The sequence below is a fragment of the Dactylosporangium sp. McL0621 genome (genome assembly GCF_049995355.1).
In the GTDB taxonomy this organism is placed as follows: Bacteria; Actinomycetota; Actinomycetes; order Mycobacteriales; family Micromonosporaceae; genus Dactylosporangium.
In genome coordinates this window covers 2,291,017-2,346,672 of the sequence record NZ_CP188259.1, presented here as the reverse complement: position 1 = coordinate 2,346,672, position 55,656 = coordinate 2,291,017, and the positions used below count along the sequence as shown (strand labels likewise).

54 protein-coding genes and 2 pseudogenes (2 of these 56 cut by a window edge) are annotated in these 55,656 nt (G+C 72.7%); 22 read left to right on the top strand and 34 right to left on the bottom strand.

From position 1 onward, the window contains the following. Window positions 1-177, top strand: partial view of a hypothetical protein gene (locus ACPPVO_RS10835; protein WP_426511076.1) — the end only. 426 nt of this gene lie to the left of the window's left edge; the window shows 177 of its 603 coding nt (coding positions 427-603); its start codon lies beyond the left edge, outside the window; its stop codon occupies window positions 175-177. Between the two features lie 4 nt (window positions 178-181). Here ACPPVO_RS10835 and ACPPVO_RS10830 read toward each other — a convergent pair whose 3' ends face one another. Together ACPPVO_RS10830 and ACPPVO_RS10825 are read right to left on the bottom strand one after the other, a co-directional pair. Continuing rightward, window positions 182-280 (bottom strand): MFS transporter small subunit, encoded by a 99-nt coding sequence (locus tag ACPPVO_RS10830; protein ID WP_426511074.1) that lies wholly within the window; start codon window positions 278-280, stop codon window positions 182-184. Further along, on the bottom strand, window positions 277-1,665 hold the full coding sequence (locus ACPPVO_RS10825) for an OFA family MFS transporter (protein ID WP_426514600.1): 1,389 nt from the start codon (window positions 1,663-1,665) through the stop codon (window positions 277-279). The genes ACPPVO_RS10830 and ACPPVO_RS10825 overlap by 4 nt, the downstream gene beginning before the upstream one ends. A gap of 127 nt (window positions 1,666-1,792) precedes the next feature. Between ACPPVO_RS10825 and ACPPVO_RS10820 the strand changes: the two genes are divergently transcribed. Further along, entirely contained in the window at window positions 1,793-3,031 is a 1,239-nt protein-coding gene (locus ACPPVO_RS10820; protein ID WP_426511073.1) for an NAD(P)/FAD-dependent oxidoreductase, read from the top strand. A 3-nt stretch (window positions 3,032-3,034) separates the two neighbouring features. Here the strand turns inward: ACPPVO_RS10820 and ACPPVO_RS10815 are convergent, their stop codons facing one another. Continuing rightward, window positions 3,035-3,610 (bottom strand): hypothetical protein, encoded by a 576-nt coding sequence (locus ACPPVO_RS10815; protein ID WP_426511072.1) that lies wholly within the window; start codon window positions 3,608-3,610, stop codon window positions 3,035-3,037. Between the two features lie 242 nt (window positions 3,611-3,852). On the opposite strand from ACPPVO_RS10815, the gene ACPPVO_RS10810 reads away from it, so the two are divergent. Both ACPPVO_RS10810 and ACPPVO_RS10805 read left to right on the top strand, forming a co-directional pair. Further along, window positions 3,853-4,236 carry a hypothetical protein gene (locus ACPPVO_RS10810; RefSeq protein WP_426511071.1) on the top strand — a complete coding sequence of 128 codons (384 nt, stop codon included), beginning with the start codon at window positions 3,853-3,855 and terminating at the stop codon, window positions 4,234-4,236. Window positions 4,237-4,313: 77 nt separating this feature from the next. Further along, window positions 4,314-4,799 carry a hypothetical protein gene (locus tag ACPPVO_RS10805; protein ID WP_426511070.1) on the top strand — a complete coding sequence of 162 codons (486 nt, stop codon included), beginning with the start codon at window positions 4,314-4,316 and terminating at the stop codon, window positions 4,797-4,799. A gap of 172 nt (window positions 4,800-4,971) precedes the next feature. Here ACPPVO_RS10805 and ACPPVO_RS10800 read toward each other — a convergent pair whose 3' ends face one another. Beyond that, window positions 4,972-5,610, bottom strand: coding sequence for a class I SAM-dependent DNA methyltransferase (locus ACPPVO_RS10800; RefSeq protein ID WP_426511069.1), 639 nt, complete (start codon window positions 5,608-5,610; stop codon window positions 4,972-4,974). 362 nt (window positions 5,611-5,972) lie between these two features. On the opposite strand from ACPPVO_RS10800, the gene ACPPVO_RS10795 reads away from it, so the two are divergent. Next, complete coding sequence (locus ACPPVO_RS10795; protein ID WP_426511068.1) at window positions 5,973-6,980, top strand: RNA polymerase subunit sigma-70; 1,008 nt, start codon at window positions 5,973-5,975, stop codon at window positions 6,978-6,980. 107 nt (window positions 6,981-7,087) lie between these two features. On the opposite strand, the gene ACPPVO_RS10790 is transcribed toward ACPPVO_RS10795, so the two are convergent. Further along, window positions 7,088-7,651 (bottom strand): dihydrofolate reductase family protein, encoded by a 564-nt coding sequence (locus ACPPVO_RS10790; protein WP_426511067.1) that lies wholly within the window; start codon window positions 7,649-7,651, stop codon window positions 7,088-7,090. Window positions 7,652-7,888: 237 nt separating this feature from the next. On the opposite strand from ACPPVO_RS10790, the pseudogene ACPPVO_RS10785 reads away from it, so the two are divergent. The 5 genes and pseudogenes from ACPPVO_RS10785 to ACPPVO_RS10765 all read left to right on the top strand — a co-directional run. Next, a pseudogene (locus ACPPVO_RS10785) lies at window positions 7,889-8,032 on the top strand (hypothetical protein); the annotation flags it as partial. A 45-nt stretch (window positions 8,033-8,077) separates the two neighbouring features. Next, window positions 8,078-8,434 (top strand): (2Fe-2S)-binding protein, encoded by a 357-nt coding sequence (locus ACPPVO_RS10780; RefSeq protein ID WP_426514599.1) that lies wholly within the window; start codon window positions 8,078-8,080, stop codon window positions 8,432-8,434. After that, the gene (locus ACPPVO_RS10775; protein ID WP_426511066.1) at window positions 8,431-10,794 is read left to right on the top strand and encodes a xanthine dehydrogenase family protein molybdopterin-binding subunit; all 2,364 of its coding nucleotides are present in this window, start codon (window positions 8,431-8,433) and stop codon (window positions 10,792-10,794) included. The genes ACPPVO_RS10780 and ACPPVO_RS10775 overlap by 4 nt, the downstream gene beginning before the upstream one ends. Beyond that, window positions 10,791-11,642 carry an FAD binding domain-containing protein gene (locus ACPPVO_RS10770; RefSeq protein WP_426511065.1) on the top strand — a complete coding sequence of 284 codons (852 nt, stop codon included), beginning with the start codon at window positions 10,791-10,793 and terminating at the stop codon, window positions 11,640-11,642. Before ACPPVO_RS10775 ends, ACPPVO_RS10770 begins: the two co-directional genes overlap by 4 nt. 65 nt (window positions 11,643-11,707) lie before the next feature. After that, a complete protein-coding gene (locus tag ACPPVO_RS10765) occupies window positions 11,708-12,412 on the top strand; it encodes an SRPBCC family protein (RefSeq protein WP_426511064.1) in 705 nt (234 codons plus the stop codon). Window positions 12,413-12,442: 30 nt separating this feature from the next. Here ACPPVO_RS10765 and ACPPVO_RS10760 read toward each other — a convergent pair whose 3' ends face one another. Further along, entirely contained in the window at window positions 12,443-13,231 is a 789-nt protein-coding gene (locus ACPPVO_RS10760) for a hypothetical protein (protein WP_426511063.1), read from the bottom strand. A 78-nt stretch (window positions 13,232-13,309) separates the two neighbouring features. Here ACPPVO_RS10760 and ACPPVO_RS10755 point away from each other — a divergent pair, with 78 nt between their 5' ends. Beyond that, window positions 13,310-13,444: a hypothetical protein gene (locus tag ACPPVO_RS10755; protein ID WP_426514962.1), complete on the top strand. Its 135-nt coding sequence runs from the start codon at window positions 13,310-13,312 to the stop codon at window positions 13,442-13,444. Window positions 13,445-13,466: 22 nt separating this feature from the next. On the opposite strand, the gene ACPPVO_RS10750 is transcribed toward ACPPVO_RS10755, so the two are convergent. The 3 genes from ACPPVO_RS10750 to ACPPVO_RS10740 form a co-directional block, all read right to left on the bottom strand. Further along, window positions 13,467-14,366 carry an LPXTG cell wall anchor domain-containing protein gene (locus ACPPVO_RS10750; protein WP_426511062.1) on the bottom strand — a complete coding sequence of 300 codons (900 nt, stop codon included), beginning with the start codon at window positions 14,364-14,366 and terminating at the stop codon, window positions 13,467-13,469. 99 nt (window positions 14,367-14,465) lie between these two features. After that, entirely contained in the window at window positions 14,466-15,134 is a 669-nt protein-coding gene (locus tag ACPPVO_RS10745; protein ID WP_360383623.1) for a response regulator transcription factor, read from the bottom strand. Further along, window positions 15,104-16,315, bottom strand: coding sequence for a sensor histidine kinase (locus tag ACPPVO_RS10740; RefSeq protein WP_426511061.1), 1,212 nt, complete (start codon window positions 16,313-16,315; stop codon window positions 15,104-15,106). The genes ACPPVO_RS10745 and ACPPVO_RS10740 overlap by 31 nt, the downstream gene beginning before the upstream one ends. A 78-nt stretch (window positions 16,316-16,393) precedes the next feature. Between ACPPVO_RS10740 and ACPPVO_RS10735 the strand changes: the two are divergent. Further along, window positions 16,394-16,777: pseudogene (locus ACPPVO_RS10735) on the top strand (class I SAM-dependent methyltransferase); the annotation flags it as partial. Window positions 16,778-16,984: 207 nt separating this feature from the next. Here the strand turns inward: ACPPVO_RS10735 and ACPPVO_RS10730 are convergent. The 5 genes from ACPPVO_RS10730 to ACPPVO_RS10710 form a co-directional block, all read right to left on the bottom strand. After that, window positions 16,985-17,653, bottom strand: a complete 669-nt coding sequence (locus ACPPVO_RS10730) for a class I SAM-dependent methyltransferase (protein WP_426511060.1) — start codon at window positions 17,651-17,653, stop codon at window positions 16,985-16,987. Between the two features lie 73 nt (window positions 17,654-17,726). Then, window positions 17,727-18,077, bottom strand: coding sequence for a hypothetical protein (locus ACPPVO_RS10725; protein ID WP_426511059.1), 351 nt, complete (start codon window positions 18,075-18,077; stop codon window positions 17,727-17,729). Between the two features lie 8 nt (window positions 18,078-18,085). Next, on the bottom strand, window positions 18,086-19,360 hold the full coding sequence (locus ACPPVO_RS10720) for an alpha/beta hydrolase family protein (protein WP_426511058.1): 1,275 nt from the start codon (window positions 19,358-19,360) through the stop codon (window positions 18,086-18,088). Further along, entirely contained in the window at window positions 19,357-20,082 is a 726-nt protein-coding gene (locus ACPPVO_RS10715; protein WP_426511057.1) for a helix-turn-helix domain-containing protein, read from the bottom strand. The genes ACPPVO_RS10720 and ACPPVO_RS10715 overlap by 4 nt, the downstream gene beginning before the upstream one ends. 67 nt (window positions 20,083-20,149) lie before the next feature. Then, window positions 20,150-20,395 carry a hypothetical protein gene (locus ACPPVO_RS10710; RefSeq protein WP_426511056.1) on the bottom strand — a complete coding sequence of 82 codons (246 nt, stop codon included), beginning with the start codon at window positions 20,393-20,395 and terminating at the stop codon, window positions 20,150-20,152. Between the two features lie 140 nt (window positions 20,396-20,535). Here ACPPVO_RS10710 and ACPPVO_RS10705 point away from each other — a divergent pair, with 140 nt between their 5' ends. Further along, window positions 20,536-21,129, top strand: a complete 594-nt coding sequence (locus ACPPVO_RS10705; protein WP_426511055.1) for a hypothetical protein — start codon at window positions 20,536-20,538, stop codon at window positions 21,127-21,129. 33 nt (window positions 21,130-21,162) lie between these two features. Continuing rightward, complete coding sequence (locus tag ACPPVO_RS10700) at window positions 21,163-21,993, top strand: alpha/beta fold hydrolase (RefSeq protein ID WP_426511054.1); 831 nt, start codon at window positions 21,163-21,165, stop codon at window positions 21,991-21,993. Window positions 21,994-22,231: 238 nt separating this feature from the next. On the opposite strand, the gene ACPPVO_RS10695 is transcribed toward ACPPVO_RS10700, so the two are convergent. From ACPPVO_RS10695 to ACPPVO_RS10685, 3 genes are all read right to left on the bottom strand, one after another. Then, window positions 22,232-23,344, bottom strand: a complete 1,113-nt coding sequence (locus ACPPVO_RS10695) for an XdhC family protein (RefSeq protein ID WP_426511053.1) — start codon at window positions 23,342-23,344, stop codon at window positions 22,232-22,234. A gap of 242 nt (window positions 23,345-23,586) precedes the next feature. Continuing rightward, window positions 23,587-24,630, bottom strand: coding sequence for a vWA domain-containing protein (locus ACPPVO_RS10690; protein ID WP_426511052.1), 1,044 nt, complete (start codon window positions 24,628-24,630; stop codon window positions 23,587-23,589). Next, window positions 24,617-25,474, bottom strand: coding sequence for an AAA family ATPase (locus ACPPVO_RS10685; RefSeq protein ID WP_426511051.1), 858 nt, complete (start codon window positions 25,472-25,474; stop codon window positions 24,617-24,619). The genes ACPPVO_RS10690 and ACPPVO_RS10685 overlap by 14 nt, the downstream gene beginning before the upstream one ends. Before the next feature lie 622 nt (window positions 25,475-26,096). On the opposite strand from ACPPVO_RS10685, the gene ACPPVO_RS10680 reads away from it, so the two are divergent. After that, window positions 26,097-29,432 carry a hypothetical protein gene (locus ACPPVO_RS10680; RefSeq protein WP_426511050.1) on the top strand — a complete coding sequence of 1,112 codons (3,336 nt, stop codon included), beginning with the start codon at window positions 26,097-26,099 and terminating at the stop codon, window positions 29,430-29,432. A gap of 634 nt (window positions 29,433-30,066) precedes the next feature. Here the strand turns inward: ACPPVO_RS10680 and ACPPVO_RS10675 are convergent. After that, window positions 30,067-30,633, bottom strand: a complete 567-nt coding sequence (locus ACPPVO_RS10675; RefSeq protein ID WP_426514598.1) for a nucleotidyltransferase family protein — start codon at window positions 30,631-30,633, stop codon at window positions 30,067-30,069. A gap of 84 nt (window positions 30,634-30,717) precedes the next feature. Here ACPPVO_RS10675 and ACPPVO_RS10670 point away from each other — a divergent pair, with 84 nt between their 5' ends. Then, a complete protein-coding gene (locus ACPPVO_RS10670) occupies window positions 30,718-31,215 on the top strand; it encodes an NUDIX domain-containing protein (protein ID WP_426511049.1) in 498 nt (165 codons plus the stop codon). 25 nt (window positions 31,216-31,240) lie between these two features. Here the strand turns inward: ACPPVO_RS10670 and ACPPVO_RS10665 are convergent, their stop codons facing one another. From ACPPVO_RS10665 to ACPPVO_RS10635, 7 genes are all read right to left on the bottom strand, one after another. Then, window positions 31,241-32,932, bottom strand: a complete 1,692-nt coding sequence (locus ACPPVO_RS10665; RefSeq protein WP_426511048.1) for a bifunctional 3'-5' exonuclease/DNA polymerase — start codon at window positions 32,930-32,932, stop codon at window positions 31,241-31,243. A gap of 63 nt (window positions 32,933-32,995) precedes the next feature. Beyond that, window positions 32,996-33,802, bottom strand: coding sequence for a carbohydrate ABC transporter permease (locus ACPPVO_RS10660; protein WP_426514597.1), 807 nt, complete (start codon window positions 33,800-33,802; stop codon window positions 32,996-32,998). Window positions 33,803-33,959: 157 nt separating this feature from the next. Then, the gene (locus ACPPVO_RS10655) at window positions 33,960-34,901 is read right to left on the bottom strand and encodes a carbohydrate ABC transporter permease (protein WP_426511046.1); all 942 of its coding nucleotides are present in this window, start codon (window positions 34,899-34,901) and stop codon (window positions 33,960-33,962) included. Window positions 34,902-34,931: 30 nt separating this feature from the next. Then, window positions 34,932-36,338 carry an N-acetylglucosamine/diacetylchitobiose ABC transporter substrate-binding protein gene (ngcE, locus tag ACPPVO_RS10650; protein ID WP_426511045.1) on the bottom strand — a complete coding sequence of 469 codons (1,407 nt, stop codon included), beginning with the start codon at window positions 36,336-36,338 and terminating at the stop codon, window positions 34,932-34,934. 22 nt (window positions 36,339-36,360) lie between these two features. Beyond that, window positions 36,361-37,113: a sugar isomerase domain-containing protein gene (locus ACPPVO_RS10645; protein WP_426514596.1), complete on the bottom strand. Its 753-nt coding sequence runs from the start codon at window positions 37,111-37,113 to the stop codon at window positions 36,361-36,363. A 38-nt stretch (window positions 37,114-37,151) separates the two neighbouring features. Then, window positions 37,152-38,090 carry a MurR/RpiR family transcriptional regulator gene (locus ACPPVO_RS10640; protein ID WP_360383742.1) on the bottom strand — a complete coding sequence of 313 codons (939 nt, stop codon included), beginning with the start codon at window positions 38,088-38,090 and terminating at the stop codon, window positions 37,152-37,154. A 409-nt stretch (window positions 38,091-38,499) separates the two neighbouring features. Next, window positions 38,500-39,777, bottom strand: coding sequence for an aspartate aminotransferase family protein (locus tag ACPPVO_RS10635; RefSeq protein WP_426511044.1), 1,278 nt, complete (start codon window positions 39,775-39,777; stop codon window positions 38,500-38,502). Between ACPPVO_RS10635 and ACPPVO_RS10630 the strand changes: the two genes are divergently transcribed. Both ACPPVO_RS10630 and ACPPVO_RS10625 read left to right on the top strand, forming a co-directional pair. Beyond that, a complete protein-coding gene (locus ACPPVO_RS10630) occupies window positions 39,767-39,892 on the top strand; it encodes a hypothetical protein (protein ID WP_426511043.1) in 126 nt (41 codons plus the stop codon). The genes ACPPVO_RS10635 and ACPPVO_RS10630 overlap by 11 nt on opposite strands. Next, the gene (locus tag ACPPVO_RS10625) at window positions 39,876-40,844 is read left to right on the top strand and encodes a coiled-coil domain-containing protein (RefSeq protein ID WP_360383658.1); all 969 of its coding nucleotides are present in this window, start codon (window positions 39,876-39,878) and stop codon (window positions 40,842-40,844) included. Before ACPPVO_RS10630 ends, ACPPVO_RS10625 begins: the two co-directional genes overlap by 17 nt. A 16-nt stretch (window positions 40,845-40,860) precedes the next feature. On the opposite strand, the gene ACPPVO_RS10620 is transcribed toward ACPPVO_RS10625, so the two are convergent. From ACPPVO_RS10620 to ACPPVO_RS10605, 4 genes are all read right to left on the bottom strand, one after another. After that, window positions 40,861-42,381, bottom strand: a complete 1,521-nt coding sequence (locus ACPPVO_RS10620; protein WP_426511042.1) for a PucR family transcriptional regulator — start codon at window positions 42,379-42,381, stop codon at window positions 40,861-40,863. 11 nt (window positions 42,382-42,392) lie between these two features. Beyond that, window positions 42,393-42,863, bottom strand: a complete 471-nt coding sequence (locus tag ACPPVO_RS10615; RefSeq protein ID WP_426511041.1) for a (2Fe-2S)-binding protein — start codon at window positions 42,861-42,863, stop codon at window positions 42,393-42,395. Between the two features lie 12 nt (window positions 42,864-42,875). Next, entirely contained in the window at window positions 42,876-44,369 is a 1,494-nt protein-coding gene (locus ACPPVO_RS10610) for a molybdopterin cofactor-binding domain-containing protein (protein ID WP_426511040.1), read from the bottom strand. A 166-nt stretch (window positions 44,370-44,535) separates the two neighbouring features. Beyond that, the gene (locus ACPPVO_RS10605) at window positions 44,536-45,759 is read right to left on the bottom strand and encodes an oxygenase MpaB family protein (protein WP_426511039.1); all 1,224 of its coding nucleotides are present in this window, start codon (window positions 45,757-45,759) and stop codon (window positions 44,536-44,538) included. Between the two features lie 234 nt (window positions 45,760-45,993). On the opposite strand from ACPPVO_RS10605, the gene ACPPVO_RS10600 reads away from it, so the two are divergent. Both ACPPVO_RS10600 and ACPPVO_RS10595 read left to right on the top strand, forming a co-directional pair. After that, on the top strand, window positions 45,994-47,847 hold the full coding sequence (locus ACPPVO_RS10600) for an AMP-dependent synthetase/ligase (RefSeq protein WP_426511038.1): 1,854 nt from the start codon (window positions 45,994-45,996) through the stop codon (window positions 47,845-47,847). A 37-nt stretch (window positions 47,848-47,884) separates the two neighbouring features. Beyond that, window positions 47,885-48,529, top strand: a complete 645-nt coding sequence (locus tag ACPPVO_RS10595; protein WP_426511037.1) for a TetR/AcrR family transcriptional regulator — start codon at window positions 47,885-47,887, stop codon at window positions 48,527-48,529. On the opposite strand, the gene ACPPVO_RS10590 is transcribed toward ACPPVO_RS10595, so the two are convergent. The 4 genes from ACPPVO_RS10590 to ACPPVO_RS10575 form a co-directional block, all read right to left on the bottom strand. Continuing rightward, window positions 48,515-49,648, bottom strand: coding sequence for an acyl-CoA dehydrogenase family protein (locus ACPPVO_RS10590; RefSeq protein ID WP_426511036.1), 1,134 nt, complete (start codon window positions 49,646-49,648; stop codon window positions 48,515-48,517). The genes ACPPVO_RS10595 and ACPPVO_RS10590 overlap by 15 nt on opposite strands. A gap of 13 nt (window positions 49,649-49,661) precedes the next feature. After that, a complete protein-coding gene (locus ACPPVO_RS10585) occupies window positions 49,662-50,672 on the bottom strand; it encodes an LLM class F420-dependent oxidoreductase (RefSeq protein WP_426511035.1) in 1,011 nt (336 codons plus the stop codon). Then, window positions 50,672-51,823, bottom strand: coding sequence for a CaiB/BaiF CoA transferase family protein (locus tag ACPPVO_RS10580; protein ID WP_426511034.1), 1,152 nt, complete (start codon window positions 51,821-51,823; stop codon window positions 50,672-50,674). Before ACPPVO_RS10580 ends, ACPPVO_RS10585 begins: the two co-directional genes overlap by 1 nt. Before the next feature lie 85 nt (window positions 51,824-51,908). Then, window positions 51,909-52,697, bottom strand: coding sequence for an enoyl-CoA hydratase-related protein (locus ACPPVO_RS10575; RefSeq protein WP_426511033.1), 789 nt, complete (start codon window positions 52,695-52,697; stop codon window positions 51,909-51,911). Window positions 52,698-52,713: 16 nt separating this feature from the next. Between ACPPVO_RS10575 and ACPPVO_RS10570 the strand changes: the two genes are divergently transcribed. Then, window positions 52,714-53,376, top strand: coding sequence for a GntR family transcriptional regulator (locus tag ACPPVO_RS10570; RefSeq protein WP_426511032.1), 663 nt, complete (start codon window positions 52,714-52,716; stop codon window positions 53,374-53,376). A gap of 1 nt (window position 53,377) precedes the next feature. Here ACPPVO_RS10570 and ACPPVO_RS10565 read toward each other — a convergent pair whose 3' ends face one another. Next, a complete protein-coding gene (locus ACPPVO_RS10565) occupies window positions 53,378-54,799 on the bottom strand; it encodes an aldehyde dehydrogenase family protein (RefSeq protein ID WP_426511031.1) in 1,422 nt (473 codons plus the stop codon). A 75-nt stretch (window positions 54,800-54,874) separates the two neighbouring features. Here ACPPVO_RS10565 and ACPPVO_RS10560 point away from each other — a divergent pair, with 75 nt between their 5' ends. Beyond that, window positions 54,875-55,656, top strand: partial view of an acyl-CoA dehydrogenase family protein gene (locus ACPPVO_RS10560; protein WP_426511030.1) — the 5' portion only. Its footprint extends 370 nt past the window's final position; 782 of the gene's 1,152 nt are visible here — the first part of the coding sequence; its start codon is at window positions 54,875-54,877; its stop codon lies off the right edge, out of view.

Genomic DNA, 55,656 nt, shown 5'->3' with positions numbered 1-55,656 from the left:
GTGAACTACGGGGTGTCGGCCGGGGACGCGACGATCGACGAGCCGTACGCGTACGTCGGACCCTGGAAGCCGCGGACCGGGGACTTCTGGAACGTGTCGTTCGGGGCGGCGCACCCGCTGCGGGAGCTGCCCGACCTGCCGGCGTTCTTCGCGGAGGGGCGCCGGCAGGCCGGATGAGAGGCTACTGGAACAGCTTGGCGGCGGTGATGGCGGTTTCGATCACGCCGTAGCCCAGGAGGACGGCCACCAGGGCCCAGCTGACGATCAAGCGGACGCTCATGACGCCACCTTCTCCGGTTCGGCGGTCACGGGTTCGTGGAAGCGCTGCGGCACCGGGCGGATCAGCAGGTTGGCGACGAAGCCCACGGCCAGGATGCCCACCATGGTGAACAGGGCCGGCTGGTACGCCGATGCCGTCAGCGTGCCCGGCTTGCCCTGCGCGTCCAGGAAGCCGTTCACGATGAGCGGGCCCGCGACCCCGGCCGCGGACCAGGCCGTCAGCAGGCGGCCGTGGATCGCGCCGACCTGGTAGGTGCCGAACAGGTCGCGCAGGTAGGCCGGCACGGTGGCGAAGCCGCCGCCGTAGAAGGACAGGATGAAGCCGGCCAGCAGGACGAACAGGGCCGTGGCGGTGTGGCCCACCGAGGCCAGCAGGGCGTAGAGGACCATGCCGACGCCGAGGTAGCCCATGTAGATCGGCTTGCGGCCGATCAGGTCCGACGTGGCCGACCAGGCGAACCGGCCCGCCATGTTGAACAGCGACAAAACCCCGACGAAGCCCGCGGCGGCCGCGACGCTGACGCTGGAGACGCCGGCGTCGCGGAAGAAGTCCTGGATCATCGGGCTGGCCTGCTCCAGGATGCCGATGCCGGCGGTGACGTTGCAGAACAGCACCACCCACAGCAGCCAGAACGAGCGGGTCCGCAGGGCGTTGGCGGCGCTCACGTTCGCCGTCGTGACCAGCGGCTTCTCGCGGATCGAGGCGGGGTCGAAGCCCGCCGGCCGCCAGCCCTCGCGGGGCACGCGGACGTTGAAGACGCCGAACATCATGATCAGGAAGTAGCCGATGCCCAGCGTGACGAAGAGCAGGACGAGAGCGGAGCCGCCGGCGACGGACTTCGCGTTGTTCGGGTCGTAGCCGGCGTCGTAGAGCGACAGCAGCTGCCGCGACAGCGGGCTGGCGATCAGCGCGCCGCCGCCGAAGCCCATGATCGCCAGGCCGGTGGCCAGGCCGGGCCGGTCCGGGAACCACTTGATGAGCGTCGAGACCGGCGAGATGTACCCGATCCCGAGCCCGATCCCGCCCAGGACGCCGTACCCGAGGTACACCAGCCACAGCTGTTTCGTGCTGATCCCGAGCGCGGCGACGAGGAAGCCCGCGCCCCAGCAGCAGGCCGAGACGAACATGGCCTTCCGCGGCCCGTTGCGCTCGACCCAGGTGCCGCCGACCGCGGCCGACAGCCCGAGCATGACGATGGCGATGCTGAAGATGATGCCGATCGCGGTCTGGCTGGCGCCGAAGTGCGCGATGAGCGAGTTCTTGTACACGCTCGTGGCGTACGCCTGACCGATGCACAGGTGCACGGAGAGCGCCGCCGGCGGGATGAGCCAGCGGCTGTACCCCTCCGGGGCGACCGTGTGCCTGGAGTCCAGAGCCGATAGCAGTGACATCGGACACCTCCTAAGGCCGAGCCACAGTCTAGATCGCAGTACGTCTATCTCGCAGCGCAACTTTCCGCTGATCAGAAAGGTCGTGATCCAAATGACGCCATAGTTGAGCAACAATTGCCCGGTGGATCGTGTGACTGTCTGGGACGACCGGCGCGGCCCCGACGATCGAGCCCGGCTCGCCCCCGGCCGCCCCCCGGACCTGGACCGCAGCCCCGACGTCCTCGTGGTCGGCGGCGGCGCGATCGGGCTGGCCGCGGCCGTGTTCGCCCGCCGGGCCGGCCTCGGGCGGGTGACGCTCATCGAGCGCGCCCCGCGGCTGGTCCCGGGCGCCTCCTCCGGCAACGGCGGCGCGATCGCCCCCGACCTGCACGAGGAGAGCGACGGGCCGCGGTTCGTGGCCTTCGGGCGCAAGAGCCGGCAGCTGTACCGTGACCTCGACGCCGAATGGCAGGGCGCGATCGGCGCCTGGCCCACCCGCTGGCTGGACATCCGCCCGGTGGAGGCGTTCCCCCTGCTCGACGGCGCCGCCGGCGTGCCGGCGATCCCCGGCCGCGGCGATCCGCTCGACGGCGCCGCCGGCGTGCCGGCCTTCCCCGGCCGCCGCGGCCTGCTCGACGCCGCCGGCGTGCGCGCGCTGGAGCCCGATGTGCGGCTGCCCGACGGCGCCGCCGCGCGGCTCTTCGAGGGCCAGCTCGCCGTCGACCCGCTGCGGCTGGCGGCCGCGCTCGCCGCCCGGGCCGGGCAGGTGGTCACCGGCGTCGGGCTGCTCGGCGTCTCGGTGCGCGGCGACCGGGTCTCGACCGTGCACACCACGGCCGGCGATCTCACCCCGGGCGCGCTGGTGGTGGCCACCGGGCTCGTGCCGCCGCCGTGGCATCAGGGGGTACCGCAGCGCTGGGTCAAGGGCCACATGCTCGCGCTCGCCCCCGGGCCCTGGCGGCTCGGCAGCGTCCTGGCCGGGCCCTACGGCGGCGGCACGCCGCTGCCGGGCGGCGGGGTCGTCTGCGGCGGCACCTTCGACGAGGGCGACCGCTCGCCGGAGGTGCGGCCCGAGGTGAGCGACCCGATGGCGAAGGACCTCGCGACGCTGGTGCCGGCGGCCGCCGAGGCGCGCATCAGCCACCGCTGGTGCTGCTTCCGGCCGCACATCGAGCACCGCCAGCCGGTGGTGGACCGCCTGCCCGGGGTGACGAACGCCTGGTTCGCGGGCGGCCACTTCACCACCGGGATCATGATGGCCCCGGCGACCGGCGCGGCGCTGGCCGACTGGATCGGCTCGGGCCGCACGCCCGAGGACGTGCGGACCTTCACCCTGCCGCGGACGCCGTCACCGTGGCCGACCCTCGGCCCCACCCACTGAGCGTCAGGCGGTCAGGTCGACGTAGGTCGACCAGCCCCCGGCGTAGTACTTGTAGTACGCGTGCCCGTCCTGCGCGAGGGTGTACGCCTCGGTGGTGCCGAACCGCGGGTTGTACAGCACCGACGGGGCTCCCGTGTTGGCGCCGCCGAGGCTGTTCCAGCCCGACCAGCCGCCCAGGTAGTAGACGTACTTGAGCTCGGCGCCGGCGGTGTGCACGTAGACCTCGGTGGTGCCCGACGAGCGGTTGTAGACGACGCCGGGGTCCTGGTCGACGCTGCCCCCGAGGCCGGTCCAGCCGGACCAGCCGCCCAGGTAGTAGACGTACGCCAGCTGGTTGCCGGAGGTACGCAGGTACACCTCGGTGGTGCCGTACTTCGGGTTGTAGAGCACCGCGGGCGTGCCCTGCACCGAGCCGCCGAGGTTGGTCCAGGACGACCAGCCGCCCAGGTAGTACACATAGGACAGCCCGCCGCCCGTGACCGCGTAGGCCTCGGTGGTCCCGACGTGCGGGTTGTACAGCACGCCCGGGTCGCCGGTGAGCGTCCCGCCGACCGGGCCCGCAACAACCTCGACCGCCACCCCGACTACATCCTCGCCGCCTACATGGCCTCCGAGCCTGACGCCGCGGTTCGCGAACATGCCGATGTGCGGATGCAAGCTCGCGTTCAGTGGCCAGTCTCGTCACGATCACAATTCCTCGTACGAGGGATGGCGACGGTCGGGCAACCGGCCGGCCGGTGGCATCATCAACACGACATGCTTAGCTTGCGGCGACAAGCCCTTCACCCGCGGGAGCGAATGTTACAGTGGCCGATACCGATATGATCATCGCAGCGCTCGCCGCTGGGGCGAGCATGGGCGTCTCCGGCACGGCCAACGAAGCCGTGAAGGACGCGTACAGCGGCCTGAAGGGTCTGATCCGCCGCCGTTTCGACGACCGGGACGCCGCACGGAAGGCGCTCGACGCCGATGAGACCGAGTCAGGCGTCTGGAAGGCGCGCATCGGTCAGGACCTGCTCGACTCGGGCGCGGCGCGCGACGGGGAGATCCTCGCGACGGCCGGGGCGTTGCTCAAGCTCGTCGAAGCGGAGCGGGCGCCGGTGTTCAACACGAGAGTCGGCACCAGTTATGGCCCGGTCGGCCAGAACCACTTCCACGGGCCGGTGACGTTCGGCCAGTCCCCTACCGGGCCGACAGCCGGGTAGGGCTCCCGGCTGTCGGTGAAACCGCTCGCAAGCCCAGAAGACGTCGTGGACCGACCGTCATCGGATTTGTTGGCGCGGTGCTGGTTGTCACCGCCATACTGGTCGTTGCCTCCGTCGCGTTGGCCGACTCGTTCCGAGGCTCGCCTCTCGCCAACCCGCCACCGAGCGCGACGAAGTCAGGCCAACCGTCAGCTAGTGCCACAGCCCCGCAAGTTCGATACACGGGCGAGGTAACCATTGTCACCGACGCCAAGGACCTAGATCGAGTTCCTCCCGCAAAGGCCGGGAAGGAAAATGGCGGAGACTTTGAATACAACGCCTGGAACGGCAATATTTTTCCGGATGGCGATTCTTCTCTCGCGCTCTGGAGCGGCAAGACGCAGCCTTCCTATTTCGACTGCACAAATCGCGCAGCGGCCGCCTCCATGACTTCATTGCATTTGAAGGTCGGCGACACTGTTTGTGCACTCACCGGCGAGGGGCGCACTGTTCGCATGAAGGCGACAAAACATTGTGATGGCTATTGCGCCATATTTGAAACAGTAGTTTGGGAGTTGCCGTAGGCCCGTGGTGTGCCGCATCCGCCGCCGCGGACGTGGAAGGGCAGCTCCGGCTACCATCCGCCGTTCTGGGAAGATGACGCACACAGAGATACATTTTGTTTCCGCGACCATGTGCAAAGTCCAATTGTTCCCGCACATGCCGCGGCGATCACCGATGCCTCCCCGGCGTACCTCACCGGTGGGCGAAGACGAAGCCACCCTCGACGTTTGGGGCCGGGCGATGCACCATCTCGGCCTCGACGGTGAAGCCGGCGGCGTCCAGCCAAGCCGCGACCCGGGCCGGTGAACGACGGTGCACGTAGACGTGCATCGGGTGGCCGCCGTAGCCCTCGGTCTTGAGGTTGCTGCCGTCGCCGGCGTGGAAGCCCAGCAGCAGGGCCCCGCCGGGGCGCAGCACCCGAAAGAACTCGGCGAGGACTGTGGGTACCTCGTCGTCGGGGACGTGGATCAGCGAGAACCAGGCGAGCAGGCCGGTCAGGGAACTGTCGGCCAGTTCGAGACCCGTCATGGAGCCGACCTCGAAACGCAGGCCGGGATGGTCCTGCCGAGCCACGTCGATCATCGCGGGCGACAGGTCGACACCGAACGCGTCCAAGCCGATGCCCTGCAGGTAGGCGGTAATCCGGCCCGGACCGCAGCCGATGTCGGCGACCGGCCCGTTCCCTTGAGCGCGCACCAGCTCGGCGAAGAGCGACAGGATGCCCCGCTGGAACGGCTCGCCGGCGAGGGCGTCGCGCAGCAGGTCGGCGTAGCTGACCGCCACGGTGTCGTAGGAAGTCCGGGTGTCGTCGAGCCAACCGGAAACGTGCATGCGGAGCACAGTAGCTCCGACTCAGGCGTTGGCGGCGCCTTGGCAACGCCACCATCGATCCGCGCAGTGATGTCGCCCGTGACAAGCTCGATCTGGCGGGGCCGGAAGCGCTCGGACGGCTACAACGCATCAGGGCGATCGCCACGTCCCCCAACCTCAGCCTCCGGTTGGTGAGGCCCCGCAGTGCACACCAACATGCCGCAGCGGGCGCTCTGGTGTTCATGCTCGCGAGTGACGCACGGTGCGCGAGCTGTCAGGGGGGATCCCGGAACGGCCCGGTGTCCGTGGCTTCGCCGATCAGAAATCCGCCGCCACGTCGTCAGTTCAGTTAGCACTCTCGCACCGGTGGAAGGATCAACGATATGACCGACGCCAGACGGCTTGGCGCCGACGAGGCCACATTCATCGCGGCGGTCCGCGCGGACGATACCGCGCGGTTCGCGCTCCTGACCGAGCGCCACCGGCGTGAGCTGCAGGTGCACTGCTACCGGATGCTCGCGAACTACGAGGACGCCCAGGACATGACGCAGGAGACGTTCCTGCGAGCGTGGAACAAGCGGGAGTCGTTCAAGGGCCACGCGGCCCTGCGGACCTGGCTGTACCGGATCGCGACGAACGCCTGCCTCGACTTCCTGGAGAAGCGCAACGACCGCACCCCCGTACCGTCCGAGCTGCCGGACCCCGACTCCGAGGTGCAGTACCTGCAGCCGTACCCCGACCGGATGCTCCCCGAGGACCCACAGGAATCGGTGGTGGCGCGGGAGACGATCGAGCTGGCGTTCATCGTCGCCGTCCAGCACCTGCCGCCGCGGCAGCGGGCGGTGTTCATCCTGCGCGACGTCCTCGGCTGGCCGGCGTCGACAGCCGCCGACGCCCTCGCGCTGACCGTCGCATCAGTGACCAGCGCACTGCAGCGGGCCCGTGTGACGATGCGCGAGCAGCTGCCCGACCGCCGCCTCGACTGGCGCAGCCCCGCCACCCACGAACTGTCGGATGACGAGCGCGGCGCGGTGAAGTCGTACATCGAGGCCCATGAGCGCAACGACCTCGACCGGCTGACGTCCCTGCTGCGCGACGACCTGCGCTTCGCCATGCTGCCCGATCCGGGCACCGTGACCACGACGGCCAAGGACGCGGTCAACGGCTGGCTCTCCGGTGGGCTCTTCCAGCACGGCCACGACGACTGGCGCGGTATCACCACGACAGTCAACCGCATGCCCGCCGCCGTGCTGTACCTGCGCACCCCCGACGACCCCGAGTACCGGCTCTTCGCCATCGCGGTCCTGCACATCGTCGACGGGAAGATCGCCGAGCTCACCGGATTCGACGCCGCCGACAAACCATGGCTGGATCTGCCACCGACACTGTGATCACACATCGGAACGCGAGGAAGGGCCGGGACAGTTCCCTCAAGGCCGAGGGGCACGGTGAGCACGGGCCAGGTTCTGGCCTCACGAGCCCAGAACCTGGCCCGTGCTCATCGCCTCGTCTCGTATCGGGTCAGTACCACGCCGCCGGGAAACGTCCGCGTCTCCACCAGGTTCAGGCTCACCCAGCTGTCCAGGGCCGTGAAGAACGGCGCGCCGCCGCCCAGCAAGGCCGGGGCAGTGACCAGCACGTACTCGTCGATCAGCCCGGCCCGCATGGCCGCTGCGGCAAGTGTGGCGCCGCCGATGTCCATGGGGCCGCCGTCCCCGGCCTTGAGCCGGGTGATCTCGGTGACCGCGTCCCCGGTGAACAGGCGGGTATTCCAGTCCACCGTGCTGACCGTCGAGGAGAACACCACCTTCGGCATGTCCCGCCAGCGACGGGCGAACTCGATCTGCGCCGGTGTGGCGCCGGGCTGCTGGTCGGCGGTCGGCCAGTGGGAGCTCATCGTCTCCCACAGTCTGCGCCCGTACAGCGCCAGGCTGGTCGCCCCCACCCGGTCGGACCACCACTGGAACAGCTCGTCGCTCGGTACGCCCCAGTCGAGGTCGTCGCCGGGCGCGGCGACGTAGCCGTCCAGGCTCAGGTTCATACCGAAGATCAGTTTCCGCATCGTGCCAGCCTCCCGTAGGTCGATCTCACACGTACAGACGGGCACGGCGCGGAAACCTAATCGGGCACGGCGCGCTCAGCTGGGCTCGAGCACTACCCACAGGACGCGGTGGCCTCGGTTTTGAGGGGGTGTGGGTGGAGCGAAGCTCCCCCACCCCGAGCGCAGCGAGCCGGAGACCCAGGGTCTTGCTTTGATCTTCATTGGAGGCGTTTGCTGATCAGGCATTGCCTGACTGGCATGTCCCCCGCGGGAGGCAGCATGTCCTCTGCCCAACGAGTTCGCGTCAGTGTCGACGTCGACGGCAGCCGCTACGTCGATGATGTCGAGCCGCGAACCCTCCTCGTCCAACATCTTCGTGAGCGGCTCGGCAAGGTTGGTACGGTCGTCGGCTGCGATACCAGCAACTGTGGCTCGTGCACGGTCCTCATGGGCAGTCCCGACGCGGTGCCGCACAGCGTCAAGAGCTGCTCCGTCCTCGCCGTGCAGGCCGACGGCGCCAGTGTCACCACGATCGAGGGGCTGGCCGGCCCCGGCGGCGAGTTGCACGCGGTGCAGCGCGCCTTCCACGAGCTGCACGCGCTGCAGTGCGGGTACTGCACGCCCGGGATGATCTTGTCCGCGGTGGACCTGCTCCGGGAGAACGACGACCCGACCGAGGAGGAGGTGCGGGAGGGGCTGTCCGGCAACCTCTGCCGCTGCACCGGGTACCAGAACATCGTGCGCGCGGTCCAGGCCGCGGCCGCGGCGCTGCGCACGAGCGAGGTCAGCGAGGTCCACGTATGACCGCCACCGTGGAACCCGAGGTCGGCGCGGCCAGGAGGCGCAAGGAGGACGCGCGGCTCATCACCGGGCGTACGCGCTGGACCGACAACATCGCGCTGCCCGGGATGCTGCACCTGGCGATCCTGCGCAGCCCGCACGCCTCCGCGCGGATCACGCGCGTCGACGTGTCCGGGGCGCTGAGCGCGCCGAACGTGGTGGCCGCGTTCAGCGGCGCCGACGTCGCCGACGTGCAGGGCAGCCTGCCGTGCGCGTGGCCGGTGACCGAGGACATCGTGCACCCGGTGCGGCCGCCGCTGGCCGTTGACCTGGTCCGGTACCACGGGGAGGCCGTCGCCGTCGTCGCCGCCCGCGACGCCGCGAGCGCGATCGACGCGCTGGAGGCGATCGAGGTCGACTACGAGCCGCTCGAGCCGATGCTCGACCTCGCCGCCGCGGCCGAAGACCAGATTCTGGTGCATCCGGACAAGGGCACCAACCGGTCGTACACCTGGATCTTCGACTCCGCCGCCGCGGGCACCGGCACGAGCGTCGCCGACGCCGACGCCGAGGTGCGCGTCCAGCGCCGTTATGTGCAGCAGCGCCTGATCCCGGCCTTCATGGAGCCGCGCAGCGTCGTGGTGGATCCGGGCGCAGGGGAGTACACCATCTGGTCCGCCACCCAGATCCCGCACATCCTGCGCGTGTTCTATGCGCTGCTCACCGGCGTCCCCGAGCACAAGATCCGGGTCATCGCGCCCGACGTGGGCGGCGGCTTCGGCGGGAAGCTCCAGGTCACGCCGGAGGAGATGATCGCGTTCCTGGCCGCCCAGCGGATCCAGAAGCCGGTCAAGTACACCGAGACGCGCGGCGACACCATGCTCTCCGCGCACCACGGGCGCGACCAGATCCAGGACATCACGCTCACCGCCCGCCGCGACGGCACCCTGACCGGCATCGACGTCAAGCTCATCGCGAACATGGGCGCCTACCTCGGGCTGGTCGGGCCGGGCGTGCCGATCCTGGGCGCATTCATGTACAACTCGATCTACAAGGTCCCGGCGTACCGCTTCGAGTGCACCGGCGTCTTCACCAACACCACGATCACCGACGCCTACCGCGGCGCGGGCCGGCCCGAGGCGACCTACGCGATCGAGCGCGCCATGGACGAGCTCGCCGCCGAGCTGGAGCTCGACCCGATCGAGCTGCGCCGCCGCAACTGGATCAAGGCCGAGGAGTTCCCGTTCACGACCGTGGCGGGCCTGGTCTACGACTCCGGTGACTACGACGCGGCCACGGACAAGGCCCTCGAGCTGTTCGGCTACGACGGCCTGCGGGCGGAGCAGGCGAAAAGGCGAGCAGCGGGGGATCCGGTACAGCTTGGGCTCGGAGTCTCCACATATACGGAAATGTGCGGCCTGGCCCCGTCGCGGATCCTCGGCGCGCTGCGGTACGCGGCCGGCGGCTGGGAGACCGCCGCGGTGCGCGTGCTGCCCACCGGCAAGGTCGAGGTCGTCACCGGCACGAGCCCGCACGGCCAGGGTCACGTCACGGCCTGGAGCCAGATCGTCGCCGACGAGCTCGGGGTGGCCTTCGACGACGTCGAGGTGCTGCACGGCGACACGCGGACCTCGCACAAGGGGCTGGACACGTACGGCTCCCGCTCCCTCGCCGTCGGCGGGGTCGCGCTCGTCGAGGCCTGCCGCAAGGTACGCGACAAGGCGCGGACGGTCGCCGCGCACATGCTGGAGTGCAGCCCGGACGATCTCGAGTTCGCGGCGGGGGCGTTCCGGGTGCGAGGTACACCCGAAGCCGCCAAGACCATCGGGGACTGCGCGTTCGCCGTCTTCGCCGCCCACGACCTGCCCGACGGGGTGGAGGCGTCGCTTGACGCCGACGCCACCTTCGACCCGCAGACGTTCTCGTTCCCGCACGGCACGCACCTGTGCGCGACGGAGGTCGACACGCAGACCGGGAGAGTCACGATCCGGCGGTACGTCGCGGTGGACGACGTCGGCCGGGTGGTCAACCCGCTCATCGTCGAGGGCCAGGTGCACGGCGGCGTGGCCCAGGGCATCGCGCAGGCCCTGCACGAGGAGGCCGTCTACGACGCCGGCGGCACGCTGCTGACCGGGTCGTTCGTGGAGTACACGATCCCGACCGCCGCGGACCTGCCGACCATCGAGTCGGACCGGACCGAGACGCCGGCGACCTCGAACCCGCTCGGCGTCAAGGGCGTCGGCGAGGCGGGCGCGATCGCCGCGACCCCGGCCGTGGTCAACGCGATCGTCGACGCGCTGCGGCCCTACGGGGTGTCCGATGTACCGATGCCGTGCACTCCCGAGCGGGTGTGGCGGGCGCTGAAGCGAGGGGGTGCGAGTTGATCCCGGTTCCGTTCGACTACACGCGGCCGTCCACTGTGGAGGATGCGGTCGCCGCGCTCGGCTCGGCCGAGGACGCCAAGCTCCTCGCCGGCGGCCAGTCGCTCCTGCCCGTGCTCCGGCTCCGGCTCGCGGCCCCAACCGTGCTCATCGACCTCGGCGCGGTGCCGGGCCTCGCCGGCGTACGCGTCGACGGCGACGCGCTCGTCATCGGCGCCATGACCACGCACGCGGAGGTGGCGGCGTCCGACCTGGTGCGCGAGCACGCGCCGCTGCTCGCCGCCGCGGCCGCGACGGTGGGCGACCGCCAGGTACGTCACCGCGGCACCCTGGGCGGCTCGCTCGCCCACGCCGACCCGGCCGCCGACCTGCCCGCCGTGGCGGCGGCCCTGGACGCGACATACGTCGTTCAGGGCCCGGCGGGCCGGCGGTCGGTCCCCGCGGCCGACTTCGCGGTCGACCTGTTCACCACCGCGCTCGCCCCGGACGAGATCCTGGTCGAGGTACGCCTGCCCTCGACCGCCGGCTGGGCCGTGCACTACGAGAAGTTCCACCGCACCGCCCAGTCGTGGGCGATCGTCGGGGTGGCGGCCGCGGTACGCCGCGACAACGGCGGCATCGGGGCGGCCCGCGTCGCGCTGACCAACGTGGGCCCGGTACCCCATCGCGCCCGCGACGTCGAGACGGCCCTGACCGGTTCGCCGGCCACCCCCACCGCGATCGCCGAGGCCTGCTCACGGGCGGCGACCGGCACCGCGCCGGTGGACGACCTGACCGCGTCCGCGGAGTACCGCCGGGAGCTCGCCCGGGTCCTGACCACCCGGGCGGTCTGCCGCGCGCTGGGCGTTTAATCTGACTAACGTCGAGGTGGCCCCGGCGCGTGCCGGGGCCATCGACCTTTTGGAGGTAGCGGCCCGTGCAACTGGAGAACACCTTCGCCGTGCCCGTCCCGGTCGAGCGGGCCTGGGCCGTGCTGCTGGACATCGAACGGATCGCGCCCTGCATGCCCGGGGCCACACTGACCTCGGTCGAGGGCGACGACTTCACCGGCACCGTGAAGGTGAAGCTCGGCCCGGTCAGCCTCACGTTCAAGGGCTCCGGCCGCTTCGTCGAGCGCGACGAGGCCGCCCGGCGCGTCGTGATCGGCGCGTCGGGCGCCGACAGCCGCGGCGGCGGCACCGCCCGCGCGACGGTGACCGCGGCGCTCGTCGCGGAGGGTGACGGAACCCGGGTGAACGTGTCGACCGACCTCGACATCACGGGCAAGGCCGCCCAGTTCGGCCGCGGCCTCATCGGCGACGTGAGCGGCAGGCTCATCGGGCAGTTCGCGGACTGCCTCGCGGGCAAGCTCGCCGAGGACACCGCCCCTTCGCCGGCCGCACCGGCCGCGCCGGTCACGGGCGGGGAGGCGCCGGAGGGGTCCGAGGGGCCGGTCGTCACCGTGGATGACGCCCGGGCGGGGGAGCCGGTCGCGCCGGTACAGCCCGACGCCGAGCCGATCGACCTGCTGGCGATGGCCGGGGTGGGCCCGGCGGTGCGGCGCGTGGTGCCGTACGTGGTGACCGCGGCGGCGAGCTTCGCGGTGGTGCTGGGCATCATCTGGTGGATTCGCCGCCGCTGACCGGAACCCGCCGATCTTGCTCGACGACGGTCAGCCGAACTCGTGCGGCGCGGCGTCCACCCGCCTCGCCACGGCGGCGCGGATCGTTCCGGCGTCGTCGGCGAACGGCCCCGAGTACGCGTAGTACTGCGCGGCCAGCCGCCACCCGGAGTCGCGGTCGGTGTGGATCCGGCGGATGACCGCCGCGAGGTCAGGTAGACCGAGGTACTCGGCGCCGTCGGCGGCCGCCTCGACGAACTGCGGGGACCGGTCCGAGCGGGCCTTCCCCACGCCGCCGGACATGACCGTGTTGTGCAGCAGCATGAGGTTGCCGACGTGGCGCAGCCCGGCCGGATCGCCGTGCGGGTCCGCCAGCACCAGCTCAAAGGCCGCGTCCAGCAGGTCCTCGACGCGGTCGCCGAGGCGCGCGTACAGCGGGTCGTCCGGCCATCGGGGCACCTCTCGCCACGCGTGGGCGGCCTGCAACCGCTCCAGGTCGCCCACGCCCTGCAATGCCTCGAGGCCGTACCGGCGGGGCAGCACGGCGGCGCGGGGCACGGCGACCCGGGCGCCTTGCATCGTCACGGTCGCGTCGCCGGCCGGGCCGGATTCGACCAGGAAGCGGTCCGCCGAGCCCGTGCGCAGGACGGCCAGGCAGTGCTCATGGCCGATGGCCGACACGATGAGCGCCGCGTACGGGGCGCCGTCCCAGCGGAACATCGAGTCCGGGCCGGCCTCCGGCGAGTCGTAGACGGCGGCGAGCTCGTCCGGGTGCAGGTATCGCTGCCGCCCGGGGTCGCCGAACGGGCGGAACGAGTACGAAGAGCGGCCCTCCGGCACACGGTGAAGCATGCCAGAGCGGGCGTCGACGGGTCGGATCCGAGGTGATGACGGCGAGCAGACGGCTTCTTCACGAGGATGAAGGCCGGCGCCACCGGGGAGCGGAGGGAACTGGCCGAGCTCACCGGCGCCCCCGTCACCACGACGCTGATGGCGCTGGGGGCGTTCGCGCTCGGCCTGCGCCCCGACTTCGCCGGTCAGGCCGACGACTGAGGGGTGCGTCGGCGCCCGGGGGTCAGCTGCGCAGGATGATCCGGCGGCGGCGGGCGACGAGGATCAGCACCGCGCCGGCCAGGACCGCGGCGATGCCGCCCCCGACCAGCGGGGCCGTGTCGGAGCCGGTCACCGGCAGCGCCGGGGCGGAAGGTGCGGCCGAGCTCGGCACGGGTACGCGCTTCGCGAACACCGAGTTCAGGCCGCGCTGGCCCTCGACGACCTGGGCGTCGCCGGCGCCGCCCTCCGGGAGCACCATCTGCCAGCCGGGCGGCGTGGAGAACCGGAGGCCGACGGAGCCGGCCGGCAGGTGGGTCAGGTGGGCGATGCCCTTGGCGTCGGTGACGGCCTGGCCGTAGGTCTTGTCCGTGCCGTCCTCGACGGCGATCACCGTGATGCCGGGGGCGCCCGGGCTGCCGTCGCCGCAGTCGCCGGTCGGGGCGTTGCCGACGCAGACCTGGACGTCGACGTCGCCGAACGCGCCGGGGACCTTGATCACCAGGCCGGCGCTGTTGTCGGCGGGGTTGGCGTCGCCGTTGTCCGACTCAAGGGTGAAGCTCAGCGGGGCGCCACCGTACCGCCAGGCCTGGTGCGTGGTCTTCCCCGTGATCGTGAACGTCTTGGAGCCGGCGGCGTCGAGGTCGAAGCCCGTCTCCAGCGCGCCGTAGTCCACGTCCTCCAGGCTCTTCACGTAGCCGCCGGCGATGTGGGAGTGCACGGACTTGGCCGCACCGTGGTTGGTGACCACGACCGTCAGCGAGAACGGCGCGTTCTCCGCGTAGGACGGCTGGTCGGCGGCGATGGTCACGGCCAGGTCCGGCTGCGGGTCGGCGGCCAGGGCGGCGGTGGCCGGCAGCACCGCGAGGGCGGCGCCGGCGAGAGCGGCACCGGCGACGGCGACGGCGGCGGCGAGAGCGCGCATGAGGGACCTCCACGGCAACGGAATCGAGCAGCAAGTTATCGCTCCGCATCGAGGCCCGTTGTCCCGTCGCCGGTGACCCCCGTCACACCCCTCGTGCCCTCAGACGCCGGGCCGGCTCAGCCCACTCTCGTACGCCCACACGACCGCGCCGACCCGGTCCCGCACCTGCAGTTTGGCGAAGATCCGGCCCACGTGGGTCTTCACCGTGGTCTCGCCCAGGTAGAGCCGGCCGGCGATCTCGGCGTTGCTCAGCCCGCGGGCGATCAGGCTCAGCACTTCGCGCTCGCGGTCGGTCAGGCGCTGCAGGCGCGGGTCGGGCTGCGGGCCGGGGCCGGCGGTGACGTACCGGTCGAGCAGTCTTCGGGTGACCGACGGCGAGACCATCGGATCGCCGCGCAGCACGCCGCGGATCGCCACGAGCATCTCCGCGGCGGGCGCGTCCTTCACGAGGAAGCCGTCGGCACCGTTCCGCAGGGCCGCGAAGGCGTACTCGTCGAGGTCGAACGTCGTGATCATCAGGATCCGGGTGGCGGGCAGGGCGCCGCGGATCCTGCCGGCCGCGGTCACGCCGTCCAGGCCGGGCATGCGCACGTCCAGGAGGATCACGTCCGGGTGGTGCTCCACCGCGAGGTCGATCGCCTGCCGGCCGTCCGCCGCCTCGCCGACGACGGTGAGGTCGGGCTGGCTGTCGACCACCATGCGGAGCCCGACCCGCATCATCTCCTGGTCGTCGCAGATCAGGACCCGGGACGGTTTCCGGTCGGACATGCCTCCATGCTGCCGGTGTACCGCTGTGGAATCGCTGTGACGGCCGGTTCGAGCGGCAGCGTGGCGACCACCCGGTAGCCGCCCTCCGGCCGCGGGGCCGCGTCGAGCGTGCCGCCGAACATCGCCACCCGCTCGCGCATGCCCGCGATGCCCCGCCCGGACGACGGCAGCCGCGGCGACCGGGGCGCGGCGGTGCCGCTGTCGCGCACCTCGATCCGGACCGCCCGCCCCGGGCCGGGCTCGCCCAGGTCGACGGTGACCTCGGGGCCGGCGCCGGCCCCGGCGTGCTTGACCACGTTCGCCAGCGCCTCCTGGACGATCCGGTAGGCCTGCACCACGGCCCCGGCCGGCACGTCGTCGCCGCGGCCGGTGACCCGGATGACCGCGCCGTCGACCCCGGCCGTCAGCCGCGGAAGGTCGGCCAGGGTCGGAGACGGCGGCGGCGGTACCGGTCCGCCGGCCTCCAGCACCGCCAGCAGCCGGCGCAGCTCGTTCAGCGCCTCCCGCCCGGTGGCGCTCACCAGCCGCAGCGTCCGGTCCACGGCGGCCGGGTCGGTGTGCCGCATCAGCTGCGCGCCCTCGGCGTTGACGACCATGACGCTCACGCTGTGGGCGAGCACGTCGTGCAGTTCCCGGGCGATCCGGGTCCGCTCCTCGGCGGCGGCGGCGCGCGCCAGGGCCCGGCGCTCGGAGTCGGCCAGCTCGGCCCGGCGCTCGACCGACTCGAGGTAGGCGCGCCGGCCCCGCACACGCTCGGCGAGCAGCCAGGCCGTGGCGATCGCCAGGCCGTAGGTGAGCAGGCTCCAGCCCGTGTCCGGGGCGGCCCGGACGGTGAGGGTCCAGGCGCCGAAGAACGCGGCCACGGCCGCACCGGCGACGATCGCCGCCCGGCGCCGGCCGCGCACGACAAGCGTGTAGAGCATCAACAGCAGCGCCAGGTGGGCGAGCGGGAGATGCTCCGCCCAGGCCCGGGTGAGCAGCCCGAGCCAGGCGGCGCCGAGCATGATCGCGGTCATCGCCGCCGGGCGGTGGCGCCGTCCGAGCAGCGGCAGTACCAATCCGGCCAGAACGAGGATCTGCACCCAGAGCGGCCGCCCGGCGGGCGGGACGACGATCGCCGGCGCCGCGAGGGCGACCGCGAGGACCGGGTCGACCGCGCGCCGTCCCACCACCCTGAACACGGCCCAACGGTACCGATCGGAGGCCGGACGGGAGTCCTCCCACGGTAGGACGGGGACGGCCGCACGGACGGACGACCGATGATGATCATGGCTCCTAGCGTCCCCGCCATGTCGATTCTCACCGAGTTCCTGCGCCACCCGCTGCTGACCGGGGCGATCGCCGCGAGCTCGCCCGCGCTGGCCCGGACGATGACCGAGGGCATCGGCCTGGAGCGGGCCCGGACCGTCGTCGAGCTGGGGCCCGGGACCGGCGTCTTCACCGACGCGATCCGGCGCCGGGTCGGGCCCGGCACCCGGATCGTCGCGATCGAGATCAATCGCCACCTCGCCGCGCGCCTGGCCGACCGGTACCGCGGGCAGCCGGTGGACGTCGTGCACGGCTCCGCCGCCGACCTGGCGAGCCTGGTGGACCATCCGGTCGACGCGGTGGTGTCCGGGCTGCCGTGGACCGTCATGCCGGAGCCGGTCCGGCACCGGATTCTCGATGCGGTCGCCGCGGTACTCGCACCGGCGGGCGCGTTCACCACGTTCGCCTACGCCCACGCGGCCTGGACGCCACCGGGCCGCCGGTTCGCCGGCGAGCTCGGCCGGCACTTCGGCACGTTGCGCACGAGCCGGCTGGTGTGGCGCAACCTGCCGCCGGCCTTCGCGTACCGCGCGACCGCCCCCTCAGGCGGGCTTCACCGCGACCAGGCCCAGGACGTCGGGAACGCCGGCCGGGCCGACCTCCTCCACCCGGCCGAGCCGCAGCCCGGCCGCGATCACGGCGTTGAGCAGATCGGCGAGCGGTAGGTGCCAGGCGCCGACGCGGGCCCGGACCCCGGCCGGGCACCAGGCCTCGTAGGTGTGCGACCGGTCGGCGTAGCGCTCGTCGACGATGACCGTCGGCCGGGCGCTCCAGTCGGCGAACGCGCCCACGTAGCAGGGGTGCACGCCGATGTGGACGAACCGGCCGCCGGGCCGTAGCACCCGGGCCACCTCGCGGAGCACGGCCGCGTAGTCCGGCACGTCGGTGTGCGCGAGGACGCAGTCGACCGCCGGGACCGCGCCGTCGGCGAACGGCAGCGCGGCCGCGTCCGCCCGCACCACCGGCAGCCGGCGCACGGCGTGGCGCAGCTGGCCGCCGGACAGGTCCAGCCCGACGGGGCTCCACCCGAGCGCGCCCAGCTCGGCGGCCTGCACCCCGGTGCCGCAGCACAGGTCCAGGCAGACGCCCGGCCCGGCCCCGAGCAGCCGGCGCAGCAGCGCCTGCCGGCGCGTCGTGTACTCGGCGGCGGCCCCGGTCACGTAGTCCTCGTACCAGTCGGCGTGGGCGTCGTACGCGGCCTTCGTCGTCATCATCAGACCGTAGGCCGCGGCGCGCCGGCCCACCGTCCCGAGCCGCCGGCGTTCGCGCGCAGCGAACGGGCCGTCAGGCGTTGCCGAGGTACGGGCTGAAGTGCTCGGCCACGATGTCGGCGATCCCCTCGGCGCCCAGGGAGCCGTCGATCTCGACGACCGGCATGCCGAGCGCGGTCGCGGCGCGCACGGCGTCCTCGGCGACGAGGCGGTCGCGGGCGATCCGGTTGCGCTGGGCGCGCTCGGGGTCGCTGACACCGCGCGGGGGCGCGCCGGCTCTCGTGAGGGTGCCGAGCTGGTGCCGGCGGTACGCCGTGATGCCGTGCCGGAAGGCGAGGATCCGGGCCACCGTGGATTTGCCGGCCCATTGGCCGCCGCCGATCCAAAGCGCCTGCCGCGGCGCTCCCGACGGATCCCACAGCATGGGTCGCGTCAGCTCCGGTTCAGCCAGTCGGCGACGTCGATGACGACCGCGGCGTCCATGTGCTGGGCGGACTCGTACTCGGACGGCTTGGACGGGCCGCTGCCGCTGAAGAACAGGTGGTTGTCGGCGTCGTGGACCCGGACGGTCACGCCGGGGCGGCCCGCGAGCGCGGCGCGCCAGCGGGCGAGGTCGTCGTCGACGGTGACCTGGTAGTCGCGGCCGCCCTGGAGGATCAGCACGGGCTTGCCGAGCGCCGCCGCGGCCGCGGGCGGGTCGTAGCCGCGCAGGTCGAGCCAGTACGGGGCCGGGACGCCGAACGGCAGGTCGCTCGCGGGCGTCGCCGTCGACAGGCTTGGACTGTCGACGGCGGTCGCCTGTCTGGTCAGGGCGTCGATGGCCGGTTGTACCGTGTCCGCGCCCGCCGGGTCCAGCGAGCCCAGGTAGCGCAGCTGGCGCACCGCGGACCAGTGCAACGGCTGCGCCCCGCCGGCCAGCAGGACCAGCCCGGCGACGGACGGGTCGGCGGAGGCGACCCGCGGGGCGACGGTACCGCCGAGGCTGTGGCCCAGTATGAACACCCGCGCCGGATCGACGCCCTCGCGCTGCCGCAGCAGGTGCGTGGCCGCGGTGGCGTGGTGCAGGTACTCGTCGTCCACCGTGAAGTCCGCCGTGATGAGGCCCGGGTGGGCCCGGGTGACCTTGTCGAACCGCAGCACGGCGACGCCGCGGCTCGCCAGGCCCCAGGCGAGGTCCTTGAAGGGCTTGTTGCGGCCGATCGTCTCGTCGCGGTCCATCGGTCCGGAGCCGGGCAGCAGCACGACGGCGGGGTGCGGCCCGGGCGCTCGGGGCCGGGACAGGGTGCCGCCGACGGCGAGGGGCCCCGAGCCGATCGTCAGGTCCTCCTCGTCGAAGGCGCCGGGATCGGCGTACCCGGGCGGCCGCCACGGCTCGGCCGGCGCGGCCGCGTCGGCGCCGGCGAACTGGATGCCGACGACCCAGCCCGAGCCGGTGATCGTGGCCAGCATGGTGACCCGGCCGTGGGCGAAGACGACCGGAGTTCGTACCAGCGTGCCGCCCGGCCCTTCCGGATCGCTGACGGGCGCATCCACCGCCGTGACCGGCCCGTGCCGTTCGATCTCGGCGCGCCAGACGGCCCGCAGCGACTCCGGCGTGAGCATCGCGCGAAGGTTCGGCGCGAACAGGTCGCGGAGCTCGGCGAACCTGTCCGCCTGCGCCAGTTCCAGAATCCTCATGCTGATCTCGCCCGGCCCGGTCGTGGTCATGTCGTCCTCCGTTTCCGGCGTGTCGGCTTCTTCGCTTCGCCGCCGCGAGGCGCCACCGTCGCTTCGCCGCCGCGAGGCGCCACCGTCGCTTCGCCGCCGCGAGGCGCCACCGTCGCTTCGCCGCCGCGAGGCGCCACCGTCGCTTCGCCGCCGCGAGGCGCCACCGTCGCTTCGCCGCCAGGAAGCGACGGTGTCGCTTCCTCGCCCGGGAGCATCACCGTCGCCAGGATGCGGCGTTTGCGGCCCGGGCCCGGGGGTTTGGCCGCGGCGGGCTGCAGGACGCGCATGAGGTCCTGCAGCAGCGTGGTGAACTCCGCGTCGTCGAGCCACAGCCCGGCCAGCCGGAAGTTCGCCCCGTCCCGGACGGGATCGACCGCGTCGCGCGCCAGGTACCGGTCGACGTCACCGAGCAGCCCGGCCACGAACGCCACGAACGCCTGCCGCATGTCCGCGGCGCTCATCGCCGCGACCTGGTCCGGCGTGATGACCGCGGCGCTGGCCCGCAGCGTGTACGTGCGCTGCACCGCGCCCCGGACCAGCTGCTCCACGACGACCTGGAGCACGCCGGCGTCGACCAGGCGGGCGACCTGCCGGTACAACGTCGCGGGCGGCACATCGGCGAGCTCGGCGGCCAGCGCGCCCGTCGTCAGCGCCCGGTCGCCCAGGAACGCCTGCACGATCCGCAGCCGGACCGGGTGCAGCAGAAGGTCCGCGGACTCCACACTCCGGACCGTAACACACCATTCTCATTCGCGATAAGGTTCCCGGCGATGAGAACGGTGCCGGGTCTCAGTGCTCCGACGCCGGGACCACCAGTGGCCGCCCGACGGCGTCCAGGGCGGCCAGCATCTCCAGCTCCGCGCGGTAGCCGGCGCGGTCGAGCTCGCCGTAGAGGAGGCGCACCGTCGCGGACCGCTCGGCGTCGGCCAGGCGGCGGTGCGGCCGGCCCGGCGCGGCGGCCTTGTACAGGTGGCGCGAGATCAGCAGCACGTAGACGCCGGCGGTCGCCGCGGCGGCGAGCATGGTCGCGAGCATTCGCAGGACGCTACCGGGCGGCGGGCGGGCGACGGTACCAACTCCGCGGATCGAATCTGTTGCACTCCCCGGCAGCAACCCCTGGGCAACCGGCTTGCCGGGCATCCCGCGCGTCGCCGCCCATCTGGGATGCTGGGCCCGTGGAGAGCGTCTACCGGCGGTCGGCCGGCACGGCCCGCGGCGAGGCCCGGCGGCAGGAGCTGCTCGAGCGCGTCGTGGAGGACCTCGCGGCCCACGGGCTCGTGGACTTCTCGCTGCGCCGGGCCGCACGCGCCGCCGGTACCACCCACAAGGTCTTGCTCTATCACTTCGCCGGCGTCGACGATCTGCTCGTTCAGGCGGTGGACCGGCTCCGGAAGCGGCGCATCGACACCGGGCTCGCCGCGGCCGCCGCCGGGCCGGGGACCCTCGCGGCGCGCGTGGAGGCGCTGTGGCCCGTGCTCACCGACCCGCGCTTCGGGCATCGGGTGCTGGAGCAGTCGACCGGGCTCGCGATGTACGACCCCACCCGGTACGCGCAGTTCGGCCGCGAGGCGACCGAGCGCTACCTGCCCGCGCTGCTGTCGCTGTGCCCGCCGGACTGGAGCGCCGCCCGGAAGGCCGAGGTCGCGGAGATGATGCTCGCCACGCTGCGCGGCCTCCTGCTCGACCGGGTGACCGGCGGGGACGAGGAGGGCACCGCGGCCGGGCTGCGGGCGCTGCTGCGGGCCCTCGAACGCGAAGAACGGGCCTAGCGCTCAATGTGAACCACGTGGTTCACTTCTTGCATGACGCAGATCGAGCTCGGGGTCGGCACCGTCGAGTACCGCGACACCGGGGGCACCGGGCCCGTCATCGTGCTGCTGCACGGGCTGCTCATGGACGCGTCGCTGTGGGACTCGGTCATTCCCGAAATTTCGCCACATTTCCGGGTGATCGCCCCGACGCTGCCGTTCGGCGCGCACCGCATCGCCGTACGCGCGGACGCGGACCTGTCGCTGCCCGGCACCGCCGCCACGGTGCGGGAACTGCTCGACCGGCTGGACCTGCGCGACGTCACCCTGGTCGGCAACGACACGGGCGGCGCGGTCGCGCAGCTGGCCGCGGCCGACCCCCGCGTGGGCCGGCTCGTGCTGGTGTCGTGCGAGGCGTTCGACAACCTGCCGCCGGGCCTGACCGGCCGCACGATCGCCGCGCTGGGCCGGCTGCCCGCGGGCCTCTTCCGCGCGTTCATGCAGCAGATGCGCCTCAAGCCGGCACGGCGCCTCCCGATCGCCTTCGGCCGGCTGACCCGGCGCGGCGACCGGGCGACGCGCGCCTGGATGGCGCCGATCCTGACCCAGAAAGCGATAGCCCGGGATTCGGTACGTGTACTGCGCGCCGTCTTCGCCGACCGCACGATCCTGATGCGCGCCGCGGAGGATCTGCGCGGCTTCGACCGCCCGGCGCTCGTGGTGTGGGCCAAACACGACCGCGTGATGCCGCCCGAGCACGGCCGGCGCCTCGCGGAGCTGCTGCCGCAGGGCCGGCTGGTGGAGATCGAGGACACGGACACGCTGATCCCGCTGGACCAGCCCGGCCGCCTGGCTGAGGCGCTGCGCGGGTTCCAGTCGCCGTGACCGGCCGCGGCCACCCGGCCGCGGCGCTGCGCGGGCTCTAGTCGCCGTGACCGGCCACGGCCACCCGGCCGCGGCGCTGCGCGGGCTCCAGTCGCCGTGACCGGCCACGGCCACCCGGCCGCGGCGCTGCGCGGGCTCCAGTCGCCGTGACCGGCCACGGCCACCCGGCCGCGGCGCTGCGCGGGCTCCAGTCGCCGTGACCGGCCACGGCCACCCGGCCGCGGCGCTGCGCTGCGCTCTAGTCGTGGTGGATGCGGCCCGCCGTCATGGTGAGCCGCGCTCCCCCGCCGCCCCAGCGCCCGGCGATGATCTCGGCGGCGATGCTCACGGCGGTCTCCTCCGGGGTGCGCGCGCCCAGGTCGAGGCCGATCGGCGAGGACAGGCGGGCGATCTCGGTCTCGCCGATCCCGGCCTCGCGCAGCCGCGCCATGCGGTCCTCGTGGGTGCGGCGGGAGCCCATCGCCCCGACGTACGCGAACTCCCGGCTCAGCGCCACCTGCAGCACCGGCACGTCGAACTTCGGGTCATGCGTGAGCACGCACACGACGGTGCGGTCGTCGACGCGGCCGGCGTCGATCTCGCCCTGGAGGTACCGATGCGGCCAATCGACGATGACCTCGTCGGCGCCCGGGAAGCGCTTCGAGGTGGCGAAGACCGGGCGGGCGTCGCAGACCGTGACGTGGTACCCCAGGAAGCCACCGATCCGCGCGACCGACGCCGCGAAGTCGATGGCGCCGAAGACGAGCATGCGCGCGGGCGGCGCGTACGACGCCACGAACACCGTGAGGCCCTCGCCCCGGCGCTCCCCGTCCAGGCCGTAGTGCAATGTGTCGGTCCGCCCGGCGGCGAGCAGGCCACGGGCGTCGTCGGTCACCGCGGCGTCGAGGCGCGCGGAGCCCAGGGTGCCGTCGGCGGACCCGGGCCACACCACGATGCGCCGCCCGACGCGGTCCGCCGGTCCCTCCACGATGGACACGACGGCGACCGGGTCGCGGTGCTCGATCGCGTGCGCGACGCGCTCCAGCTCCGGGTACGTCGTGCGGTCGACCGGCTCGACCAGCAGCTCGATGATGCCGCCGCAGGTCAGGCCGACGGCGAAGGCGTCGTCGTCGCTGACGCCGTACCGCTGCACGACCGGGCTCCGGAGCTCGACCACCTCGCGCGCCAGCTCATACACGGCCCCCTCGACACACCCGCCCGAGACACTGCCGACCGCGGTCCCGTCCGGCCCGACGAGCATCGTCGCGCCCGCCGGCCGCGGCGAGCTGTGCCAGGTGCGCACCACGGTGGCCATCCCGACCGGCTCCCCGGCGCGCCACCAGCCGAGCAGCTCGCTGAGCACCTCACGCACGACGCACCTCCGGGCGGCGCAGGCCACTGAACTCCTCACGCACCGCGCACCTCCGGCTCGGCAACACGTCGCCCGCGCCGCCATGGCGGGGGCCGCTGAGCACCTCACGCACGACGCACCTCCGGCTCTGCAACACATCGCCCGCGCCGCCATGGCGCGGGCCGCTGAGCACCTCACGCACGACGCACCTCCGGCTCTGCAACACATCGCCCGCGCCGCCGCGGCGCGGGCCGCTGAGCACCTCACGCACGACGCACCTCCAGGCTCTGTACCAACGTCTCCAGCGCCGCGATCGTATGGCCCGCGACGAGCGCGTCGACGTGCGGGAGCACCGCGGCCAGGCCCGCGGCGGACGGCGAGAACCCGGGCCGCCCCGCGTGCGGGCTGACCCAGACGACGCGCGCGGCCAGGCGGCGCAGGTGGGCGACGGTGTCGGCCAGCCGCACCGGGTCCCCCGTCTCCCAGCCGTCGCTGCAGACCACGACCACCGCGCGGCGGGCGGCGCCGCGATGCCCGTCGCCGCGCACGAATGCGCGCATCGTGTCGGCCAGCCGGGTACCGCCGCGCCAGTCGGGAATCGACTGCCCGGCCAGGCGCAGGGCCGTCTCCGGATCGCGGGTGCGCAGGGCGGACGTGAGCGGGGTGAGGCGCGTGCCGAGCGCGTACGCCGTCGTCCACCGTGGACGGTGCCGCACCAGCGCGTGGGTAAAGCGGAGCAGCGCGTCGGCGTACGGCGACATCGACCCGGACACGTCGACCAGCACGACCAGGCGCCGGGGCCGCGGCCGGCGCGCCTTGCGCAGCAGCACGTCCGGGCCGCGCAGGAGGGCGCGCACGGTGCGGCGCCGGTCCACGACGCCGCGCGAGGCCGGGGTGTACCGCCGGCCGCGCCGCATGGGCTCGGCCCGCCCCGCGATCCGCAGCAGCCGCGCCGCCTCCACCCGCTCCACAGTGGACAGGGTGGCGAGGTCCCGATGCCGCAGTACCTCCTCCGCGCTGGCCTGCACCGCCAGCGCCGGATCGCCGTCGGCCGCCTGTCCCGCCGGCGGCATCGTGGCCCGGAACAGCGACCGCTCGGGCATCCGCCGCACCTGCCACGGCGTGCCCTTCGGCGCCGGATCGCGCTCCCGCCCGCGGACGGCGGCGTCGTACCACGCGATGTCCTCCGGCGACCCGCACAGGGTGAGGCGCCCGACCCAGTACGTGTGCTCGGGCCCCACCGCGTCCAGCGCGGTGAGGAAGGCCAGCCGCCGGTCGAGCGGCACCGCGCGGTCAGGTGAGGACATCGGCGGTCCGCACCAGCTCGATGTCCTCGCGGACCTTGAGCACCACGCCCAGCGTCTCCACGCCCGGCGCCGGCAGCCCCAGGGCCCGCAGGGCGGCCGCCCAGTCGATCGCCTCGGCGACGCCCGGGGGCTTGACCAGGTCGAGGGCCCGCAGCCGCGCGGTGGCCTCCGCGATCCGCGCGGCCAGCCGCTCGTCGATGCCGGGCAGCCGGGTGCGCACGATGGCGGCCTCGCGCTCGGGGGTGGGGTGGGCGACCCAGTGGTACAGACAACGGCGCTTCAACGCGTCGTGCACCTCGCGCGTGCGGTTGCTGGTCACCACCACGACCGGCGGTACCTCGGCCACGATCCGCCCCAGCTCGGGCACCGTGACGGCCGCGTCGGCGAGCAGCTCGAGCAGGTAGGCCTCGAACTCGTCGTCGGCGCGGTCGACCTCGTCCACGAGCAGCACGCAGGGGGCGCGCTCGACGGCCTGCAGGAGCGGCCGGGCGAGCAGGAAGCGCCGGTCGTACAGATCGGCCTCGAGCTCGTCGGCGGAAAGCTCACCGCGGGCGGCGGTTTCGACGGCGCGCAGGTGCAGAACTTGGCGCGGAAAATCCCAGTCGTAGAGCGCCTGCGAGGCGTCGAGCCCTTCGTAACACTGGAGCCGGATGAGCTCTACCCCGGCGGCCTCGGCCAGCGCAGCCGCGAACGCGGTCTTACCCACCCCGGCGTCACCCTCGAGAAAGATCGGCCGACCCAGACGCAGCGCAAGGAAGCCCGCCATCGCGAGCCCCTCGTCAGCGAGGTAGCCCACGTCGGCCAGGCGCGCCGCAAGAGCGGCCGGCGAGGCGAAGTCCGGCACGCCCACAACTATGCGCCTAAGCGTGCCGTTCGGGGAATCATCACGCTGAGTGCCGCCACAACTACGACATTCCGGCCCCGTCCACCGCGCAGCAACCCGTTCGAGTCCGAACGTGCACACCGCCTCAACGACGCCGTCCATTCCCGCCCGAACGCGCACACATCGCCGCGCGCCCTGTCCACTCCTTCCTAAACGCGCACACAACGCCACTGCACCGCCCACTCCCATTCGGATCCCGTCCAGAACGCGCACACATCGCCACCCGCACCGTCCAGTCCGTCCAAACGCGCACGCATCGCCAACCGCGCCGCCCACTCCCACCCGGATCCGACCCGAACGCGCACACATCGCTCACTCGCATCGTCCATTTCCCGTCGGAACGTGCACGCATCGCTCACCCCGCGCCGTCCATTTCCCGTCGGAACGTGCACGCATCGCTCACCCCGCGCCGTCCATTTCCCGTCGGAACGTGCACGCGTCGCCAACTGCGCTGCGCCGTTCGTTCCTGTCCGGACGTGCACATATCGCTCAGCCCGCACCGTCCGTTCACGTCCGGACGTGCACGTCCTGCCGGCGGGAAAATGCGCTGCGTGCCGTGCCTGGGCGGCGCCATGATGAGCGCGTGACGACGCGCCTCACCGCAGGGGTGATTCCGGGCGCCGGCGAGCGTGTTTGGTCGAGGGCGCCGGAGGCTCCCGGGCGGGCCGTCGCGGTCGGGCCGGCCGACGCCGACGAGCGGCGGGTGAGCGCGGCCCTCGAACGGCTCGAGCAACTCGTCGAACAGGGCGGAGTCGTGGCCGCCGACGCCGGGGTCGAGCTCGGGGCCGGGTTCCGCTCGGCGCGCATCGAGGGCGGGGCCGGCAACCGCCGCGACGGTGTGCTCGCCGCGCTGCGGGCCGTCGGCGCCGCGCCGCTCGGGGCGCCCGCCGCGGTGTCCGTGGCACTGTTCGGCATCGAGGCGACGAAGCCGCTCGGGGCGGCCGCGACCGCGGCGGTGGCCGACGGCCGGTGGGCGGCGCTGCGGTTCGCGGTGGCAGCCGCGGAGGTACTCGGGCCGGAACAGCTGGTGGCGCTGCTCGACGCCCTGTCCGCGGACGGCGTCGACCCCTTCCCCGACGGGCTGCCCTCCGTGGTCGGGGAGCAACTGCGGCAGGTGCTGGAGGCGGTACCCCAGCCGCGGCGGGCCGTGCTGCTGCGCAGCCTGTGGGACGAGGTCTGCGCGCACCAGGAGGCGGAGCGGCGCCGCGACCGGCGGCGGGCGACGCAGGCCCGCACCGACCGGCTCGACGACCTGCGCCGCCGGTTCGCGCGGTACGACGACGACGCGATCGTCGAGGCCGTCCGCCGCACGGTGCGCCGGGAGCCGACCCTGGCCGACGCCGCGCGATGGAAGATGCCGCAGTGGTACCGCCACCGCCGCACCACCGTCACCCTGCACGACTGCCTCGGTGCCACCGTGCTCGTGCGACTGGCCGTGTCGGTCGCCGACCACGGCGCGGCCGCGGCGCTGGAGCGGCACCGCCACGAGATCGCCGCGGCCGGAGCGCTGCTGGACCAGCCCGCGGCGCAGCTCGCGGCGCGGCCGGTACCGGGGCTCACGGGCCTTCCCGCGCGCCCGGGCGCGATCCTGCGCGACCTCGACCGCCGCCGGCCGCGCCCCGACTCCTTGCCCAACGTGATCGCCAACGCCCGCGCGTACGGCCGGCTCGCACTCGAGAACGCCGCCATCCTGCTGTACGAACTGACAGAAGTGGACGACGAGCACGTGCACAAGATCGCCGCGCGATGGGCCGCCGGGTCCATGAGCGACTGGCGGGACAAGGTCGGGCTGTTCTCGCCGGAGCGGCTCGCGCAGTGGTGGCAGCCGCGGCTCCTGCAGGGCATCGACGGCGTCAGCCTCGGACAGCTACTGGCCCGCGGCGAGCCGGCGCGGGAGACGATCGGCGACCTGCTGTGGCTGGCCGAGCTGGGCGACGCGCTGGCCCAGCTGGACGGGGAGGCGGCGGCGACGGTGGAGTACGGCCGGGTCCCGGACATCATCCTCGAGCGCCCGGAGGCGTCGCCGCTCGAGCCGCGCCGGGACTCGATCGCGCTCGTCGCCGGCGGGACGGCGCAGCTCGCAGGGCTCGCCGGGCTGCGGCCGGGCACACCGGTGGCGGCCGCGGCGCGGCGGGCGCGCACCTGGAGCGGCCTGATCGCCGCGCTGCGGGCCGAGGCGGCCGTGGCCGAGGCGCTGACCGGCTCCTTCGCCGTCCCCGCGGCCGTCCTGGCCGCCGACGGCGCCACGCTGCCAGGCGGCGACGAGCAGATCGAGGTCGCACACACGCCGCGGCGGACGGCGGAGTGGGGCGCGTACATGGGAAACTGCATCGGCGGCCAGTTGTACACCGAGGCCGCACTGGCCGGACGCGCCTTCCTGCTCGCCGTACGCGCCGCCGACGGCCGCCTCCTGCTCAACGCCGACCTGCGCCCGAGCGCACGCGGATGGCGGATCGATGAGCTGCAGGCGCGGTTCAACCACGACCCGGAGCCGGAGCTGGCCGACCGCTTCCGCGCCTGGGTGGCCACGCTGCCGCCGCCCCCGGACCCGGCCCACCCGACCGCGGTCGATCCGGAACTCCCGGCACCCGGCCACGTCCAGGTGCACGTCCGCGGCCGCCACGCCCAGGAAGAGGCCCGCGGAGGCTACGCCCATGAGGAAGCCCGCGCACGCTACGCCCATGAGGAAGCCCGCGCACGCTACGCCCATGAGGAAGCCCGCGCACGCTACGCCCATGAGCAGGCCCGCGGACGCTACGCCCAGGAGGAGGTCCGCAGGCTCCACGTTCAAGAGCCGACCCGCGGACGCCACGCGCAGGACCCGGCCCGCGGGCGGCGTAGCCGGACCCCGGCGGCGCGGATCGCGGCCGAGCACGGCCCGGCTCTGGGCGCCCGCGCGACCGATGCCCTGCGCACTCCGCCAATGCAAGAAGCGCTGCAACTGCTGGCGCGGCTGGACGGCCAGGCCGACGAGGACCTGGCGGCGATGACGGCGCTGCGGCGGGTTTCGGCGGGCGCCCTGACCCGTACCGTGGCCGCAGCCCTCGAGGCGGGTGTCCTCACCGCCGGGCAGGTGTGGCGCGCCGGTGGTGCGCGGCCGCTCAGCAGTGCGCTGGCCGCGTACGGGGCGAAGCAGGACGGACACGGAACGACGCACACCGGGCACGGGACGGCGCTGGACGGACCGGGGGCGATGCAGGCCGCGCACGGAAGGACGCTGGACGGGCTGGAAACCGCGCAGGCTGGACACGGGGCTGCGCACGCCGGGCACGGGGCGACTCTGGACGAGCTGGAAACGGCGCAGGCTGGACACGGGGCAGCGCTGGATGGACTGGGGACGGCGCTGGATGGACTGGGGACGGCGCCGGCCGGGCACGGGACGGCGGAGCCGGCTGGACACGGGACGGCGGAGCCGGCTGGACACGGGACGCCGCGGGCCGGGCACCGGGTGGCGGAGCTGGCGCCGTTGGCGTTGGACGAGCCGTTGACGGGATCGCTGCGTACGGTGGCGAAGGCTCCCGGCATCGCCGAAGCCCGGACCACCGAGCTGGTGGCGCGGCGCGTCCGGCGGGCGATGGGCGTGCTGTTGCGGGCCGGTAACCCTGCGCTCGCCGGGCGGCGGCCGGAGGGGCTCGATGCGCCGATGCTGTGTGCGTGCGCGCTCGCGGTGACGTCGTGGTCGGGGCCCGGGGTGCCGGTGGCGGGGGCGCGCCGGGTCACCGTGCCCGGGTTTCCCGCCTCGGCGCTGAACGACGATGGCGGGCCCTGGGTCGCGGCCTGGCCGGACGCGGTGGAGTTGGGCGCCGACCGCGAGGTGTTCTGGGAGTGCGTTGCCGAGCACGGGCTGCTGGTGCCGGCCGCGTGGCTCGAACCGGCCGGCTGGGCGGCGCTTTGGGCGCACGCAAACCGTCATCGCTGACCGTTCGACCGCGCATGGCACTGCAGCCGGGCTACATGAACCGCCACCGCTCGCCGCACGATTACGCGCGGCCGGCGGGCGGCCACCACAAACCGTCATCGCTGACCGCACGACCATGCGCGGCACCGGAATCGCAGCGCGCAAAACGACCCCCGCAACCGCACGACCATGCGCGGCACCGGAATCGCAGCGCGCAAAACGACCCCCGCAACCGCACGACCATGCGCGGCACCGGAATCGCAGCGCGCAAAACGACCCCCGCAACCGCACGACCATGCGCGGCACCGGAATCGCAGCGCGCAAAACGACCCCCGCAACCGCACGACCATGCGCGGCACCGGAATCGCAGCGCGCAAAACGACCCCCGCAACCGCACGACCATGCGCGGCACCGGAATCGCAGCGCGCAAAACGACCCCCGCAACCGCACGACCATGCGCGGCACCGGAATCGCAGCGCGCAAAACGACCCCCGCAACCGCACGACCATGCGCGGCACCGGAATCGCAGCGCGCAAAACGACCCCCGCAACCGCACGACCATGCGCGGCAATGCAACCGGACGCGCAAAGCGACACCGAGCAACCGCGCGACCGTGTGTGGCGCCGACACCAGGCGACCTCGCCGGGCTGGGCGGTTACTCCGGGGGGACGTCCAAGTCGGTGTCGTCGGCGATGTCCTCGCACGGCACGCCCTGGACCTGGTCCGCGTGCGCCACCAGATACGCTCGCGCGCCCACGTCCGCCGTCGCCAAGGTTGTCACGCCCGGCCAGTGGTCGCGGCCCAGGATCACCGGATGGCCCCGTTTGCCCTTGTACGTCGCGGTGAGCAGGGCGGCCGCGCCGGGCGGCGCCGCGGCCAGCAGCCGGGCCACCGCCTCCGGGCCGATGCCCGGCGTGTCCACGAGCAGTACCAGGACCGCCGAGGCGTCGGTGTCCGCCAGCGCCGCCAGCCCCACGCGCAGGGACGAGCCCATGCCGCTCTTCCACGTCGAGTTGTCCACCAGCGTGGCGTCGCCCAGCGAGGCCTCGGCGCGGACGCGGTCGGCCTCGGCGCCGAGGACGACCCACACACGTGTGCAACCGCCGTCGCGTAAGGTGGCGACGGCGCGTTCGACCAGCAGGCGGCCGTCCTCGTGGCGCACGAGGGCCTTGGGTCCGCCGTACCGGCGGCCGCCACCTGCGGCGAGTACGAGTCCGACTATCGCGCTCAGCGGGCTCTCCTACGTCCGACGGTCTACAGCACCGACTCGGACCAGATTAGTACCCGCTCGGTAGGCTGCATGCTCATGGCCCTCCATGATCACTGTTCGTACTGCGGCGCCGCCTATGAGCAAGGGGCGCCCTGGCCACGGGTCTGTGCCGCGTGCGGCGAGACCACCTGGCGCAATCCGCTGCCGGTGGCGGTGACGTTGCTGCCCGTCGACACCGACGAGGGGCGCGGGATCGTCGTGGTGCGCCGCGACATCGAGCCGAAGCGCGGTGAGCTCGCGCTGCCCGGCGGGTTCATCGAGGTCGGCGAGTCGTGGCAGGAGGCGGCGGTCCGGGAGCTGCTCGAGGAGACGACGATCCGGGCGGATGCGGGCGACGTCCGGCTGTTCGATGTGCAGAGTGTGACCAGCGGGAATCTCATCGTGTTCGGGGTACTGCCGCCGCGTCCTCTGGCCGAACTGCCCGCGTCGATCCGGACAGAGGAGTCGCTCGGGTTCGAGATCGCCGTCGGGCCGCGCGAGCTGTGTTTCCCGACCCACACCGACATGCTGGCGGCCTACTTCGCGGCGGAGTAGCGGTCGCCCACGGACAGGCCGAACGCTATTTCGCGTCGAAGTAGGCCTCGACGATCGACACCTCCAGCGGAAACCGCACGGCCGTGTCGCCGAAGAGCAGCTGCCTGGCCTCGTCGCCCGCGGCGTGCACGGCGGCCGCGACCCCCTCGGCCTCCTCGCGCGGGCAGTGCACGATGACCTCGTCGTGCTGGAAGAACACGAGCTCCGCGCGGCGTCCGCCGCCGGTCAGGGCCGCGCGGAGGCGGGCCAGCAGGACGAGCGCCCACTCGGCCGCCGTGCCCTGGATGACGAAGTTGCGGGTGAACCGGCCGCGGGCCCGGCCCCTGGCCCCGCCGCGGCTCTCCACCTCGGCCCCGGGCTCGTCGAAGCCCTCGCGCCAGCTCACCGACGCCGGCGGGCAGGTGCGCCCGAGCCAGGTGCGCACCAGTCCCCCAGCCTCGCCGGTGCGGGCCGCCTCCTCGACGAGGTCCCACGCGTCCGGGTAGAAGCGCCGTAGGGCGGCCAGGGCGGGCGCGGCGCTGCCGCCGGTCTGGCCGTACATCGCGCCGAGCAGCGCGACCTTGGCCCGGGCGCGGTCGCCGTCGAACGCCTCGGTCGCGAGGGCCGCGTAGAGGTCCCCGGCCGCGCCCGCGCGGGCCAGGCGCTTGTCGCCGGAGACGGCGGCGAGCACGCGCGGCTCGAGCTGGCCGGCGTCGGCGACGACGAACACCCAGCCGGGGTCGGCGACGACGGCCCGGCGCACGACCTTCGGGATCTGCAGAGCACCGCCGCCGCGGGTCGCCCAGCGGCCGGAGACGACGCCGCCGGGGATGTACTCGGCGCGGAACCGGCCGCCGGTCACCCACTGATCGAGCCAGCTCCAGCCGTGGGCGGTCCAGAGCCGGAACAGCTCCTTGTACTCCAGCAGGATCGGCACGGCCGGGTGGTCGACGTGCTCGAGCTCCCACTTGCGCGTGCTGCGCAGCATGATGCCGACGCGGGCGAAGGCGCGCAGCAGCTCGGCCGGCGACTCGGGGTGCACGCGCTGGCCCAGGGCCTCGTTGAGCCGGGCGCCGAGCTCGGCCAGGCGCGCGGGCGGGCCGCCGACCGGCGAGGGCGGGCCGAGCAGCTCGCGCAGGAGGGCGTCGTGGACGTCGGCGCGCCAGGGCAGGCCGGCCAGGCCCATCTCGACGGCGACGAGGGCGCCGGCGGACTCCGCGGCGATCAGGGTGCGCATGCCGCCGGCCCGGGGGGCGAGGGGGTGCGCGGACTCGAGCTCCGGCAGCGACTCGACCCGGCGCCGCTGCGCCCGATAGACCGCCGTCAGCTCTTCCAGCGGTACCGTCGCCGCATCGAAGGCATCGAAGAGTGAGTCCTGCGACAGTCCCGGGGGCTCGGCCGCCCGCGCCGGCGGGTCGGGCGGCACCGGCCGTCCCGCCAGGCGGGCACTCGCCGCGGCGAGCGTTCGGGGCTGGCCCCAGGCGCCCTCCGCGCCGAGCAGGAGCGCCTCGGCGAGCTCGAGATCGTGGCAGCGCTCGACGCGGACGCCGGCGCGCACGAGCCGCGGGTAGATCTCGGCGGTGGACGCCCAGAGCCAGCGGGGGCGGTCGCGTGACTCGACTCGTGCGACCGCCCCCGCCAGGTCCTGGACGTGCTGCTCGGCGCCGACGGGCGTGCCGTCGTCGGCCAGCGGGCGCAGAAGGCCGCCGGGGCCGGAGGGCGTCAGCGCGACGAGCATGAAGGCATTACATCGCACGGCCCCGGTACTTCTCGTGGAAGCGCCGGGGCCGCGCGGGTCCGGTTACTTGGAGATGCCACCGGTCAGACCGGCCTGCACCTGCCGCTGGAAGACGATGTACACGATCAGCACGGGCAGCATGGCCATGGTCAGACCGGCGAACAGGCCCGACCAGTCGGACTTGTACCCCTGGTTGACCGACAGGCTGATCAGGCCCTGGGCGAGCACCTCGTGGGTCTTGCCGGCGCCGCTGGTGTCCTGCATGAGCACGGTCGGCAGGTACCACTGGTTCCACTGACCGAGCACGTTGAAGATGCCGATGCTGATCAGGCCGGGCCGGGCCATCGGCAGCATCACGCGGAAGAACAGCGTGGTGTGCGAGGCCCCGTCCACCAGCGCCGCCTCGGCGACCGAGGTCGGCAGCGTGCGGAAGAACGAGTGCATGAAGAAGATCGTGAACGACAGCGACCAGGCGACGTACACGAGGATCAGCATGAACCGCGAGTTCAGGCCGAGCAGCGGGAACGACACCCCGGTGTTGAAGACGCCCTTGAACAGCGGCACGATCGCGAGGTACACCGGCAGCGTCAGGCCCGCCAGGAACATGAAGTAGATCGCCCGGTTGCCGGGGAACTCGTAGCGGGACAGCACATAGGCGGCCATCGAGCCCAGCAGCATCGTGAGGACCACGCCGCCGCCGACGACGATGACGGTGTTGAAGAAGAACTCGCCGAGGCCGCCCTTGGTCCACGCGCGGGAGAAGTTGTCCCACTGCAGGCCGTGCGGGTTGAGGGACAGGGGCTCCTTGATGATGTACTTGTCGCTCTTGAACGACGAGACCACCACCCACAGGATCGGGTAGGCCACCATGAGGGCCCACACGATCAGGAACAGGTGGGAGAAGCCGCCGAACACCCGGTCGGAGAGCTTGGACGGCTCCGAGGAGGTCTTCCTCGGCACCGCGTGGCTCGGCCTGCCGCCGCCGGCGGGGGCCGTCCGCCTGTCGTTCACCGCCATGTCAGCCATGTCAGAACTCGATTCGTTCGCGGCGGGTGAACCGCAGCTGGAGGACGGCGATCAGCATCGTGAAGATCGCGAGCGCGACACCGAGGGCGCACGCGTAGCCGAACTGACCGCGGTTGAAGGCATTGAACTGAATCACGGAAGCGAAGATCTCGGAGGCGTGGTCGGGGCCGCCCTGGCTGGGGGTCATGACGTACACCAGGGCGAACATGTCCAGCGCGGTGATGCCCAGGTAGACCCAGGCGACCGAGATGTTGTCGCGCAGCAGGGGCAGCGTGATCCGCACGAAGGTGGCCACCCGGCCGGCGCCGTCGAGCAGCGCCGCCTCGTAGATGTCCTTCGGGATGCCCTGCATGGCCGCCGAGAACAGGACCATGTAGAAGCCGACGCCGCTCCAGACCGCGATGAGCAGGAGCCACCAGAGCACGGCGGGAATGCCGAGGATCGGCGTGGGGTCGGCGACGAACAGGTTGGGGTGCTGGGGGTCGATCAGCCCGACCTTCATGAGCAGGCCGTTGAGCAGGCCCTGGTCGTCGGTGCGGTAGATCGCCTGCCACATGACGGCGATCAGGACCAGGGAGAGCACCTGCGGGAAGAAGAAGATGACCTTGTAGACGCTGGACCCGAAGACGCCCCGGATGCCGGCCTTGTCTCCGCGCCCGCCCACATTGAGGAGGAACGCGAAGAACAAGGCCAGCGCGATCGTGAACAGCGGCACGGTGACAAGGAAGAACACGTTGTGCCAGAAGGCCTTGTGTACCAACTCGTCCTTGAACAGCCGGACGTAGTTGTCCACGCCGACGAAGTTCTGCTTGTCCGAGTAGCCGCCCCAGTCGGTGAACGAGTACCCCACCGCCTGGGCGAACGGCCACACCACGTAGAACGCGAAGAGCAGTACGGGTAGGGCGAGGAAGCCCGTCACGAACCGCGCTTTACCGTGCCGCATGATCAGTCACTACCTAACCGGGAAACGGGGTCAGTTGGCGCGGGTCTGCTTCTTGATGCTGGAGTCCTTGCTGATCTTGTCCGCGATCGCCTGCATCTTGGTGACGAAGCCGGCGGCGTCGGTACGACCGGCCATCAGGTCCTCGGCGAGGTTCTGGCTCTCCTTGTCGTAGTCGGCGTAGAAGTCCGGGAACCGGAAGGAGACCAGGTCCGCGGGCGCACCCTTCATGAGGGAGTTGGCGCTCGCCAGCGCCGGGTCGTCCACCTTGTCGCCCGAGCCCTTGACCGAGGCCAGCGACTTGGTGAGCGAGGCGAACGCGCCCGCGCCCTCGGTGGACAGCATCGCGCGCAGGTACTCCTTCGCGCCAGCGGCGTTCTCGGCCTTGGCCGGGACGACCCAGTCCTCGCCGGCACCGGCGTAGACCGCGCCGGCCGCCTTCGGGCTGGCCACGTCCCAGTAGTTCGACAGCGTCAGCTTGAACGCCGGCGGCAGGGTCTTCGCCATCTCGTTCTTGTACCAGGTGCCCAGCTGGATGAACGCGGCCTTGCCGTCCAGGTGCGCCTGCTGCGACTGGGTGTGGTTGAGGCCCGAGGAGCCGGCCAGGATCAGCTGGTCCTTGACCATCTTCTCGATGTTCTGCAGGCCCTCGAGGATGCCCGCGGCCTTCCAGGCGTCCGGCTTGAGGTTGTCGATGTCGACGACGGCCTGCTTGCCGGCCGCGTTCCACACCGTGGTCATGATGTGCCAGCGCGGGTAGTAGCCGTGCACGCCGTCGTAGACGAACGGGGCGATGCCGGCCGCCTTGATCTTCGGGGCCAGGGTGAAGAAGTCGGCCCAGGTCTTCGGCGCGGTCCAGCTGTTCTTCTCGAACAGGGCGGCGTCGTACCACATGCCCCACACCGTGTAGGCGTACTTGAGCGTGTAGAACTTGCCGTTGAACGTGCCGTCGTTGATGGTGCCCGGCAGCAGCGAGTCACGGATCTTGCCGGTGCCGTCCCAGGTCGGGGCGTCGAGCAGGTCGTCCAGCGACTGGATGGCGTTCTCGCTGATCAGCGTGCTGGTGTCCATGATGTCGGCACCCGAGTTGTTGATCAGGTCGCTCGGAGTGGTAGCCATCTTCGGCTGCTCCTGCGTCTTGATCTTCTGGGTGGCGCTCTGGTTCACCGTGACGTTCGCGTGCTTCGCGTTGAAGATCGTGACGTCCTTCTTCGCGTAGTCCGTGCCCAGGCCACCGTCGAAGACGACGACCTTGACGGTGCTGCCGTCCTTGACGCCGAAGGGGTTGTCGTTCGACTTGGTTCCGGTGTCGCCCGTGCCCTTGTCGGACGAAGAGTCCGAGCCGGCGCAGGCGGAGAGCAGCCCGGCGGCGGGGGTGGCGAGCAGGCCCGCCGCCGCCGCGCGCCGCAGGACGGTACGACGAGTCAGTTCATTGGACATTTGGGGGTCTCCTCGGTTCGGGTCAGGCGGTTCGTCGGACGCGTCCGGCGTACCGCGACTCGAGGGTGTGGTTGTGCTCGTCCCCGCCGGGGACGTTTGCGGACAGGTAGACGGGAGCCACCTCGCCCGCGGCCTCGATGCGTCGCACGACCTCGGCGACCACCAGCTGCGCGATGAGCGCGTTGGTGACCGAAGAGACCGGGCAGACCGCGCCGCCGCTATCCAGCGACAGCAGTGCGTCGCCGTACGGCGCGCCGTTGTCCAGCACGACGTCGGCAATGTCGGCGAGCCGCTGGCCCGAGGGGTGCCTGGGGGACACCCGTCCGGTGTGCTCGACCGATGTGATGGCGATCAATTTGTGCCCGCGCTGCTTGATCAGCAGCGCCATCTCGACGATCCCCCCGTTGATCCCCGACTGCGAGGCCATCACGAACACGTCCTCGGGACGCGGCGCGGCGATCTCGTAGAGCCGGGCCGCGATGCTCGGATCGCGTTCCAGCTTCTCGTTCTCGAGGATCTTCGGGTCCTCGCCGCCGTAGACGACGAGGTCCCGCAGGAGGATCTTGTTCGTCGCCACGAGGCCCCCGGCGCGGCCGGCGAAATCCACCGCCACCGCCTCGGAGTGCCCCGTGCCGAACGCCTGGAGGAGGCCGCCGGCGCGCAGCGCGGCGGCGATGTGGTCGGCCGCCCTGCTGAGGTTGTCGGCCTGGGTGAGGGCGATCCGATCGATGACCGACTGGATCGCGGAGACGTAACCGTGAGCGGTGACGGCCATCCCGTCGCCCTTTCTCGCGCGAGCGTCCTGGAGAGTGGTCACGACGCTTCCTTTCCGGAGGCCGACCGATGGCCGGCGACCGCCTGGGCCGTGACGGAGAACGCTGCGTGGGCGCGCTCGTGGGTGCGCTGGGCGACCGCGATGTACAGCAGGTCGAGCACCACGAGCTGCGGGTGCCGGGCCGAGAGGGCGTCCGGCCGGAAGGTGGTCGCCTGCGTCGCGGTGAGCAGGACGATGTCGGCGACCTCGGCGAGCGGCGAGCGGGGGAAGCTGGTCAGCGCGATCGTCGTCGCGCCCCGGCTGCTCGCCTCGGCGATCATCTCGATCGTCTCGCGGGTCTGCCCGCTGTGCGAGACGCCGAGGGCCACGTCGCCGGCCTTGAGCAGCGCCGCGCTGGCCAGGCCGTTGTGCACGTCGGTCCAGGCCCAGGCGGCGATGCCGATGCGGTGCAGGCAGAACTGCATCTCCCCGCCGACCAGCGCGCTGCCGCTCGCGCCGTAGATGTCGACCCGGTCGGCGCGGGCGATGGCCTCGGCGGCGCGCTCGATCTCGCCGAGGTCCAGCAGCGACGCGGTGTCGTGCATCGCCTGGGTGTCGGCGGCCATGATCTGGCCGAGCACGCGCTCCAGCGGGTCGGTCGGCTGGATCTCGCGGCCGATGTCCATCGTCCAGCCGCCGGTGCGTGCGGCCCGGCCGGTCTCGCCGGCGATGGCCAGGCGCAGTTCGGCGTACCCCACGAAGCCCAGCGCCCGGCAGAAGCGGGTCACGGTCGCCGGCGAGGTGCCGCTGCGCTCGGCGAGCTCGACGATCGTCGAGCGGGCCGCGGCGGCGGGGTCGGCCAGGATCAGCTCGGCCACGCGCTGCAGGGCGCCGGTCAGTTCGGGCAGCCCGGCGCGGACGCGGACCAGGACGCTCTCACCGTTGCCGGCGGCGGCGAACCCGTCGGCCGGGGCGGGCGAGATGGGTGCGGATGCCATCGGCGAGGCACTGACGGCGGTCGGCACCACCGTCGTGAGTTCCTCGCGAGACACCATCGCTTTTCCTTTCAGCAAGGTTCCTTAACTGTTAGTGGTAAAAGTTCTTACTGAAGCCCCCTTCTTGTCAAGGAGTTGGGCGAAGTTTTCAAACTGTTACCTGCGAAGTGGATCTTAATGGGAGCTAAAAGCCCAGTTCAGACCGCATCTCGATCTTGAGACCGGTGCTCGGCCGCTCGCCCTAGGAGATCACCCCGAACCGGCCCCGCGGCAGGGTCCGGCCGCAAATACGCCCGATTTGTTACGCGGCCGGTACGGTCCGAATCCGCCGGTTTTCACGGAAAAGGCCGAACCAGTCCCCGTTGGGGATGGTTCGGCCGGGCCAATGATCTTCCGGTTGACCTGGGCGTTCTCAGCCCGTAACACTCCCGTGCTCGTGCAGGGCGCTGGTCAGAATTACCAGACCCTCCCGCGCCTCGTCCTCGGTGAGGTTCAGCGGCGGGCCCATCCGGATCACGGTGCCGTAGAGGCCGCCCTTGCCGACCAGCAGGCCGTCGCGCCGGCACGACTCGAAGACCGCCGCGGTGGCGGCCGCGCTGGTCAGCTCGATGCCGATCATGAGCCCCTTGCCGCGCACCTCGGCCACGATCGGGCTCTGTACCGCGCGCAGGCCATCCAATAGGAGCGCTCCCACGCGGGCCGCGTTGGCCTGCAGGTCGTGCTCGACGATGTAGTCGAGCACCGCGTTGCCGGCCGCCGTGGCGATCGGGTTGCCGCCGAACGTCGAGAACGAGATGCCCTGCACCGAGTCAAGGACCTCGGCCCGTCCGACCACGCCGGCCAGGGCGAAGCCGTTGCCGATGCCCTTGGCGAAGGTCAGCAGGTCGGGCGTGACGCCGTGGGCCTGGTAGCCCCAGAAGTGCTCGCCGGTGCGGCCCCAGCCGGTCTGCACCTCGTCGGAGATCAGCAGGATGCCGTGCTCGTCGAGCACCCGCTGCCAGACGCCCATGAGCTTGTCCGGGCCGTGCGTGAACCCGCCGACGCCCTGGATCGGCTCGGCGATCAGGCACGCGACCGGGCCCGCGGTCGTGGTCGCGAGCACCTCGCGGAGGTCCTCCTCGGCCGCCTCGAGGTACCGCTCGTCGCTCATGCCCCGCAGCAGCCCGCGCAGCCGGTCGCCGGAGTGCAGGTAGCTCACGTTGTACGGGCTGTACGCCGAGGCCGACCACGCGCGGTTGCCGGTCACCGCGATCGTCGCCGCCGTGCGGCCGTGGTAACTGTTGCGCACCGCCAGGATGCTGTTGCTCCCGCGGGTGTTCGTCGCGACCTGCAGCGCGGCCTCGTTCGCCTCGGTGCCGGAGTTGGTGAAGAAGACCCGCGCGTCCGGGATGCCCGACAGCTTCGCGATCTTCTCCGCCAGCTCGACCTGGTGACGGATCAGGTACAGCGTGGACGTGTGCACCACGCCGGTGCGCAGCTGCCGCTCGACCGCCTCGCGCACCTCCGGCAGGTCGTAACCGAGCGAGTTGGTCAGGACCCCGCCGAAAAAGTCGAGGTACGTTTTTCCGTTACTGTCCGTGACCCGGGAACCCTTGCCGGTGACGAGTTCGAGGGGCTCGTCGTAGTACACGGGCATCCAGCCGGGCATGACCCGCCGATGCCGGGTGAGTAGGTCGTCCATGACGTACATTCTCGCGCTGGCGTTTTCCGGACGCTTCGATATGCTGACCGGCGATGTCGACGGCACCGAGACGTTTACTCACGCTCCTGGTCACCGCGCTGCTTCTGGTGACCACGTTCGGTGACGCCGCTTCGGCCGAGCCGACCCCCAGCGGCGACGTGGACGGCAACCAGAACCTCACTGTGCGTCAGGCCCTGGACAAGGCGACGGCCGAGTACAACGACGCCAAGGGCCGGCTGGACAAGTCGGTGGCCGACCAGGCCGCGATCGGCGACCAGATGGCCAAGACCCAGACGCGCCTCGGCGAGCTGCAGGGACAGGCGGGGACGATCGCCAACGCGGCGTACCGCGGCCACCGGGTCAGCATCGTCAACGTCGTCATCGGCGCCCAGGACGCCGACGACATGCTGCACAACATGGTCACCGTGGAGTACATGCTCCAGCAGGAGGACAAACAGCTGCGCGAGATCGCCGCGACCCAGCGCCAGCTGGAGCAGCAGCGCAAGGACGCCGACGCCGCCGTGGCCAACCAGCAGGCGCAGCTGAAGATCATGGAGGCCAACAAGAAGGCCGCCGAGGACGCGCTGCGCAAGGCCGGCGGCGGGGCGGACGTCGGCTCGGGCAGCGCCCCGTCCGGCGGCAAGGTCACCACGAACCCGGTGGCCCGCAACTCCGACGGCTCGTTCCCCTCGGAGGGCTGCTCGGGCGACGACCCCACCACCAGCGGCTGCCAGTCCCCGCGCACGACGAACATGTACAACGAGGCCCGCAAGGCCGGCTTCACGCACTACACGTCGTGCTACCGCAGCGGCGGGGGCGGCGACCACCCGCTCGGCAAGGCCTGTGACTTCTCCGCCAACGCATCGACATTCGTCAACGCACGGGCGACCGGGGCGGACAAGACCTACGGCGACAACCTGGCCGCGTGGGCGCTGGCCAACGCGAAGAACCTCGGCATCAAGTACGTGATCTGGTACAAACGCATCTGGCAGCCCAGCAGCGGCTGGAAGTCCTACGGCGGCGACGGCACCCCCGCCGGCGACCACTACAACCACGTGCACATTTCGATGCAGTAACCGGCGTGAGCCGCCTTCAGCTGCGCAGCGCGTCCAGGGCCAGCAGGGCCACGTGCAGCGACAGGCACGCCGGCACCGAGTCCAGGTCGGCCCCGAGGATCTTCCCGATGCGGGCCAGCCGCTCGTAGAACGCCGGGCGCGACAGGTGGCTGTGCTCGGCCGCCGCGGACTTGTTGCGGCCGCACTCGAGGTACACCCGCAGCACCTCCAGCAGCTGCTCGCGCGGGTTGCGGGCGTCGTAGGCCAGCAGCGGGCCGAGCTCGCGCTCCACGAACGTCTGCAGCCGCGGCTCGTCGCGCAGCATGTGCAGCAGGCCGGCCAGGCCCACGTCGGCTAGGCGGACTACGCCGCCGGCCGGGTGGCGCACGGCGTCGGCGACCTGCGCGGCCTCGGCCAGCGACCGGCCGGCCTCCCGGGGCGAGTCCACGATCTCCCCGGCCGCGACGATCGCCTCCGGGTCCGTCTTGTGCACCTTGTCGGCGAAGGCGCGCAGCACGTCCTCGGTGGCCTGCGTGATCAGCACGCCGGTGGAGTTCGCGTCGAGGGTACCGGCGAGGCTCTTGACCGATATTTCCGACAGGGCCCGCTCGACCGCCGCGAAGTGCGCCGGGCGGATCACGACGCCGACCAGGGTGCGGCGCTCCAGCGGGATCCCCAGCGCCCGCGCCCGCAGCGCCACCTCCTCGACCGGCATCGAGCGGTTGAGCAGCGCCTGGAGCAGGGTGCGCCCGGGCCCCTCGGGGTCGGGGTCGATCAGGCGCCCGAGCGCGAGGGCGGAGGCGGCGCGCTCGATCAGGATGACGTACCGCGCCTGCGCCGACCCCACCCGCATGAGCAGCCGGCCCCAGTCCTGCCCGCGGGCGCCGACCGCGGTCACCAGCCAGCCCGCGCCCGGATCGAAGCCGGTGCGCCCGGACGGGCGGATCGCCCGCGAGTGCGCCTCCCAGCTGGCCAGCAGCAGCTCGGCCGAGCCGCCCGCGGCGTCGTACGCGAGCACCTGCCGGGACAGGTTCTCCAGCACCACCGGCGCCCCGGCCAGGGCCGCGGCCTGCGCGACGACCTCGGCCGGCCCGGCGCCCTCGACGGAGAGGTGGGTGAAGCGCTGGTGGATCTCCTCGGCGGCGCGCAGCTCGGCCAGCTGGCCGTCGATGATCATCGAGTGCACGGCCTCGGTGATGGCCACGAACGGCGTGCCCCGGTGCAGCTCGACCAGCGGCAGGCCGAGCTCGTCCGCGGTGCGCACCATGACCGCGGGCAGTCGCTGAGCGTAGCGGCGGCCCAGCTCCACGGCGAGCCCGCACGCGCCCACCTCGGCCAGATCGGTGATGTACCGCCGTAGCCCGGCCTCGTCCGCCGGCAGCCCGATCCCGGTCGTGAGCACCAGCTCGCCGCCGCGCAGCAGCGTGGCGATGTCCGGCACCTCGGAGCTGTGCACCCAGCGGACGGCCTGGTCGAGCCCGCGCTCGCCCGCCACGATGCGCGGGGCGCCGTTGCGCACCGGCTCCAGCGCGAGCACCTCGCGGACGGTCGGGAACATCAGCGCGGATGCTACTTCGCCGCCGTCCGGATCGCCTCGCGGATGCGGGAGTACGTGCCGCACCGGCAGATGTTGCGCAGGCCGTCGAGATCGGCTTCGGTGATGTCCCGGCCCTCGGCGGCCACCCGCCGCACCAGGTCGACGGCGGCCATGATCTGACCCGGCTGGCAGTACCCGCACTGGGCGACGTCGTGGTCGAGCCACGCCTGCTGCATGGGGTGCAGGTCCTGGCCCACCGTGGCCGCGAGCCCCTCGATGGTCGTGACCTCGTCGTCCGGCCCGAGCTCCCGGACCGGGACGGAGCAGGGGTTGAAGGCGCGGCCGTTGAGATGGCTGGTGCACGCCTTGCAGACGTTGATGCCGCAGCCGTACTTCGGGCCGGTGATGCCGAGGATGTCGCGCAACACCCACAGCAGCCGCACATCGTCGGCGACGTCGACGGTGACCTGCCGGCCGTTGACCCGGAACGTGTGCTCGGGCACGCGGACCTCCCGTCAGATCGCAAGGTTCCGCCCGTCGGTCGGCGACTGGGGTACCGGCGGGACGGTTGGTTTGGGGACGAACGACAGCGTGCCGTGGTTGATCGGGAACGTGGTCGGCATGGTTCCCGTCGCCCGGCCGTAGGCGCAGGCGACCGCGGCCATCGAGGCGGCCACCGCGAGCTCGCCGGCCCCGCCGGGCTGCTCGGAGGTGCTCGGCATGACGATGATCCGCAGGTCGGGCGGGGTGTTCCACTGGCGGGTGTAGAAGTAGTTGTCCCAGCTCGCCTCCAGGAAGTACCCGTCGCGCAGGTGGAGGCTGGAGGTCAGGGCCAGGGCGATGCCGTCCATGACGCCGCCCGTCATCTGCGCCTCCAGGCCGCGCGGGTTGACGGCCAGGCCGACGTCCACCGCGAAGACGGCCTTGGTGACGCGCGGTCCCGCGACGCCGTCGCGGATCGGCCGGTTCACGGTCTCGGGCCGGGCGTCGAGCTCGACGAGCGCGGCGCTGACCGACTTGTACTCCGCGTGGAAGGCGATGCCCTGCGCCGTGCCGGCCGGCATCGAACGGCCCCAGCCGCCCACGTCGGCGACCTTCTGCAGCACCGCGCGCGAGCGGTCGTCGCGCAGGAAGTCCCGCCGGAACCGGAAGGGCTCCCGGCCCATCCGGGCCGCGAGCTGGTCGACGAGCAGCTCCCGGGCGCAGGTGGCGTCCGGCGAGTAGACGTTGCGCATGCTGCCGGTGTTGAAGCCGCCGCCGGTCTCGGCGAGCAGGCGGCTGACGATGCCGAAGTTGTACGGGGACGTCTGGCTGAACTGGAAGAAGGTCTCGGCGAAGCCGATGTCGCCGAGCGGCAGCTGCGCGGTCACCGCGGTGAACAGCTCGCCGAGGCCGTGGCCGAGGTCGGTGGCCACGCTGGTGTGCCGCTGCTCGTAGCCGAGCACCGTGCCGCCGAGGTAGGCGATGCGCACCCGGGAGGTCGCCATCGGGTGGGCGCGGCCCTGGCGGACGTCGTCGGCGCGGTGCCACATGAGCTTCACCGGCTTGCCGATGTGCCGGGACACCTCGGCCGCCTCCAGCGCGGCGTCGAAGAACAGCTTGCGCCCGAAGGAGCCGCCGCCCTCGGTGACGTGCACGACGACCCGGTCGACCGGCAGCCCGAGCCGGGCCGCGATGTTCTCCTGGGCCACGATCGGCGACTTCAGGGCCGACCAGATCTCGGCCCGGCCGGCGCGGACGTCGGTGATCGCGCAGTTGGTCTCCAGCGCGCTGTTGCCGCGGAAGGCGAACGTGAACTTTCCCTCCACGACGGGGGTCGGCGGCCGCGGCCCGAGCGGCACCTCGGCCGCGGCGAGCTCCCGCAGCACGGTCTCGTCGGACCTCCCCTCGGCGGTGCCGGGGCGCCAGGACACCCGCAGCGCGCGGACGGCGTCGATGCGCTGGCCGAAGGTCTCGGCCCGCACCGCGACCCCGGTGGAGATCACCACCACGTCGGTGACCCCGGGCATCGCGCGGACCTCGCCGGCGTTGGCGACCGAGCCGACGGTGCCGTTGACGGGGCGGCCGCCTCGCGCGCCCGGGCCGGCGCGGCGGCCCCCAGCGCGCCCAGCGCTCCGCCCGCCAGCAGCACCTTGCGTCTGCTCATCTCAGTCATGTCATCGACTCCTTTCGGCCTCAGGACGGGCGGTTGGTCACCGGGATCTCGATGCGGATCGGCTTGGCCTCGGACAGGAACAGCAGGGCCGCCTTGCGCAGGAACTCGTCGAAGAGCCAGTAGGCCTCGGGCGCGAGCGGGAACGGCAGCAGGCCCTCGCGCACCAGGACGAACGGGCCCCAGGCGGTCTTCAGCAGCGGGTCCCAGATCAGCTCCCGCGGGATCTGCAGCCACTGCGCGATCCGGTCCCCGAGCAGGAACCGCGTGAACGCGCCGAGGATGGGCCGGGTCAGCAGGCCGCCGTCGATGCCGGCGCCGAGGTCGAGCAGGATGCCGGCCAGCGTGAGGCCCTCGGGCGTCGGGGCCAGCACCGGGTCGAGCACCTGCCGGGCCTGGGCGTCGGCCTCGCTCCAGCCGGCCGGGATGTACTCGTCCCGGACCCCGAGCAGATGGGCGCCCACCTGCCAGGAGTGCAGGAAGCCGTCCGACTCGGCGGCCGGGATCGGCACCTGCCAGGCGGTGAGCTTCTGCATGACGGTCGTGGGCAGGCTGTGCCAGGTGACCATGATGTCCCGCTGGCTGATCGGGATGTCCTCGTCGGCGGCCTGGGCCCAGGCGGGCGACTGCGGCAGCAGGTGGCGCACCGCGGCGTGCACGAGCCGGGTCTTGACGGCCGTCACGATCATCTCGCCGTCCGGCTGGTAGGCGTTCGGGGCGCCGATGTCGTAGCCGAGCTTGGCCGTCTTGGAGATGCGGTCCTTCATGTCGGCGCCGCCCTTGGAGTAGTAGACCGCGCGCGCCTCCTTCGGGATGACGGTGCTCATCATGCCGCTGGCCAGCCCGTAGAGGACCCCGAGGTAGAGGCCCCGTTTCTCGTTGAACTGCACGGCGGTGGCCAGCTTGCCCTGGTCGGTCCACGCGGGCAGCCGGCGCGCGCGCTCCATGAAGGCGCGCAGGTCGGCCGGCAGCCCGTCGGGCAGCGGCTGCCCGTTCTTGGTCCAGTTCCGCAGCAACCCGTTGACCAGGGGCACGTCGCCCCGGTCGATCAGCGCGGCGACCACCGGGTCGGCCTCGTCGTCCCAGACCCACCGCGGGTCGGCGCCCGCCCCGGCGCCCGCGACGGAGCCGGTGGGCGACCAGGTCCATACCGATTTCGCCTGGGCGGGCGCGGCGGCCGCCAGTGCTCCGAGCGCGCCGAGCGCCCCGCCCGCCTGCAAAACCCTGCGTCTGCTGAGTGGTTCCACCCGTCGCTCCTGTTCCTCCGAGGCCGAGAGCCCGTTGATACGGTGATACACAAGTTGCATCGATGTATCAGCCATGAGAGCACACTGTGTCGGCGGTCACAAGAGGACTTTCACAACGCTCAATAGTTAGCCGTGGTTCCGGCACATCCGAGTCGATCGTCCCGATGACACCGCGGCACCTTCCCAGAAAGTTAGCCGTCGTTTACAGTGCCGGTACACCCCGAGGAGGCTTCCGTGGATCCTGCCGACGCCCTCGCCGATCGATGCGCCAAGGCCGCCGCCGACCTGACCATCCCCGCCCTGCTGCACCGCAACGCCACCGAGTTCGGCGACCGCCCGGCGCTGAGCACGCTCGGGCGCGACGACACCCGCACCTGGGCCGAGCTGCACCACGAGGTCGCCGGCATCTCCCGCGGCCTCGCCGAGATCGGCCTCCAACCGGGCGGCCGCATGCTGATCATGATGTCCAGCCGCCCCGAGCACTGGCTGGTCGACCTGGCCGCGGTCCACCTCGGCGCGGTGCCCAGCACCGTCTACCCGACGCTGAGCCCCGAGCAGCTGCGGTACCTCGCGCTGCACAGCGCCGCCCAGCTCCTGGTCCTGGAGGGCCGGGCCGAGCTGGCCCGCTGGCGGCCGATCCTGCCCGACCTGCCGAAGCTGCGCCGGATCGTGCTGCTCGAGGAGCCCGCCGCCGACGAGGCCACCCTGGCCACCGTCACCCTGGAGCACGTCCGGGCCGTCGGGGCGGCCGCGCACCGCGCCGCCCCGGACGCCTTCGAGCGGTCCTGGCGGGCCGTCCGGCCCGAACAGCCGGTGACGCTGCTGTACACGTCCGGCACCACCGGCGACCCCAAGGGCGTCGTGCTCAGCCACCACAACGTCGTCTACCAGTCCGTGGTGCTCGAGGCGACGGTCGCCGTGCCCGACCACGCCCCGACCGTCGCCTACCTGCCCCTGGCCCACATCGCCGAGCGGATGCTGGGCATTTACAACGCGGTCTACCGGGCCGGGCACGTGACGATCTGCCCCGACGCCGCCCAGCTCGTCCCCGCGCTGCGCGCGGTCGGGCCCGCCTCGTTCTTCGGCGTGCCCCGGGTCTGGGAGAAGATGGCGGCCGGCATCCAGGCCCAGCTCGCCGCCGCGGAGCCGGCGACGCGGGCCGCCTACGACGCCGCGTCCGCCGTGGCCCTGGAGGCCTTCGAGCTGCGCGCGGACGGGCGGCCGGTACCCGACGAGCTGGCCGCCCGGCTGGCCGGGGCCGACGCCACCGTCCTGCGGCCGATGCGCGCGCTCCTGGGCCTGCAGAACATGGCCTGGGCCGGCAGCGGCGCGGCCCCGATCCCGGTGGCGGTGCTGCGGTTCCTCGCCGGGCTGGGGCTCGACGTCCTCGAGGTCTGGGGCATGACCGAGACCACCGGTACCGCCACCATCAACACGCCGGAGCGGTTCCGCACCGGCACGGTCGGCCGGCCCAACCCGGGGATGCAGGTCCGCCTGGCCGACGACGGCGAGATCCTCGTGCGGGGGCCCCTCGTCTGCTCCGGCTACCTGCGCGCCGACGGCGGCGTCGAGGCGGTCACCGACGCGGAGGGCTGGCTGGCCACGGGCGACGTCGGCACCGTCGACGCCGACGGCTTCCTGACCATCACCGACCGCAAGAAGGATCTCATCATCACCTCGAGCGGCAAGAACGTGTCGCCGGCCCAGATCGAGCAGCGGCTGCGCGCCCACCCGCTCATCGGCCAGGCGGTCGCGGTCGGCGACCGGCGGCCGTACATCACCGCCCTGATCGTCCTGGACGACGAGGTCGCCCCGAGGTGGGCCCGGGCGAACGGCATCGGCGAGACCGCGCTGCCCGGCCTGGCCGCCGAGCCGCGGGTGCTCGCCGAGATCCAGGCCGCCGTCGACGCCGCCAACGCCGGGCTCTCCCGCCCCGAGCAGGTCAAGACGTTCCGGGTCCTGCCGTCGAGCTGGACGCCGGAGACGGGCGAGCTGACGCCGACCCTGAAGCTGCGGCGCCGGATCATCACCGCGCGCTACGGCGAGACCATCGACGCGCTGTACGGCGGCGATCCTTTGGTACCCTGATACGAGATCAGTGTCGACGTACCACGGGAGGTTGACCATGACCCCGTCTCTTCTGGAGCGCGCGTTCACCGATGCGCTGCAGCGCGCGGACGACGGCGACGAGGTCACCACCCGGCTGCTCGACGCCGCCTACGAGCAGTTCTGCCGCATCGGAATCCGCCGGTCCACAATGGAGGACGTGGCCCGGCGGGCCGGCGTCTCGCGCATCACCGCCTACCGCCGGTTCGCCTCCAAGGACGCGCTGGTCGAGCACGTCGTCCGGCGCGAGTTCCGGCGCTACTTCGACCGGTTCCTGGTCGACATCCAGCAGGCCGCGACCGTCGCCGACCGGGTGGTGCTGGGCTTCGTCAGCTCGCTGCAGGCCATCCGGGGCAACCCGCTGATCGGGGGGCTGATGGTCGCCGAGCCCGACGTGCTCGTCCCGTCGATGATCGGCGACGGCGGGCGGACCATGGCCACGGTGCAGCGCTTCGTCGCCGGGCAGCTGCGCCGGGAGCAGCGCGCCGGGAACATCTCCGGCGCGGTGGACGTGGAGGTGGTGGCCGAGCTCATGACCCGGCTGTCCTGCTCGTTCCTGGTCACCCCCAGCCACGTCATCGACCTGGACAACGGCGCGCAGCTGCGCGCCGTGGCCCGGCAGTTCCTCGTGCCGATGCTGGAGTACGGCTCACAGGCCCAGTGACCGGCCGATCAGCTCCTTCATGATCTCCGTGGTGCCGCCGTAGATGGTCTGCACCCGCGCGTCCAGGTAGGCCCGGGCCACCGGGTACTCGCGCATGTACCCGTAGCCGCCGTGCAGCTGCAGGCACCGGTCGACGGTGCGGTGCTGCAGCTCGGTGCACCACCACTTCGCCATCGCCGCCGTCGGCGCGGTGAGCTCCGGCTCGACCAGGCACTGGTCGACGAAGACGCGGCCGAGACGCAGCTCGGTGGCCAGCTCGGCGAGCACGAACCGGTTGTGCTGGAAGGTGCCGATGGGCCGGCCGAACGCGTGGCGCTGCTTGCAGTACTCGACCGTCTGCTCGAACACCGCCTCGGCGCCGGCCAGCGCGGCCACGGCGATCGAGAGCCGCTCGAAGGGCAGGTTCCGCATGAGGTACGCGAAACCCTCGCCCTCGGCCCCGAGGAGGTTGGCCGCCGGCACCCGCACGTCGGAGAAGAACAGCTCGGCCGTGTCCTGCGCCTTCTGGCCGATCTTGTCGAGGTTGCGCCCGCGCTCGAAGCCCGGCGTGTCCCGCTCGACCACCAGCAGGCTGATGCCCCGGTGCCCCGCCGCGGCGTCGGTGCGGGCGACGACGATGACGAGGTCGGCCAGGATGCCGTTGCTGATGAACGTCTTCTGCCCGTTGAGCACGTAGCTGTCGCCGTCGCGCACCGCGGTGGTGGTGATGCCCTGCAGGTCGCTGCCGGCCCCCGGCTCGGACATGGCGATCGCGGTGACGATGTCGCCGGAGCAGAACCCGGGCAGCCACCGCCGCCGCTGCTCGTCGTCGGTCAGGTCGGTGAGGTACGGCCCGATGATGTCGTTGTGCAGGCCGAACGCCGGGCCGCTGGCGCCGGCCCGGGCCAGCTCCTCGGTGAGCACGGCGTTGAAGCGCCGGTCGGTCACGCCGGCGCCGCCGTACCGCTCGTCGACGAAGAAGCCCAGCAGCCCGGCGGCCCCCGCGGCCCGCCACACGCCGCGGTCGACGATGCCGTCGGCCTCCCAGCGCTCGTGGTGCGGCGCGATCTCCTTGGCGATGAAGGCCCGCACCAGGTCGGCGAACGCGTGGTGGTCGGCGGTGAGGATCGTGCGGTTCATCCGGCCATCTCCTTCACGGCGGCGATGATGCGGCGCGGTTCGGGGCCGAGCGGCGTGACGTTGAGGACCGTGACGCCGGCGTCGCGGTAGGCCCGCACCCGGTCCGCACGTAGCTCTCGGGGCCGATCAGGCTGATCCGCTCCAGCAGGTCGGCCGGCACGGCGGCGGCGGCCTCCGCCCTGTGGCCGGCCAGGTACAGGTCCTGGATGCGGTCGGCCTCGGCGGCGTAGCCGTACCGGCCGAGCAGGTCGTGGTAGAAGTTGCGGCCCTTGGCGCCCATGCCGCCGACGTACAGCGCGATCGACGGCCGGGCGAGGTCGCGCAGGCCGGTCACGTCCGGGCCGATGGCCAGCAGCCCGCCGGCCACGATCTCCAGCGGGCCGAGATCGCCGGCCCGCCGGGCCGTGCCCGCCTCCAGCGCGTCGCCCCACACGCCGGCCGCCCGCTCCGGATCGAACAGGAACGGCAGCCAGCCGTCGGCCAGCTCCGCGGTCATCCGCACGTTCTTGTCGCCGAGGCTCGCCACGTAGATCGGGACGCGGTCCCGGACCGGGCGGTTGAGCAGCTTCAGCGGCTTGCCGAGCCCGGTGCCCTCCCCCGGCGGCAGCGGCAGCCGGTAGATCCCGTCGTGCACCAGCGTCTCGCGCCGCCAGACCCGCCGGCAGACCTCGATCACCTCCCGGGTCCGCCCGAGCGGCCGGTCGTACGCGATCCCGTGCCAGCCCTCGACCACCTGCGGCCCCGATGCCCCCAGGCCCAGGATGGCCCGGCCGCCCGACATCGCGTCCAGGCCGGCCGCGGTCTGCGCCAGCAGCGCCGGCGTGCGCGAGTACACAGGCAGGATGGCCGAGCCGATCTCCAGCCGGGAGGTCTTCGCCGCGAGGTCGCCCATGATGGTCGGCGCGTCGAAGCCGTAGGCCTCCGGCACCCAGACCACGTCGAGGCCGTCGTGCTCCCAGGCGGCCACCGCGTCCGCCTCGGCCCGGGGGTCGGCGGCGTAGGCCAGTGTCGTCGCGATCCGCATCAGCGTGCTCCCTGGGTCGAGCGGACGGCCGCGCCGCCGCGCCAGCGCGGCACATGCGCGCCCAGGCCCCATTCGGTGAGCACGGTCTCGGTGTGCGCGCCGGGCACCGGCGGCCCGGCGCCGGGCACGCCCGGCGTCCGCGACAACCGGGGCGCGACGGCGGGCTGGCGGACGCCGCGGCGGTCCTCGTACGTCCCGCGCGCCACCAGGTGCGGGTGGTCCCGGGCCTCCGCCAGCGACAGCACCGGGGCGACGCAGGCGTCGGTGCCCTCGAAGACGCCGGTCCACTCGGCCCGCGTCCGCGTGGCGAAGACCTCCGCGAACCGGGCCCGCAGCCGCGGCCATCCGGCGGCGTCGTGCTGGGGCGGCAGGTCCGCGTCGCCCAGCCCGAGCCGGCGCAGCAGCTCGGCGTAGAACTGCGGCTCGAGCGCCCCCACGGCCATGTGGCCGCCGTCGGCCGTCTCGTACACGCTGTAGAACGGGGCGCCGCCATCGAGCAGGTTGCGGCCGCGCCCGGCCCGCCAGGCCCCGGCCGCGAGCAGGCCGGCGAACACCGTGGTCAGGTGGGCCGTGCCGTCGACGATGGCGGCGTCGACGACCTGGCCGCGGCCGGTGTCGCGGGCCACGAGCAGCGCGGCGAGGCAGCCGACGACCAGGTACAGCGAGCCGCCGCCGAAGTCGCCGACCAGGTTGAGCGGGATCTGGGGCGGCCCGTCGGCCGGACCGATCGGGTGCAGGGCCCCGGCGACGGCGATGTAGCCGATGTCGTGGCCGGCCGCGCGGGCCAGCGGCCCGTCCTGCCCCCAGCCGGTCATCCCCCCGTAGACCAGTCCCGGGTTGCGGGCCAGCGCCGCCTCCGGGCCGATGCCGAGGCGTTCGGCGACGCCGGGGCGCCAGCCCTCGATCAGGATCGCGGCCCGCTCGGCGAGGCCGAGGACGACCTCCGCCCCGTCGGGGTGCTTGAGGTCCACGACGATCGAGCGCTTGCCCCGGTTGAGCAGGTCGTGGCGCGGGTCGCCGGTCGAGCCCGGCCCGGGGCGGTCGACGCGGACGACGTCCGCCCCCAGGTCGGCCAGCAGCATCGCGGCGAACGGTCCCGGCCCGATCCCGGCGAGCTCCAGCACCCGGACCCCGGCGAGTGGCCCGCTCATGCCGACACCTCCGCAAGCTCCGGCGCCGGCACGAGCTCCGCCCTGTACTGCTGATGAGCGGCCACTCCGCTTCGCTCCGTACCGCTCATGCCCCGGCCCGCCCTTCGAAGCGGGGCGCGCGGCCCTGGGTCAGGGCGGTGACGGCCTCGCCGAAGTCGGGGCCGGCCAGCGAGTCGGCCATGAGCCGGTTCGCGTCGGCGGCGGCCCGGTCCAGCCCGGTCTCCAGCCCGGCCCAGACCTGCCGCCGGATCACCGCCATCGCCGCCGGTGAGCAGTTCGCGGCCAGGTCGGTGGCATAGGCTTGGGCCGCGGGCAGCACCTGCTCGCGAGGGAGGACCCGGTGTACCAGACCGATCCGCAGCGCCTCCGCCGGGTCGATCCTGCGGCCGGACAGCAGCAGGTCCAGCGCGTTGCCCACGCCCACCAGCCGGGGCAGCAGCCAGGCGCTGCCGTATTCGGCGATCAGGCCGAGCCGGCTGAACGCGGTCGCCAGGTGGCACTCCGCGGCCAGGAACCGCACGTCGGCGTAGAGGGCGTGGACGAGGCCGAGACCGGCGGCGCCGCCGTTGACCGCCGCGATGATCGGGGTGTCAAGCGTCGCGGGCAGGTGCGGTTCGAAGCCCAGCCGGAGTACCAGTTCGTCGCGGTGCCGCGCGTCGAGCAGGGCCGGCAGCGCCTCGGGGTCGGCCCCGGTGCAGAACCAGTCGCCGGCCCCGGTCACCACGATCGCCCGGACCGCCGGGTCCCGGTCGGCCGCCAGCAGCGCGGCGTAGTAGTCCCGGAACATGTCCAGCGTCATGGCGTTGCGGCGCTCGGGCCGGTCGAACCGGATCGTGCACACTCCGCCGAGCGCCGCAGATCTGATATGTGACATTTGATATCCTTCAGCGATGACGGATGTGTCGCACCCTCAGCTGTCCGAAACGGTGGCGGCCCTGCTGCGGGACCGGATCATGTCCGGACAGCTGCGCGCGGGCGAGCGGATCCGGCTCGAGCAGGTCGCGCAGGAGACCGGGCTGAGCATCACCCCGGTCCGCGAGGCCCTGCTGATGCTGCGCGCCGAGGACATGGTCGAGCTCCAGCCGCGCCGGGGGCACGTCGTCGCCCCGCTGTCCCGCCAGGACATCATCGACGTCTTCGCGGTGCAGGGCGACATCGCCGGCGAGCTGGCCGCGCGGGTCGCGGCGGGCATCGGCCCGGACCAGCTGGACGACCTGCGCGCGCAGCACGAGAAGCTGCGCCGCGCGGCCCAGGCCCGGCAGGTCGGCCGGGTCGAGCAGCTCGAGTTCGAGTTCCACCGCAGCATCAACCGGCTGGCGGATGCGCGCAAGCTGTCGTGGCTGCTGCGGGCGGCGACACGGTACACCCCGACGCGCTTCTATGCCGGCAACGCCCAATGGCGGGCGGCGATGGTCGCCGACCACGAGGAGCTGCTGGCCGCGCTCGCGGCCGGCGACCCGGTGGCCGTGCGGCCGGTCATGGCGCGGCACTTCACCGACGGCGCCGAGCGCCTGGTCAAGCACCTCGACGGCCTCGGCATCTGGAGCGGGTGAGTCACCGGCCATGACGCCACGCGAACATCCTCAGGGCCAGTCGCAGGGCTGATGGCTGGGGCTGCAGCGTCATCACGTCGATCGGGGCGCGGAACCGCTGCCAGGTCACCGAGCGGGGCCGGCTGAACTCCCGCAGCCCGTCGGCGCCGTGCACCCGGCCGAAGCCCGAGTCGCCGACCCCGCCGAAGGGCAGCGCCGGCACCCCGGCGTAGCCGAGCACCGAGTTGACCGAGACGGCCCCGGCCCGCAGCCCGCCGGCCAGCGCCAGCCCGCGGCGGCGGCTCCGGGTGAAGATGGAGCCGGACAGCCCGTAGGCGGTGGCGTTGGCCCGGCGCACCGCCTCCTCGGCGTCGGCCACCGGGTTCACCACCATCACCGGCCCGAACGTCTCCTCGGTGACCGCCGCGCTGTCCTCGGGCACGTCGGCCAGCAGCACCGGCCCGACGAACGGCGCGCGTACCGAGTCGACGCCGCCGACCACCGCCCGGCCGCCCCGCTCGATCGCGTCGCCGATGTGCCGCTGCACGATGGCGGGCTGGGCCGGGGTGCTCATCGGGCCGTACGGCGCGTCCGGGCCGTCCCCCGGCTCGACCTCGCGCATCAGCTCGGCCAGCCGGGCCACGAACGGGTCGAACACGGGCCGCTCGACGTAGATGCGCTCGACGCCGGCGCAGGTCTGGCCGGCGTTGCCCAGGCCGCCGAAGACCGCCGCCCGGGCGGCCGCCTCCAGGTCGGCGTCGGCCGTCACGATGAGCGCGTCCTTGCCGCCGCCCTCGATCACGACCGGGGTCAGGCGCTCGGCGCAGGCGGCCATGACCGCGCGGGCCGTGGCGGCCGAGCCGGTGAAGGCGATCTTGTCGACGGCCGCGCGGCAGAGCGCGGCCCCGACCGCACCGTCGCCGGCGACGACCTGCAGCACGGGATGGTCGGGGAGCAGCTCGGCCCAGCCGGTCGCGAGCCAGACGCCGACCCCCAGGGTGTACTCGCTCGGCTTGAACACCACCGCGTTGCCGGCGGCCAGCGCGTGCGCGATGGACCCCATCGGCGTGTAGACGGGGTAGTTCCAGGGCCCGATCACGCCGACGACGCCGTAGGGCACGTACTCCACCGCGGCGGCCTGGTTGAACGCCAGCATCCCGGAGCGCACCGACCGCCGCCGCAGCACCCGCCGGGCGTTGCGGGCGGCCCAGTCCAGGTGCTCGACGGCGAGCATCACCTCGAGCTGCGCCCCGGCGACCGGCTTGCCGGTCTCGGCCCGGATGCACTCGGCGAGCTCGCCGATGCGGCCGGCCACGAGCGCCTTGAACGCGAGCAGATGCCGCCGGCGATGCCCGGCCGGCAGGCCGGCCCACCAGAGCGCGGCCTCGCGCGCCCGGAGCACCGCGGCCTCGACCGCGGTCAGCTCAACCAGGGAAGACGACACCGAGCCACCTCCTGACATTTGATATTCGATAGTTTAGCCTTGCTGTCAATCCCCTCGTCACGCTGGAGGAACGCCGTGGAATGGACCGCAGAACAGCAGGCTCTGGTCTCGGCGGTGGAGGACTTCTGCCGCCGCGAGGCGGGGTCCCGGGAGCAGCGGCAGCAGCTCACCGACGGCGGGCGGGAGACGCACAGCCCGCCGCTGTACCGCAAGATGGCCGACCTCGGCTGGCTGGGCCTGGCCCTGCCCGAGGAGTTCGGCGGGGGCGGCGCCGGCGCCACCGAGCTCTGCCTCTTCCTGGAGACGACCGCCCGGGCGATGGCCCCGATCGGCGGCTTCACGACGTCGATCATCGTCGCGGCCACCTACGAGCGCTTCGGCTCGCAGGAGCAGAAGAAGCTCATCATCGACGGGGTCGCCCGCGGCGGCGTCGCGGCGATCGCGATGTCCGAGCCCGAGGCCGGCTCCGACGTGGCCAACCTGAGCTGCCGCGCCGAGCACCGCGGCGACACCTTCGTCGTCAACGGCCAGAAGACCTGGTGCTCCAACGCGCACCTCGCCGAGCACATCCTGCTCGTCGCGCGCACCTCCGGGCGGGCCGGCGACCACGCCGGCCTGACGATGTTCCAGGTCCCGGCCTCGGCGCCCGGCCTGACCGTCTCCGGCATCGACACCATGGGCGGCCGGGAGGTCAACGACCTGTACTTCACCGACTGCGTCCTGCCCGCCGACGCCGTGGTCGGCCGGGTCGACCACGGCTGGAAGCAGCTGATGGCCGGGCTCAACATCGAGCGGCTCATCCTGGCCAGCCTCATGCTCGGCACGGCCCAGCGCGCGTTCGACGACGTCGTCGGCTA

Bases quoted from the DNA above. Each gene is read 5' to 3' on its own strand.
- ACPPVO_RS10570 (WP_426511032.1), top strand. From the start codon at position 52,714: ATGACGGATGTGTCGCACCCTCAGCTGTCCGAAACGGTGGCGGCCCTG.
- ACPPVO_RS10790 (WP_426511067.1), bottom strand. From the start codon at position 7,651: ATGCGGAAACTGATCTTCGGTATGAACCTGAGCCTGGACGGCTACGTC.
- ACPPVO_RS10620 (WP_426511042.1), bottom strand. From the start codon at position 42,381: ATGTTCCCGACCGTCCGCGAGGTGCTCGCGCTGGAGCCGGTGCGCAAC.
- ACPPVO_RS10635 (WP_426511044.1), bottom strand. From the start codon at position 39,777: ATGTACGTCATGGACGACCTACTCACCCGGCATCGGCGGGTCATGCCC.
- ACPPVO_RS10595 (WP_426511037.1), top strand. From the start codon at position 47,885: ATGACCCCGTCTCTTCTGGAGCGCGCGTTCACCGATGCGCTGCAGCGC.
- ACPPVO_RS10645 (WP_426514596.1), bottom strand. From the start codon at position 37,113: ATGGCCGTCACCGCTCACGGTTACGTCTCCGCGATCCAGTCGGTCATC.
- ACPPVO_RS10700 (WP_426511054.1), top strand. From the start codon at position 21,163: ATGACGCAGATCGAGCTCGGGGTCGGCACCGTCGAGTACCGCGACACC.
- ACPPVO_RS10665 (WP_426511048.1), bottom strand. From the start codon at position 32,932: ATGCTCGTCGCGCTGACGCCCTCCGGCCCCGGCGGCCTTCTGCGCCCG.
- ACPPVO_RS10710 (WP_426511056.1), bottom strand. From the start codon at position 20,395: ATGCTCGCGACCATGCTCGCCGCCGCGGCGACCGCCGGCGTCTACGTG.
- ACPPVO_RS10775 (WP_426511066.1), top strand. From the start codon at position 8,431: ATGACCGCCACCGTGGAACCCGAGGTCGGCGCGGCCAGGAGGCGCAAG.
- ACPPVO_RS10585 (WP_426511035.1), bottom strand. From the start codon at position 50,672: ATGCGGATCGCGACGACACTGGCCTACGCCGCCGACCCCCGGGCCGAG.
- ACPPVO_RS10745 (WP_360383623.1), bottom strand. From the start codon at position 15,134: ATGTCCGACCGGAAACCGTCCCGGGTCCTGATCTGCGACGACCAGGAG.
- ACPPVO_RS10810 (WP_426511071.1), top strand. From the start codon at position 3,853: ATGATCATCGCAGCGCTCGCCGCTGGGGCGAGCATGGGCGTCTCCGGC.
- ACPPVO_RS10690 (WP_426511052.1), bottom strand. From the start codon at position 24,630: ATGTCCTCACCTGACCGCGCGGTGCCGCTCGACCGGCGGCTGGCCTTC.
- ACPPVO_RS10800 (WP_426511069.1), bottom strand. From the start codon at position 5,610: ATGCACGTTTCCGGTTGGCTCGACGACACCCGGACTTCCTACGACACC.
- ACPPVO_RS10670 (WP_426511049.1), top strand. From the start codon at position 30,718: ATGGCCCTCCATGATCACTGTTCGTACTGCGGCGCCGCCTATGAGCAA.
- ACPPVO_RS10610 (WP_426511040.1), bottom strand. From the start codon at position 44,369: ATGCCCGGGGTCACCGACGTGGTGGTGATCTCCACCGGGGTCGCGGTG.
- ACPPVO_RS10720 (WP_426511058.1), bottom strand. From the start codon at position 19,360: ATGACCACGACCGGGCCGGGCGAGATCAGCATGAGGATTCTGGAACTG.
- ACPPVO_RS10795 (WP_426511068.1), top strand. From the start codon at position 5,973: ATGACCGACGCCAGACGGCTTGGCGCCGACGAGGCCACATTCATCGCG.
- ACPPVO_RS10750 (WP_426511062.1), bottom strand. From the start codon at position 14,366: ATGCGCGCTCTCGCCGCCGCCGTCGCCGTCGCCGGTGCCGCTCTCGCC.
- ngcE (WP_426511045.1), bottom strand. From the start codon at position 36,338: ATGTCCAATGAACTGACTCGTCGTACCGTCCTGCGGCGCGCGGCGGCG.
- ACPPVO_RS10575 (WP_426511033.1), bottom strand. From the start codon at position 52,697: ATGTCACATATCAGATCTGCGGCGCTCGGCGGAGTGTGCACGATCCGG.
- ACPPVO_RS10725 (WP_426511059.1), bottom strand. From the start codon at position 18,077: ATGCTGTGGGATCCGTCGGGAGCGCCGCGGCAGGCGCTTTGGATCGGC.
- ACPPVO_RS10660 (WP_426514597.1), bottom strand. From the start codon at position 33,802: ATGGTGGCCTACCCGATCCTGTGGGTGGTGGTCTCGTCGTTCAAGAGC.
- ACPPVO_RS10730 (WP_426511060.1), bottom strand. From the start codon at position 17,653: ATGACGACGAAGGCCGCGTACGACGCCCACGCCGACTGGTACGAGGAC.
- ACPPVO_RS10630 (WP_426511043.1), top strand. From the start codon at position 39,767: ATGACGTACATTCTCGCGCTGGCGTTTTCCGGACGCTTCGATATGCTG.
- ACPPVO_RS10755 (WP_426514962.1), top strand. From the start codon at position 13,310: ATGAAGGCCGGCGCCACCGGGGAGCGGAGGGAACTGGCCGAGCTCACC.
- ACPPVO_RS10640 (WP_360383742.1), bottom strand. From the start codon at position 38,090: ATGGCATCCGCACCCATCTCGCCCGCCCCGGCCGACGGGTTCGCCGCC.
- ACPPVO_RS10830 (WP_426511074.1), bottom strand. From the start codon at position 280: ATGAGCGTCCGCTTGATCGTCAGCTGGGCCCTGGTGGCCGTCCTCCTG.
- ACPPVO_RS10655 (WP_426511046.1), bottom strand. From the start codon at position 34,901: ATGCGGCACGGTAAAGCGCGGTTCGTGACGGGCTTCCTCGCCCTACCC.
- ACPPVO_RS10780 (WP_426514599.1), top strand. From the start codon at position 8,078: ATGGGCAGTCCCGACGCGGTGCCGCACAGCGTCAAGAGCTGCTCCGTC.
- ACPPVO_RS10590 (WP_426511036.1), bottom strand. From the start codon at position 49,648: ATGAACCGCACGATCCTCACCGCCGACCACCACGCGTTCGCCGACCTG.
- ACPPVO_RS10580 (WP_426511034.1), bottom strand. From the start codon at position 51,823: ATGAGCGGGCCACTCGCCGGGGTCCGGGTGCTGGAGCTCGCCGGGATC.